Genomic DNA, 54,626 nt, shown 5'->3' with positions numbered 1-54,626 from the left:
TTCGGCCCGCGCGCCGACGAGCTGCCGCGGACCCGGCTGGCCCAGGCCGTCCTGGCCACCGCGCGGCGGGCGCAGGTCGACGCGGCGCAGCAGCTGACCGGCATCATGGCGCCGGTGATCGGCGAGCGCAGCGAGGCGATGGAATTCCTCAAGGAACAGATTCCCGCGCCCGAGGAACCCGCGGAAGAACCGCGCCGGAAACCGCCGTCCGACGACGACTTCGGCAGCCCGATCCTGCGCCGGGGACTCTGATGGCGATGAGGGTCGACTTCGACGCGCTCGGCGGCCACGAGGACGAGATCCGCGAGATCGCCGCCAAGGTCCAGCAGGCGCTCGACGCCGCCGGCACCGCGCAGGCTCTCGACTTCGACGCGTTCGGGCTGGTCGGGCAGGTCTTCGCGGTGCCGATCCAGGCCTGGCTGACCACGGCCGACGGCTTCCTCTCCGCGGCGGTCGAGGCCGGTCACGACGTCGCCGACCGGGTGAAGGCCGCGCACACGGCGTTCCGCGAACACGAACACACGACGAAGTGCCTCATCGAGGGCATCGGCAAGGAGCTGCCGGCATGACGGAGAACTCCCTGGTCGCCACGGCCGAGCCGGCCAACGGCTTCTGGAGCGGCATGGGTGACGGCTCGAAGGGCGAGCTGGACAACCTCAACGCGCAGACCGGCGGCGCGGGCATCTTCAGCGACGCCGCTTCCACGCTCACCGACGCCCGCAACGGCGACTGGGGCAACCTCGCGATGGACGTCGGCACCGACGCCCTCGACCTGCTCGGCGCGGCGATGGACCCGCTCGGCACCCTGGCGAGCGCGGGCGTCGGCTGGCTGATCGAGCACATCAGCTTCCTCAAGGACGGCCTCGACAAGCTCGCCGGCAAGCCCGAAGCGATCACCGCCAAGGCCGTGACCTGGACGAACATCGCGAAGCAGCTCACCGAGACGGCCGAGAGCTACGAGCGGAAGGCGAAGAACGTCCAGCAGTCGTTCAGCGACTGCGCGTCCGCGGACGCCTACCAGCGGACGGCGGAGAGTTACGTCGGCGTCCTGCGCGGCGCCGCGTCCCACGCCGAAGGCGCGTCGACGGCGATGAACGTCGGCGCGGCGCTGGTCGGCACCGAGCGCGGGCTGATCCGCGACATGATCTCGTCGTTCGTCGGCGAGCTGATCGTCAAGGCGCTGGCCGCGCTGGCGGCATCGTGGTGCACCTTCGGCGGCACGATCGCCGCGTTCATCGCCGACACGGTGATCGAGGGCGGGGTGCTGGCGGAGAAGATCAGCACGCGCATCGCGAAGATCGTCGAGAAGCTGGAGGGCCTGGCCAAGGGCGCGGGCAAGTCGAAGGCGGCCCTCGAAGGAGCGGCGAACGCGCTGAAGAAGGCGGGCAAGGCGGCCGACCGGATCGTGGACAAGAGCGTCGACACGGCCGCGAGCATCGAGCGGAAGGCCGACGAGCTCAAGCAGGCGGGCCGGGAGGCGAAGTCCGCCGAAGAGACGGCGAAGGGCTGGAGCGACGCCGCCAAGGAGCACGTGCCGGGCCGCGAGAAGCTCGAAGGTCCGGGCCAGTACTCCGAGGAGGGCCGCAGCGTCCTGAACCAGCACAAGGTCCTCGACCCGGACGAGAAGGTGCACTGGAACACCGCCGACACCATCGGCGTGGCGACCGAGGGCCGCCGGCAGGAGAACGAGCAGTACGACCGCTACCACGAGGCCCAGGAGGCCTACGAGAAGGAACACCCCGAAGGCGAGGGCGAGTGAATGACCGGCCCGAGGTGGAGCTGGCCAACCGCAACGGCCGGCTCCACCCCGCGCAGCGCGGCGCGCTGCTCGACCTGAACTTCTGGGTGGCAGCGGTCCTCGTCGTCGCCGGGCTCGTGGCCACGGTGGGTCTCGCCCTCGTGGCGGAGACCGCGGGCGAAATGCTGGGCACCGTGGTCCCGCTCCTGGCGATCACCGGCTGGTTCGCGTTCGTCTGCTGGCGCCGCCTCGCCGACGCCTTCGGCGGCCGGCTGGTCGCGGTCACGGGCTGGACGCACGACTTCGGCACCGCTCGTCTCACCGACGAGTACCCGATCGGCCTGCACCACAGCCCGGAGGGCTTCAAGAGCCTGGAGTCGTTCAGCCTCCGCGCCGGCGGCCGGACCTACCCGCTGGAGCGGAAGCTCCGCGAGCGGATCCAGCCCGACCGGAACAACACCGTGCTCGTCGCGCCCCGGAGCAAGCGGCTGATCAACGTCCTGCCCGCCTGAGCGGTCTGCCGTGGCCCTCGTGAGTGGTAACGCGAGTTCTAACTCGCCTTACCACTCACGACCGGCGGTCAGCGGCGAGCTTCGATCAGCAGGTCGCCGCGGGTCACCGTGCGGATGTGGTCACTGGCGAGCACGTCGTGCGGATAGCCGAGTTCGATCGCGGCCGCCTCTTCGATGCGGGCCAGCTGCGACGCCGTGAAGGCGACCTCCAGCGCACCCAGGTTGTCCTCGAGCTGCCCGGGAGTGCGAGCGCCGATGATCGGCGACGTCACCGCCGGGTTCCGCAGCGTCCAGGCCAGCCCGACCTGCGCGGGCGTGCGGTCCAGCTCGGCGGCGACCTGCTTCACCACCTCGGCGATCGCGAGGTTCCGTTCGGTCACCATGCCCAGCCCGGCGTTGAAGCTCTTGCGGGTCCCGGCCTCCCCCGCGGTCAGGTCGGCGCGGCCGTACTTGCCGGTGAGCAGGCCGCCCGCCAGCGGCGAGTACGGGATCACCCCGAGCCCGAGCGCACGGGCCATCGGGATCAGGTCACGCTCGCCGGCCCGGTTGATCAGGTTGTATTCGATCTGCAGCGCGACCAGCGGCGACCAGCCGCGCAGCTCGGCGATCGCCTGCATGCGCGAGACCTCCCACGCCGGGACGTTCGACATCGCCACGTACAGGACCTTGCCCTGGCGGACCAGGTCGTCGAGGCCGCGCAGGATCTCCTCCACCGGCGTCGTGAAGTCCCACACGTGCAGGTAGAGCAGGTCGAGGTAGTCCGTCTCCAGCTGCCGCAGGCTGGCCTCCACCGAGGCGAAGAGGCTCTTCCGGTGCGGGCCCCCGGAATTCGGGTCACCGGGCGTGCGCAGCGTCGAATACTTCGTCGCCAGCACCAGGCTCTCGCGGCGCCCGCGCGCGAACTCGCCGAGCAGGCGCTCGGCACTGCCGTCGGTGTAGGTGTTCGCGGTGTCGACGAAGTTGCCGCCGCGCTCGACGTAGGTGTCGAACAGCTTGCGCGCCTCCTCCTTCTCCGCGCCCCAGCCCCACTCGGTGCCGAAGGTCGCCGTCCCCAGGGCCAGCGGGGAAACCCGCAGCCCGGAGCGGCCCAGCAGCCGGTAGGTGTCGAGGGTGAGGGACATCGGGTCCTCCTGTGCTCGTGATCCGTCGAGCACCAGCCTGCGATCACCGCGGACCGGGGGTAAGGGAGACGGCTTCCTGGGAACACGAGTCCTACCTCCGGCGGTTGAACCGGGCATGATCACCCCGACCGAGGAGCTGGCCGCGTTCCTGCGCACCCGGCGTGAGCGCCTGGACCCGGGCGACTTCGGGTTGCCCGCTCGCCGGCAAGCCCGGCGGACGCCGGGGCTGCGCCGCGAAGAGGTCGCCGAACTGGCCGGCGTCAGCATCGACTACGTCGTGCGGCTGGAGCAGGGGCGTGGGCTGAGGCCGTCGTCGGACGTGGTGGCGGCCCTGTCCCGCGCCCTGCGCCTGACCCCCGCCGAGCGCACCTACTTCTTCGACCTGACCCGGCAGCGCCCGGACGACGCCGTCGAGCCGGCGACCACCGCGGTGCCGTCACTGGCCCGGCTGGTCGCCGATCTGTCGCCGCTGCCGGCCATGGTGATGAACCACCGCTACGACATCCTGGCCTGGAACGGCGAAATGGCGGGACTGCTCGTGGACTTCGGCACCCTGCGGCCGTCGCAGCGCAACGCGATGTGGTTGTGCCTGCGGCATCCGGAGATCCGCGAGTCCTACGTCGATCGCGAACGCGTCCTCCGGGAAGGTGTCGCCCACCTGCGCGCCGCGTGGGCCGCCCATCCGGATGACCCGGCGTTGCTCGGCCTCATCGCCGAATGCACCCGGGACTCCGAATTCGCGCGGCTGTGGGCCGAGCGGGACGTCAAGGCCACCGGCCGCGGGAGCAAGGTGCTGCGCCATCCCGCGGCCGGCGTCCTCGCGGTGGACTTCGAAGTGCTCCTGCCTCTCCAGGACACGGATCAGCGGGTGATGATCGGCCGGCCCGCGGACGAGGCGAGCCGGGCCGCGCTCAGGAGTTCCGCGGGAAGCCCAGGTTGACCCCCGCGTGCGAGCGGTCCGGCCACCGCGACGTCACGACCTTCGTGCGGGTGAAGAAGTGGAACCCTTCCGGGCCGTAGGCGTGGCTGTCGCCGAACAGCGAGTCCTTCCAGCCGCCGAACGAGTAGTAGCCCACCGGCACCGGGATCGGGACGTTCACCCCGACCATGCCCACCTCGACCTCGTTCTGGAACTTCCGCGCGGCCGCGCCGTCGCCGGTGAAGATGGCCGTGCCGTTGCCGTAGGGGTTGGCGTTGATCAGCTCCAGCGCGTCGTCGTAGGAAGCCGCGCGGGCCACCGACAGCACCGGGCCGAAGATCTCGTCGGTGTAGATCGACATCTCCGGGCGGACGTGGTCGAACAGCGTCGGGCCGAGCCAGTAGCCGTCCCCGGGTACCTCGATCCCCCGGCCGTCCACCACCAGTGACGCGCCCGCGGACACCCCGGCGTCCACATAGGACTCGACCCGCGCGTGGTGGGCCGCGGTGACCAGCGGACCCATCTCCGACTCGGGGTCGCGGCCGTCGCCGACGCGCAGCCGGGACATCCGCTCGGTGATCTTCGCCACGAGGGCGTCCCCGACCGGGTCGACGGCCACGACCACCGACACCGCCATGCACCGCTCCCCCGCCGAGCCGAAGCCGGCCGACACCGCGGCGTCGGCGGCGAGGTCGAGGTCGGCGTCCGGCAGCACCACCATGTGGTTCTTCGCCCCGCCGAGGGCCTGGACGCGCTTGCCGTGCCGGGTGCCGGTTTCGTAGACGTACCGCGCGATCGGCGTCGACCCGACGAACGAGATCGCCTTGACGCACGTGTGCGTCAGGAGCCCGTCGACCGCGGCCTTGTCGCCGTGCAGCACGTTGAGCGCGCCCGCGGGCAGCCCGGCCTCGGCGAACAGCTCCGCGATGAACACCGCCGCCGACGGGTCCTTCTCGCTCGGCTTGAGCACGACGGTGTTCCCACAGGCCAGCGCGTTGGGCACGAACCAGAGCGGCACCATGGCCGGGAAGTTGAACGGCGAGATCACGCCGACCACCCCGAGCGGCTGGGCGATCGAATAGACGTCGACGCCGGTGGACGCGTTCTCGCTGAATCCGCCCTTCAACATCTGGGCGGCGCCGCAGGCGAACTCGACGTTCTCGATCGCGCGGGCGATCTCGCCCGCCGCGTCGGACTCGACCTTGCCGTGCTCGCTCGTGATGATCTTCGCCAGCTCGTGCTTGCGCGCGGACAGCAGCTCGCGGAAGGCGAACAGCACCCGCGTCCGCCCGGCCAGCGACGTCCCGCGCCAGCCCGGCAGCGCCGCCTTGGCCGCGGCGACGGCGGCTTCGACCTCGGCGTCGCCGGCGAAGTCGACGTGCGCCCGGACCTCGCCGGTGGCCGGGTCGAAGACCTCGCCGGAGCGCGCGGCGGTCCCGCCGAACGGCTTGCCGTCGATCCAGTGGCTGATGCGGTCGGTCACGGCAGGCTCCTTCGATCCGGCGACGTCCCCCAGAGTCTCCGGGCGGGCGCCACGCCAACGCCATCGACAACGTGTACGGACTCGCCGTCCCGGCCGTACAGTCTGTCCCTGCCGAACACACGCCGAGGAGCCATGTACCCGACCGTCGCCGAGGTCCTCGCGCTGCCGGTGCTGCGCCACGGCCGCCCGCACGTCGTCGCCGGCGCCGCCGGCCTGGACGCGCCGGTGCGCTGGGCGCACGTCGCCGAGGTCGCCGACATCGCGCACCTGCTGCGCGGCGGCGAGCTCGTGCTGACCACCGGCGTCGCGCTGCCCGACGACGGCCCGGCGCTGGCCCGGTACGTCGCCGACCTGGCCGGCGTCGGCGCCGCCGGGGTGGTGGTCGAGCTGGTCCGGCACTGGAGCGACCGGCTGCCCGCCGCCCTGGTCGAAGCGGCCGAGGAGCACGGCCTGCCGCTGGTCACCCTCTCGCGCGAGACGCGGTTCGTGAGCGTCACCGAAGCAGTCAACGGCCAGATCGTCGACGCCCAGGTCGCCGAGCTGCGCGCGGCCGAGCGCGTGCACGAGACGTTCACCGCGCTGACGGTCGCGGGCGCGGAACCCGGCGTCGTCCTGGGCGAGGTCGCCCGGCTCACCGAGCAGCCGGTGGTGCTGGAGACGCTGTCGCACGAGGTCCTCGCCTACGACGCGGCCGGCACCGACCCGGCCGAGCTGCTCGCCGGCTGGCCGGCCCGGTCGCGGGTGGTCCAGGTCGGCGAGCGGACCGGCTACCACCCGGGTTCGGGCTGGCTGGTGACCGTGGTCGGCGCGCGCGGGCACGACTGGGGCCGGCTGATCGTCGTCTGCGCCGACCCGCCGCCGCACCGCCACCGGGTGGTCGCCGAGCGGGCCGCGTCCGCGCTGGCCGTGCACCGGCTGGTCGCCAAGGACACCGACGGTCTCGAACGCCAGGCCCACCGCGCGCTGCTCGCCGAGCTGCTGGCGTCGCCGGCGCCGTCGGCGGAGCTGCTGGCCCGCGCGTCGGCACTGGCCGTGCCGCTGACCGGGCGGCAGCTGGTCGGGCTGGCGGTCCGCCCGCGGCTGACCGGCACGTCGCGGCCCGCGCTGTCGACGCCGCCGGTGCTGCGCGAACTGGCCGAGGCGACGGTGCTGGCGGCGCGCCGCGCGAAGGTGTCAGCGCTGGTCGGGACGGACGACCTCGGCGTGCGGGCGCTGATCGCGCTGTCGCCGGAGGCGAACGCCGACGCGGTGCTGCACCGCCTCGCCACCGACGTCCACGAGGCCCGCGGCAGCGCGCCGGGCGTGCTGGCGGTCGGCACGACGGTGACGTCGCCGGCCGAAGCGCGCCGGACGCTGCTGGAGGCCGGGCAGGTCGCGGCGGCGGCGCTGGGGACGGGCGCGGACCGGGTGGTGCACCGGCTGTCCGACGTCCGCCTCCGCGGCCTGCTGCACCTGCTCTCCGGCGACGAGCGGGTGACGGCGTTCGCGGCGCGCGAGCTCGGGCCGCTGCTGCAGCGGGACGCGGCCTCGGGCAGCCGGCTCGTCCAGGCGCTGCGGCACTATTGCGAGCAGGGCGGCAACAAGTCGGCGGCGGCCGCGGCGGCCCACACGTCGAGGACGGCGTACTACCAGCAGCTCGCCCGGATCGAGCAGGTCCTGGGCGTACGGCTGGAGGAACCGGAGACGATGCTCTCGCTGTACGTCGCGTTGCTGGCGTGGGACCTCACCCGGACGAGCGAAGAAGACTCACCCGGACGTGCAGCACAGTGATCGGCTTCGACCTGCCGATGGAACCGATATGGCCATGATCCCCCTCGCAGCATGCTTGATGAGCCTCGGTTGTCTGGCGCCGGCGCAACCCCCGGCGTCGACGCTGCAGCTGACCAGCCACGACACTGCCAACCACGTCGGATCGGTGCTCCTGACGTGCGAGCCCACCGGCGGCACGCACCCGAAGCGCGACAAGGCGTGCGCGGTGCTTTCCGGCGTGGACGGCGATTTCTCGCGGATCACCGCACGGCACCAGATGTGCACGCTGATCTACGCCCCGGTCGACGTGACGGCGATCGGCACCTGGCACGGCAAACCGGTGTCGTACCGCACGACGTACGCGAACCGTTGTGAGGCGGACCGCGATTCGGACGACGTGTTCGCGTTCTGACGCCGGTTTGCGACAAGAGAACGGCATCACCTGAAAGGGCACGGCCTGCTCGCGGGCAGGCTGTGCCCCATGCCACCACCGATCGCCACGCCCCGGGCCCGTGCCCTGGGGTTCGGGATGAGAAGAGCCCGGCAGGCCCGGAACCTGAAGGTCCGGGAACTCGGCCGGATGATCGACGTGCCACCGCAGAACATTTCCAACTGGGAGAGCGGCAAGCGGATCCCGAAGATCGATGAACTCGCCACGATTCTGGGGGCGCTGCGGGTGGGCCCCGCGGAACGCGCGCGGCTGGTCGAGTTGGCCCGCACCGCCACCGAGCCCAACTGGCTCGACCATGCGGTGGACGCACCCGAGCGGCTTGCGACCTACCTCGAATACGAGCGGGCCGCGACCAGCATGGCTTGCTGGGCGCCCGCTTTGGTGCCCGGCCTCCTCCAGACTCCCGCCTACATCAGGGCCATCTTCGCCACCACGGGCCACCCGGCGGCGCACATCGAGAAGCAGGTCATGACCAGGCTCGCCCGCCGGGAACTGCTGACCGGCCGCCACCGCCTGCCGTGCAGGATCCTGCTCGGCGAGGCGGTGCTGCACCAGAACATCGGCGGCCCCGCGGTCATGGCCGAACAGCTCACCTACCTGCGCTCGCGGATGCGGCTGCCGAACGTGTCGGTGCGCATCGTGCCGAATGGCGTCGGCTACCACCCGGGGCTGTACGGGCCGTTCATCGTCTTCGATTACGCGGACCTGCCCGCCATCGTCTACCTGGAGCACCACCGGGGCAGCGGGTATGTTTACGACGAGCACGATGTGGCTGGTTACCGTGCGGCCAACAAGAACCTGTCCTCCCTGGCGTTGAGCGAGCACGACTCCGATCAGCTCATCCAGGGGGTGATCACCGAACTGGAGGCCTGAAATGTCAGATGCCACCTGGCGGAAATCCTCCTACAGCGGCACTGAGGAATGTGTCGAGGTTCGGTTGTCCCAGATCCGCGACACGAAGGACCGGGCCGGCGGAACACTCTCCGTCACCACCCGATCGTGGGAAGCCCTCCTCGCGTCTTTGAGCGCGCGGAAGCCGCCGGGTCGCCCCCACGACGGCCCGGTGGCTTCCGCGTAACTCTTAACCACGCGCTACCCGCCGGTCCGGTTCAGCCGCAGGGGGCCGGCGGGGCGAGCGTCACGTCCCGGGCCGTCGAGCGGCTGAGGTTCCAGGCCGGCCAGCCGTCCGGTGCGTCACCCGCCAGGACCTGCCGGAGCACGCACGTGCGCAGCGGTTCCGGCAACCTCGCCGAGACGACCGGGACCACGTCGGCGGAAAACCCCGCCAGGTAGCGGTGGTCGAGGGGCTTGCCTGCCGCCGCGCGATCGAGGTTGGCGTCGGCGATCAGGCGTTCCGGGTCGAGCACCGCGAGGATCAGCAGCGCCCCCGCCGCCGTGGCGATCGCCGCGCGGGGCAGCCACGCCGGGCGCAGCTGCACCAGGGCCGCCATCACGAGCACGAACAGCCCGCCGAACCACAGTTCGCAGACCTCGACCAGCAGCCGCAGGACCGTGAAGCCGTACGCCTCCTGGTACGTCCACATGCGACTCAACGCGGAGCCGACCAGGACCAGGCTCAGTGCGCTGAGCGTTCCGAGCAGGACGCGCTGGCGGAGCCGGTCGGCCTTCGTCGCGTCCGGCGCCCACCGCAGTGCCGCGGCGACGATGGCGAGCGTCAGCACGGTGACCGCGCACAGCTGCCAGAAGCCGCCGCGGGCGTACTCGGCCGAGGTCAGGTTGCTCGTGCGCAGGACGTACTCGGTCCCGCCGAACAGCACGACCAGCCGCACGCCGACGAAAACCCCGAACACCAGGAGCAGCACCACGAGCGGGACCGTCCACTCCAGACCGTATGCCGTCCGGTGTGGACGATCGCCCGACGCCCGGCGCGGTGGCGCGGCGAGGAAGTAGCACGCCCCGGCGACGGCCAGCGCGACGACGGCGAAGACCGCGCACCACCGCACGAGCGTCGCGACGCTGAGATCGGGGATCATCGCGTCGACGACCGCGGCGAAGGCGGCATCGGCACTGGCGAGCAGCGGCACGAACACCCCGACGAGCGCGGCGGCGGCGAGCACGGCGAGCGCGATCCGCCGGGCGACACCGTCGCGCCGGGCGGTGAAGCGCCCGACGCCGCGGCCGACCCACGGAAGGGCGAGGAACGCCTCGACGGGCAGGGCAAGCATGTCGTAGAGAACGGAGTTGACCGTCCGTTTCCCGACGACGGCCAGCGACCCGGCCACCACGGCGGCGAGCACGCAGAGCGCGAACAACCACCCGGACGCCCGCACAGCCCCCATGGCGAGCAGCGCGAGGGCGAGGCCGGCCCACGCGGCATTGCGCCAGGTGAAGCTGCTTTCCGACCGCGAACGCCGATCGGCGACGACCACCCCGGCGGCGACGGCCAGCCCGCTGAGCAGCCACCCGATCCCGGGCCGGTCGACGGGCAGCAGCAGCGCCCCGGCGACCCCGGCCACGCCGGCAGCGGGCAGGACGGCGGGCGGCAGGGGCACCACAGCGGACTTCGGCGGTGGCAGCGGCCGGATGAACACGGGCGGAGCGGCGACGGCCACCCCACCAGGCGCCGGCGCGCCGGCGGCTGGTCCTCCGCCGGCTGCCGGCGCGCCGGAAGGCCCCCATCGATCCCCACCCCGATCGGCGACCACCGGCCGCCTCCCAAGCGGCACTCCCTTCCCCGCGCCAGGCTCCCCGAGCACCGAAGCGGCCATCCCCGCCCCGCCGGCGGCAGGTCCCCCACCGGCCCCCGCCCCGCCCGGAACCCCGCCACCCCCCGGCCAGTCCCCGCCCCCATCAGCCACCACCGGCCGCTTCCCGCGCGGCACCGGCTTCCCATCCCCCGGTTCCCCGGGCACGTCAATCCTGTTCTTCGGCATCTCGCCCGCTCCCACGTTCGCTTTTGCGAATTTCGCAGCCCGCGTATCCGCGGACCACTCCGAAAGAAAGACCTAAACCGGCAGCGTCACCCGGATCCGGCCGCCCGTCCCGGCCGAAGGATCGACCACGCCGATCGTCCCGCCGTGCAGCTCCACCGCCCACCGGGCGATCGCCAGCCCCAGCCCGGTCCCCCCGCCGGAGGGCCGTTCCCCCCGCGTGAACCGCTCGAACACCCGCTCCCGGTCCGCCGGCGCGATCCCCGGCCCCTCGTCACACACGTCGATCCGCACCTCGCCCGGGCGCACCTCGGCCAGCACGCGCACCGCCCCGCCCGCCGGGCCGTGCCGGGCCGCGTTCTCCAGCAGGTTCGCCACCACCTGGAACAGCCGGCCGCGGTCGGCGACCACCACCGCGTCCGCCGGCGACACCGAGACCTCGAACCGGACCCCGCGCACGAGAGCCGCCTCCGAGACCGCTTCGGAAAGCAACGTCGACAACGGGAACGACGTCTTGTGGAGCGGCATCGCCCCCGCGTCCAACCGGGACAGGTCGAGCAGCTCGTCGACCAGCTTCGCCAGCCGCTCGGTCTGCTGCAGCGCCGTCTTCAACGTCGCCGGATCGGGATCTTCGACGCCGTCGGCCAGGTTCTCCAGCACGCCGTTCAGCGCCGTGATCGGCGTCCGCAGCTCGTGGGAGACGTTCGCGATCAGCTCGCGGCGCTGCCGGTCCGCGTCGCCGAGGTCCCCCGCCATCTGGTTGAACGCCCCGGCGAGCACGCCCACCTCGTCGCGCGTGGTCGCGCGGATCCGGCGCGTGTAGTCGCCCTTCGCCATCGCCCGCGCCGCCGCCGTCATCTCCCGCAGCGGCCGGGTCATCCCGTGGGCCAGCACCTGCGACAACACCAGCGCCAGGACCATCGCGGTGATCGTCGTCTTCGGCGGCAGCCAGCCGATCTGCCAGTTGAAGAACGCGAACGCCACCCCGCCCGACGCCACCATCAGGATCGCCAGCTTCAGCTTGATCGACCGGATCCGGTCCAGCGGCCGCGGCACGAAGTTCACGATCCCGCCTCCAACGCGTAGCCGACGCCGTGCACCGTCCGGATGAGATCCGCGCCGAGCTTCCGCCGCAGCGCCTTGATGTGGCTGTCCACCGCGCGGGTGGCCGCGGACGTGCCATGGACGTCCCAGTCCCACACCTCCGACAGCAGCCGTTCCCGCGGCTGCACCACCCGCGGCCGCCGCGCGAAGTGGACCAGCAGGTCGAACTCGATCGGCGTCAGCTGCGCCGCGACCCCGGCCCGGGCGACGCGCCGCTGGTCGACGTCGATTTCGAGGTCGCCGAGCACGATCCGGGTGCCCGTCACCGACGAAGAGCGTTCGACGCGCCGCAGCAGCGCGTGCACCCGGGCGGTCAGCACCCGCATCGAGAACGGCTTCGTCAGGTAGTCGTCGGCGCCGACGCCCAGCCCGACCAGCATGTCCGTCTCGTCGGCCCGCGCGGTCAGCATCAGCACCGGCACCGGCCGCCGTCCCTGGATCCGGCGGCAGACCTCCAGGCCGTCGAACCCCGGCAGCATCACGTCCAGCACGACCAGGTCCGGCTCCCCGGACGCCTCCGCCGCGACCGCGGCCGGCCCGTCGTGGGCGACCTCCACGGCGAATCCCTCGGCCCGCAGCCGGGCCGCGATCGACGCGGCGATCGTGACGTCGTCCTCGACGACGAGCACCCGCCGCCCACCCAGTTCCATGGCCACGACCCTAAGCACCTCCGGTGGAGACGGTCCGCGTGAAGTGTGGAGATCCTGTGGAGACGTTTCACGCGCTTTGCCGGTTCGTGACGGCCGGATGTGTGACGCAGGTCATGCACCTCGGGACCCGTTCGCGCAATCGACAGACTGCACTCCTGATCAGCGAAGAGTGAACAGACTGCCGTTGCCCCGGCGCTGAGCAGGCGCGCAGGATTCCGCAATGGCGCCGACACCCGCAGACCAGCGCGTGCACGACGACGGCCGGGTCGAGCTCGACCCCGCCGACGTCGGGTCTCTCGAAGGCAGCCGGTTCTTCAACGAAGAGCTGGCCCCCGTCCCCGTCGAAAAACGGACCTGGACCACCTACAACTACTTCGCGCTCTGGATGGGGATGGCGCACAACATCCCCAGCTACGCCCTGGCCGCGTCGCTGATCGCGCTCGGCATGAACTGGGTGCAGGCGCTGCTCACCATCACGATCGGCAACCTGGTCGTGCTGGCCCCGATGCTGCTCAACAGCCACGCCGGCACCAAGTACGGCATCCCGTTCCCGGTGTTCGCCCGCGCGTTCTACGGCCTGCGCGGTGCCAACCTGGCCGCGCTGCTGCGCGCGTTCATCGCGTGCGGCTGGTTCGGCATCCAGACGTGGGTCGGCGGCGAGGCCATCTACGTCATCCTCGGGCGGCTGCTCGGCTCGTGGTGGCGCGACTCCGCCGTCGTCGCCGGGCAGCACTGGACGCTCTGGCTGTCCTTCGTGGTCTTCTGGATCGGCCAGATGCTGATCATCTGGCGCGGCATGGACGCGGTCCGCCGGTTCGAGAACTGGACGGCGCCGCTGGTGTCCGTCGGCTTCCTGATCATGCTCGGGTACGTGCTGGTCAAGGCGGGCGGGCTCGGCCCGATCCTGTCCGACGGCGGCAAGCTCGGCTGGGGCCCGGACTTCTGGAAGGTGTTCGCGCCGTCGCTGATGGCGATGATCGCGTTCTGGTCGACGCTGTCGCTGAACATGCCGGACTTCACCCGGTTCGGTGGCAGCCAGCGCAAGCAGGTCCGCGGCCAGATCCTCGGCCTGCCGACGACGATGACGTTCATCGCGATCGTGGCCATCCTGACCACCTCGGGCGGCCACGTGCTCTACGGCCAGGACATCTGGGACCCGGCGCAGCTGGCCGACAAGTTCACCAGCCCGGTCGTGGTCGTCGTCGCCCTCGTCGCGCTGGTGCTCGCCACGATCTCGGCCAACCTCGCGGCCAACGTCGTGAGCCCGTCCTACGACTTCTCGAACGCCTTCCCGAAGCGGATCACGTTCGCGGTCGGCGGCGGGATCACCGGCGTCATCGGCATCCTCATCCAGCCGTGGCGGCTGTACTCCGACCCGAACATCTACATCTTCGCCTGGCTCGGCTTCTACGGCGGCCTGCTCGGCGCGGTCGCCGGGGTGCTCGTCGCCGGCTACTGGGTCATCAACCGCACGAAGCTGCGGCTGAAGGACCTCTACACACCCGATGGGGTGTATTGGTTCAGCGGCGGCTGGAACTGGCGCGCGCTGGTCGCCACCCTGGTGGGGGCCGTCCTCGCGGTCGGCGGCGCCTACGGCGGGCCGTTCCCGGACGCGGGTCTCATCCCGTTCCTCAAGCCGCTTTACGACTACAACTGGGTGGTCGGCCTGGTCGGCGCGTTCGCCGTCTTCGCCGCCTTCTCCATGCCCTTGTCCACGACGAAGGAGGAAATCAGTGAGCGTGGTTCGAGCCGGCCTGATCCAGCAGCGGTGGACGGGTGACAAGGAGTCCATGATCAAGGCGGCGGTCGACCACATCGCCACCGCCGCTTCCCAGGGCGCCCAGGTCGTCTGCCTGCAGGAGCTGTTCTACGGGCCGTACTTCTGCCAGGTGCAGGACGCCGACTACTACTCCTACACCGAGGCCATCCCCGACGGGCCGACGACCAAGCTGATGCAGGAGGTGGCCGAGCGCCACGGGATCGTGCTGATCGTGCCGATGTACGAGGTCGAGCAGCCCGGCGTCTACTACAACACGGCCGCGGTGATCGACGCCGACGGCACCTACCTCGGCAAGTACCGGAAGAACCACATCCCGCAGGTCAAGGGGTTCTGGGAGAAGTTCTACTTCCGCCCCGGCAACCTCGGCTACCCGGTGTTCGACACGGCCGTGGGCCGCATCGGCGTCTACATCTGCTACGAGCGGCACTTCCCGGAGGGCTGGCGCGCGCTCGGCCTGGCCGGGGCGAAGATCGTGTTCAACCCGTCGGCGACCAGCCGCAGCCTGTCGCAGTACCTGTGGAAGCTGGAGCAGCCGGCGGCCGCGGTGGCGAACGAGTACTTCGTCGGCGCGATCAACCGGGTGGGCGTGGAACCGCTGGGCGACAACGACTTCTACGGCCAGACGTACTTCGTCGACCCGCGCGGCCAGCTGATCGACGAAGCCGCCTCCGACACCGAAGACGAGGTCGTGGTGCGCGACCTCGACATGTCGCTGCTCGAGGAAGTCCGGAACACGTGGGCGTTCTACCGCGATCGCCGCCCGGACACCTACGGCCCGCTCGCGGAGGCCTGATGACCACGCTCATCCAGGGCGGTCAGGTCGTTTCGCCCTCGGGCGCGCTCCTGGCGGACGTCCTCGTCGACGGCGAGACCATCGCCGCCGTCGGGGCGCCCGGCACGTTGTCCAGCGACGAGACGATCGACGCCACCGGGAAGTACGTGCTGCCCGGCGGGATCGACGCCCACACCCACATGGAGATGCCGTTCGGCGGCACCCATTCGGTGGACACGTTCTCGACCGGGACGACGGCGGCCGCGTGGGGCGGCACGACCACGATCATCGACTTCGCCGTACAGGCCAAGGGCACGTCGTTGCTGTCCACTTTGGACAAATGGCACACCAAGGCCGACGGCAACTGCGCGATCGACTACGGCTTCCACATGATCGTCTCCGACGTCAACGACCAGTCGCTGAAGGAGATGGAAGCCTGCATCGACGGCGGCGTCGGCAGCTTCAAGATGTTCATGGCGTACCCGGGGGTGTTCTACTCCACGGACGGGGAAATCCTGCTCGCGATGCAGAAAGCGCGCGAAATCGGCGCTACGATCATGATGCACGCGGAGAACGGCATCGCGATCGACCAGCTGGCGGCGCAGGCGTTCGCCGCGGGCAACATCGATCCCGTGCAGCACGGCCTCACCCGCCCGCCGGAGCTGGAAGGAGAAGCGACATCGCGGGCGATCCAGCTCGCGAAGGTGACCGGATCGCCGTTGTACATCGTGCACCTGTCGGCGTCGCAAGCGCTTGCGGCCGTGGCGGAGGCGCGCAACGACGGTCAGAACGTCTTCGCGGAGACGTGCCCGCAGTACCTGTACCTGTCCATCGAAGACCTGGCGAAGCCGGACTTCGAGGGCGCGAAGTACGTCGCCTCACCGCCGCTGCGGGAGAAGTCCCACCAGGCCGACCTGTGGCGCGGGCTGCGGACGAACGACCTGTCCGTGGTGTCCACCGACCATTGCCCGTTCTGCTTCAAGGACCAGAAGGAGCTGGGCCGCGGCGACTTCCGGGCCATCCCGAACGGGATCCCGGGCGTCGAACACCGGATGGACCTGCTGCACCAGGGCGTCGTCGCCGGTGAACTGACGCTCGGCCGGTGGGTCGAGACGTGCTCCGCGACGCCGGCACGGATGTTCGGGCTGTACCCGAGGAAGGGAGTCATCGCGGCAGGTTCGGACGCGGACATCGTCATCTACGACCCTTCGGCTCGCCAGACTCTGTCGGCGGCAACGCACCACATGAACGTGGACTACTCGGCGTACGAAGGGTTCGAGATCACCGGTGGCGTGCACACGGTGCTTTCCCGCGGACGCGTGATCGTGTCGCCCGACGGGTTCACGGGGTCGACGTCCCACGGCAAGTTCCTGTCCCGCTCGCTCAACCAGTACCTGAACTGAGGCCGCCATGGACTTCGGAATCGTCCTGCAGACGGACCCGCCGGCGCGGGACGTCGTGCGGCTGATGAAGGACGCCGAGGACTGCGGGTTCCGCTACGGCTGGACGTTCGACTCGTGCGTCCTGTGGCAGGAACCGTTCGTCATCTACTCGGCTGTGTTGGCCGCGACTTCGTCGCTCGTCGTGGGACCGATGGTGACCAGCCCGGGGACGCGGGACTGGTCGGTGATGGCGTCGACGTTCGCCACGTTGAACGACATGTACGGCAACCGCACGGTCTGCGGCATCGGCCGCGGCGACTCGGCCCACCGCGTGGTCGGCAAGCCACCGTCCACATTGGCCACCGTGCGCGACTGCATGCGCGTGGTCAAGGACCTGGCCGAGGGCCGCGCGGTGACCATGAACGACAAGACCGTCCAGATCCCGTGGATCCGCAACGGCCGCCTCGAGATGTGGATGGCCGGCTACGGGCCGAAGGCGCTGCAGACGGTGGGCGAGCACGCCGACGGCTTCATCCTCCAGTGCGCGGACCCGGCGATCGCCCGCTGGACGATCGGCGCAGTCCGCGACGCGGCCAGGGCGGCCGGCCGCGACCCGGGCGGCATCACGATCTGCGTCGCAGCCCCGGCGTACGTCGGCGAAGACCTGCCGCACCAGCGCGAACAGCTGCGCTGGTTCGGCGGAATGGTCGGCAACCACGTCGCGGACCTGGTGACCCGCTACGGCTCATCGGGCGCGGTACCGCGAGAGCTGACGGACTACATCCGCGAACGCGAAGGCTACGACTACAGCCACCACGGCAAGGCGGGCAACCCATCGACGGAGTTCGTCCCGGACGAGATCGTGGACCGCTTCTGCCTGCTGGGCCCGCCGTCCGCGCACATCTCCCGGCTGCAGGAACTGGCGGAGCTGGGCGTGGACCAGTTCTCGCTGTACTTGATGCACGACGACCGCGAGACGACCCTGTCGGCCTACGGTTCGCAGATCATCCCGAAACTCACCGCGTGATCCGGTAGCGAGAAGCCGGGGAAGGCGCTCACTCGTCTTCCCCGGCTTCGACCAGGTGTCCCCACGAGCCGGTGTCGTTGGTATCGGGGCGCCCTTCGGCCGGCACCACCGTCCACCCTTCCGGCCACGAATGTCCGAGATCATATTTGGAGGGCGACACATCCAGCCGAACCCAGATCGGTGATTCCGGGAGACCCCGACCGTTACGGTCGATCTCGCTATTGAATCCGAAATCTTCGGCGAATACCGCCCCACTGAAGCGCGCGCCAGCACCGAATTGAGAAGACGTGAAGTCTGAGCGCCCGCCGAATGTACACGATCCGAAATCAGCATCGACATCAAACCTGACCCACCCATAGTTCACGTCACCACGAAAGCGCACGCCGCCGAATTCCACACGGTTCGAGTGCAACCTGTCGACACATTTAAACCTCGCCTGCAAGAACGATGCTTCCACGTCAAACTGAACCTTTCGGAAGCTCGTGAACCCGAAAAATCCCGTTCCCTGAAATTCACTGAAGGAGTGGAATGTCGCACCAATGAAAAAAGCGTTACCAAGGAATTGTGCAAGAAGAAAGTTGGTGCGCCCAAGAAATCTCGCATCTCGAAATGAGGCATCGCCAGCAAAGGTCACTCCGAAGAAATCAGCCGCACCGAGGAAGCGAGCGCCGTCAAAGGCAGCTGTGCGCAGCTTGCATCCCGCGAACTCGAAGTCGATTAGCGTTGCTCCGGTCAGATCGATGTCCACATCCGGCCAGTAGTTCCCGGCCGGCACACCGACGCGCTCGGGTGCCAGGTGAGTCCCGAGGATCCGCTGCGCGGCCAGACGGACCTGCCGCTCTTCGTTCCGTGCGCGTGAGGCTTCGATCTCCGCCGGATCGGCCTGATCGCCCAGCTCTTCGCCCGGCGGCGTGAAGGGCATCCGGAGGTAGGCGCACATCACGTCGACGATGGTCTGACGCTGCCTCGGATCATCTTGAGCCAAGCGGCGCAGGGCATACATCCCACCCAGCCGTACCGGCGCCTTGTCCGAGCCGAGCTGCTCCACCGCCTTGGCGTACAAGTCGGTAACCCGCCTCTCGGCGGCGTCCTTCTCGGTGTTCTCGGCGACCCGCACCGCAAGGGCGTGCACGGTCTCCCGTTGTGCGAGTTCGAGTTCCTGCGTTCGCTGGCGGCGAGCCGCCAGGTAGAGGGCGAACAAACCACCCCCGCCCACGGCGATTCCGGACACCACCTTCACCACGTCCAGCTCCGCGGTGGCCAACTCCTTGGTGCCCAGTCCGAGCCGGTCCACCCACGTCCAAAGCAGGACCAGCGCCGCGGCGCTGACGAGTAGGACCACGCTCGCGACCGCGGGCACTACCCACCACTGCAGCGGCTGCCTCGTCGTACGCCCTTCGGCTGCTGACAGGGTTCTCGTGACCGGCTCACTCACCATGCCAGTACTGTCGCGCACCGCCGACCCGGTGCAACAGCCGCCTCAGTCCACCAGCGCCTGGTAGACCAGCTGCCGCAGCTGGGGGCGCAGGCGGTAGGTGCTCGACGGCAGCAGCTGGGTGTAGAAGCCCACCGTCAGGGCCTCGTCCGGGTCCACCCAGAACGCCGTGGATGCCGCTCCGCCCCAGGCGAACTCGCCTGCCGAGGACAGCGTGCGGGCCTTCACCGGGTCCTCCAGTACCGAGAAGCCCAGGCCGAAACCGTGGCCGTCGAAGGGCATCTCCGCGAACAACGGGCGGCCGAACTGCTCCAGGTCCACGTGGCCCGGGAGGTGGTTGCTTGCCATCAGGGACACCGTTCGCGGGGACAGCAGCCGCTCGCCGTTCAGCTCGCCGCCGCGCAGCAGCATCTCCGTGAAACGCCAGTAGTCCGCTGCCGACGAGACCAGGCCTCCGCCGCCGGAGAGGCAGTCCGGCTGGGCCGTTCCCAGGCGGCCGAATGCGTCGTTGCGTACCGCTCGGCCCGAAGCCGGGTCCGGTACGTACATCGCCGCCAAGCGGGAGGGCGATGGGGCCACGAATGCCGTGTCCGTCATGCCCAGTGGCGAGAAAAAGCGTGCGGCGAAGAACTCGTCCAGGGGCTGGCCCGAGACCACCTCGACGAGGCGGCCGAGGACGTCCGTTGCCACCGAGTAGTTCCACTCCGTGCCCGGCTGGAACAGCAGCGGCAGCTCAGCCCACTTCTCCGTGCAGGCCGCCAGGTCGAGGCCCCGCGGGGTGCCCCACTCGAAGCCCGCCGCGCGGTAGATCGCGTCCACCGGGTGGCCGTGGTGGAAGCCGTACGTCAGGCCTGCCGTGTGGGTCAGCAGGTGCCAGACGCGGATAGGGGCGGTCGCCGGCTCGGTTGCGGGGGCCAGGGCCGATCCCTTGACGTACACCCGCGGTGACGCGAACTCCGGCAGCCAGCGCGAAATCGGGTCGTCCAGCTCCAGCAGGCCCTCTTCCGCCAGCATCATCGCCGCGACCGAGGTGATCGGCTTGGTCATCGAGAAGATGCGCCACAGCGTGTCCGGCTCGACCGGCAGGCCCGCCTCGACGTCCCGGTGGCCGCCGCGGCCCAGGTGGACTATCCGGCCGTGCCTGCTCACCACCGCGAGCCAGCCCGGTAACCGTCCACTGTCGACATACCGGTCGAAGTGCGCGTCGATCCGGGACAGCCGTGCCGCGTCGAAGCCGGCTTCGGCCGGGTCGACGTCCACCTCGAAATCCGCCATGCGGCGAGGTTACTGTGCCGATGAGGGTGTGGGCGGCCTGCTCGTCACTTCTCGCGCGCCCGCTCGGCCGCCTTCTCCTCGCGCCAGGCTTCGTCGTTCTTGCCGTAGCGCCAGTACCCCGAAACCGACAGCAGCTCGCGCCGAACCCCGCGCTCGTCGAGCAGGTAGCGCCGCAGCTCGCGGACGAACCCCGCCTCGCCGTGCACGAACGCTTGGACGACGCCCTCGCGCCACGGCAGCTCGCGCACCGCCGCGGCGACGTCACCGCCGTCCGCCCGGTGCAGCCAGGTGATCTGCGCGTCCGCCTTCGTGACCAGCGGCTGCTGCTCGTCCGCGTTCTCGACCAGGATCACCGCGTGCGCCGGGACGCCCGCCGGGAGCGCTTCGAGCGACGCGGCGATGGCCGGCAACGCGCTTTCGTCCCCCGCCAGCAGGTGCCAATCCGCCTCGGTACCCGGCGCGTAGGCGCCGCCCGGCCCGAGCAGCAGCAGTTCGTCACCCGGCTCGGCCGTGGCCGCCCACGGGCCCGCGATGCCCTCGTCGCCGTGGTGGACGAAGTCGAGGACGAGCTCGCCGGCCTCCGCGTCGAACGCCCGGACCGTGTAGGACCGCTGCCGCGGCCAGTGCTCCCGCGGCATCGTGCTGCGGCACTCCTGGACGTCGAACGGCTCCGGGTACTCGACGCCGGGCACCTTGAACAGCACCTTCACGTAGGCGTCGGTGAACGCGTTGGGCTCGAACGCGCCGATGCCCTCACCGCCCGCGACGATCCGGATCATGTGCGGGGTCAGCCGCTCGGTGCGCAGCACCCGCAGCCGCACCGCGGGACGCCCGGACCGCCGGGGTGCTTCAGCCATCGGCCACTCCAACCATCGCTAAGGCTTACCTAAGTCAGCGTACGCGCCGAAAACGGCGCGCGGCTACTCAGGTGTACCCAGTTCCTCGAGCAACCTCCCGAACCCGGCAGCGACCTTCCCGCGGAACCCGATGAAGAACCGGTTGGCCAGCGGCACGCCCCACCGCCCCCACGTGGCCGCGTTGACGACCCGGTGCTCGACGCGGGCGCCGCCGGGATCCGCCGTGACGCGGTACTCCCCGCGGTACCACCAGCCGCCCTGCACCGCGACGAACCCGCGCGAGCGGTCGACGTCCATCCGCATCGGGTGGCCGCCTCCGGCGAGCCGGTGCCGCAGCCGCTCGAACACCTCCGCGGGCGGCCGCGCGACCACCCCCGACGCCTCCGCAAGCGTTTTCACCCGCGCGGATCCGAAACCCGCGTGTTCTGGAACGCCGTGATCAGCCACTCGCCTCCTTCCTGGACGAGAACGAACGAAACGGTCGACTCGCGCCCTTCGTCGGCAACCTCCGCGCCGCTCAGCGACGAGCCGCCGCCGACCACGGCCACAGCGACGTCCGGCCGGACGAACCGCACCTTCGCCGCCGCGCCCAGCGACCCGGTGAGCTTCGACCCCTTCAACGGCCCCTCGAACAGCGCGCGATGCGAGCTTTCGATCGCCTCCCGGCCCGGGAAGTTCAGCCCGAAGAACGTCACGTAGTCCGCATCCTCGGTGAAGAGCCGCCCGTACGCGGCAGCGTCGCCGCGGTTCCACGCGTCGACGAGCCGGCCCAGCACATCACGGACATCAGCTTCGGACGTAGTCACAAGATCCCCCTCGAACAGCGTTCGTCTTACGAACAACGTTCTACCCTCGAACACTGTTCGCGTCAAGTACAGTGTTCGGGTGACCGTGCCCCCGCCGCCGTGGCGCAGCGCTCCCCGCCGCCGCGCCGCGAAACCCGTCCTCTCCCAGGCCTCGATCGTGCGAGCGGCCTTGATCGTCCTGGACGACGAGGGGTTCGACGCGGTCACCATGCGGCGGATCGCCCAGGAACTGGAGACCGGGCCCGCGTCGCTCTACGCGCACGTCTCGAACAAGGAAGAGCTGGCGGAGCTGATGCTCGACACCGTGCTCGCCGACATCCTGGTCCCCGAGCCCGACCCGGCACGCTGGGACGAGCAGGTCAAGGAGCTGGTCCGCGACCAGATCCGGGTGATGGCCGCGCACCGGGGCATCGCGCGCATCGCGTGGGACGTCCCGGTGCCGGTGACGCCCCACTTGCTGCGGCTGGGCGAAGGGACGCTCGCCCTGCTTCGCGCGGGCGGGTTGACCCTCAAACAGGCCACCTTCGCGGGCGACGCCCTGGCGCTCTACGCCAAGGCGTACGCCTACGAAGCCAGCGGCTGGACCTGGGGCGAGATCGACCAGGCCGAAGTGGGCGAACGCGGGAAGCAGATGGTGGCGTACATGCAGTCACTGCCCGCGGAGGCGTTCCCGAACCTGCTGCACGTCGGCGAGTTCTTCTCCGCGGAAACAGCGCAGGAACGCCTCGAGTTCGCCCTCGAGGCGTTCCTCGCCGGATTGAAAGCGATGGCGAAGAACTAGGGCCGCAGCACGATCTTGCCGCGCGTGTGCCGCCGCTCCAGCTCGCGGTAGGCCTCCTGGACCTCCTCCAGCGGGTACACCGCGGCGATCGGCAGCGACAGCAACCCCTTGTCCAGCAGCAAGCTCAGCTCGCGCAGCACGTCGGCCGACGCGCCCGCCGCGTTGCCGTCGGTCTTGACGTTGTACTTCTCCGCCGCGGCCCAGTCGATGATCGTGTCGATCCGTCCCGGGTGGATGCCCAGGTGCAGCGCCAGTTCCACGTAGCCGGAACCGAAGGTGTCGACGAACGCCTGCACGCGGCCGGAAGGCGCGGCTTCGCGGATCCGCTCGAGGACGCCGTCGCCGTAGGCCACCGGGATCACGCCGAGCTCGCGCAGCCACTCGTGGTTGGCTTCCCCCGCCAGCCCGATCACCGTGGCACCGGCCAGTTTCGCGAGCTGGACGGCCAGCGAGCCGACCCCGCCCGCGGCGCCGGAGACCACGACTGTGTCGCCCTCCCGCGGGCAGACCGCGGCCACCGCGGCGTACGCGGTGGTGCCGGCGACGAACAACGAGCCGGCCACCTCCCACGGCACGCCGTCCGGGCGTGGCGTGAGGTTCGCGGCCTCCGCCACGACGAACTCCGCGTGACTCGACCGCGTGTCGACGAAGCCGATCACCTCGTCGCCGACGGCGATCTCCTCGACGCCCTCACCGAGCGAGGCGACCACGCCGGCGAAGTCACTGCCTTGTCCGGACGGAAACGTCGCCGGGAACCGCGAGTGCAGCAGTCCCTTCCGGATGGACGCCTCGCCCGGGTTGATCCCGGCGGCGCGCACCTCGACGAGCACCTGGCCCGCTCCCGGCACCGGCCGCGGCACGTCCTCGACCCGCAGGACCTCCACGTCGCCGTACTCGTCGAACCTGATCGCGCGCGCCATGGGGCCTCCTCGAAAGTCGTTGCTGAATACAAGCAACGACCCGGTCCCCGGTTTTAATCCCTACCCGGCGAGGCGGCGGACCACGCCGTCGGCCAGCAGCCGCCCCCGGTCGGTCAGCACCGCGCGGCCCCGGCTGTCCAAAGCGGACGAGTCGAGCAGGCCCTCCGCCGCGGCCGCCCGGGCCGCGGCGAGCCCGGGCTCGTCCAGCACGTCGAGCGGCAGCCCTTCGGCGACGCGGAGTTCGAGCATGATCCGTTCGAGGTGCTGGTCGTCGTCGGTGAGCACTTCACGCCCGCCCGCGGGCGACTCGCCGTTCGCAAGCAAGGCCGTGTAGCGGGCCGGGTGCTTGACGTTCCACCAGCGCACCCCGCCGACGTGGCTGTGCGCGCCCGGGCCGGCGCCCCACCAGTCGTCGCCGCGCCAGTAGCCGAGGTTGTGACGGCAGCGGGCGGCGTCGGAAGCCGCCCAGTTCGACACTTCGTACCAGCGCAGCCCCGCCGCCGACAGCGTCGCGTCGATCATCTCGTAGTCCGCCGCCAGCACGTCGTCGTCCGGCGCGGGCAGCTCGCCGCGGCGCACGCGGCGGGCCAGCGCCGTGCCCTCCTCGACGATCAGCGCGTAGGCCGACACGTGGTCGACGCCGGCGCCCAGCACCGCCTCCAGCGTCGCGCGGAGGTCGTCGGGACGCTCGCCCGGCGTGCCGTAGATCACGTCGAGGTTCACGTGCTCGAAGCCGGCCGCCCGCGCCTCGGCGACGGCCTTGCCCGGCCGGCCGGGGGTGTGCACGCGGTCGAGGATCTTCAGCACGTGCGGCGCGGCCGACTGCATGCCCAGCGAAACCCGGGTGTAGCCGGCCTCGCGGATGCCGGCGAAGAACTCCGGCGACGTCGATTCCGGGTTCGATTCCGTCGTCACCTCGGCCCCGGGCGCGAGCCCGAAGACGTCGCGGACGGCGTCGAGCACCGACCGCAGCCCGTCCGCGCCGAGCAGCGACGGCGTGCCGCCGCCGACGAACACCGTGTCGGCCGCGGGCGGGACGACGAGCACCCGCGCGGCGAGCTCCAGCTCGCGGCGCAGCCCTTCTAGCCAGGACTGCGGCGACGAACCGGTGTCGAGCTCACCCGCGGTGTAGGTGTTGAAGTCGCAGTAGCCGCAGCGCGTGGCGCAGAACGGGACGTGCACGTACACCCCGAACGCTCTGCTGCCGAGCCCCTTCAGCGCGCTTTCCGGCAACGCCGGGTCGATCGGTGTGTCGGGGTCGGGACGCAGTGCGGGCACGCTCGAATTGTCCACCCCGTCACGCCCGGTCGCCGCAAGGGGCCGATCGGGTCAACACCTGTTACGACGCGGGCAGGTTGGCCGCCGCCCACTCCGGGTCGGGCGCGATCATCTCGATGACGTCGAGCAGCACGCCGTTCGGGTCGGCGACGTAGAAGTGCCGCTGCCCGTAGACCTCGTCGACAACCGGTGCCACCAGCGCGATCCCGGCCGATTCCAGCCGTTCCGCTTCGGCGCGGGCGTCGTCGACGACGAGCCCGAACGACACTCCCGACACCTCCTGCGTGCGGTAGCCGGGCGGGATCGACTCGTGCCCGCGTTGCACGAAGCTGATCTCGTACCCCGGTGCGCCGGCGTTGACGCTGGCGAACCAGTCGAGCTCGACGGTCACCGCCAGGCCGACGACGTCCGCGTAGAACCGGGTGGTCGCGGCGACGTCGTCGACCAGGTACCCCGCCCCGAACCCCTTTACCTGCATCCAATTCCTCTCTCCAAAGCACTGTGTCTGAAGTACTATAGATGTAGTGGTTTGGTCGCGCAAGAGAGGACGCACAAGGCGGGTTGACACGATTTCCGCAGGTGAGTGACCCTTCTCCCACCATCCGGGCAGGCCTGGACCACATTGTGGACGCGTGGCACGCTGACGCCGTGACTCATGCCGGTGTTCTCCTCGTGGCGCGCCGCCACGTCGACCTCCTGCGGGTCGCCAGCGCCCTCTGCGTACCCGTTCGCTGACTCCCCGATCGCCACCACCTGCCACGAATTCTGGACAGCCGGCGCCGGAGGACACCCGTGAGCCGGTGGTCCTCCGCCGCCACGAAACGCCTCTCGGAGGACGCCGCCATGGCCACGCCCCAAACCCCCGCCCGCCCCGCGCGCGCCAAGCAGAAGCGCGGCGAAGGGCAGTGGGCGCTCGGTTACCGGGAGCCGCTGAACCCGAACGAGCGGTCCAAGAAGGACGACCACCCGCTCAACGTGCGGGCGCGCATCGAGAACATCTACGCCCACCGCGGGTTCGACGCGATCGACCCGGGCGACCTGCGCGGCCGGTTCCGCTGGTTCGGCCTCTACACCCAGCGCAAGCCGGGGATCGACGGCGGCCGCACCGCGACGCTCGAGCCCGAAGAGCTCGACGACCGCTACTTCATGCTGCGGGTCCGGATCGACGGCGGCGCGCTGACCACCGCCCAGCTCACGGTGCTCGGCGAGATCTCGCAGGCGTACGCGCGCGACACCGCCGACATCACCGACCGGCAGAACATCCAGTACCACTGGATCCGGATCGAGGACGTGCCGGCGATCTGGGCCAAGCTCGAAAACGCCGGCATGACGACGATGGAGGCGTGCGGCGACAGCCCGCGCGTCATGCTCGGCTCGCCGGTCGCCGGCATCTCGGCCGACGAGGTGATCGACGGCACACCGGCACTGGACGAGATCAAGCGCCGCTACATCGGCAAGCCGGAGTTCGCCAACCTGCCGCGCAAGTTCAAGACCGCCATCTCCGGCCAGCCCGACGTCGCGCACGAGATCCACGACGTCGCCTTCGTCGGCGTGCACCACCCCGAGCACGGCCCCGGCTTCGACGTCTGGGTCGGCGGCGGCCTGTCGACCAACCCGATGCTCGGGCAGCGCCTCGGCGCCTGGGTGCCGCTGGAGGAGGTGCCGGACGTCTGGGAAGGCGTCATCTCGATCTTCCGCGACTACGGCTACCGGCGGCTGCGCTCGCGCGCGCGGCTGAAGTTCCTGGTCAAGGACTGGGGCGCGGAGAAGTTCCGGCAGGTGCTGCAGGACGAGTACCTCAAGCGCCCGCTGATCGACGGCCCGCCGCCGGAAAACCCCGCGGTGCCGGTCGACCACGTCGGCGTGCACCGGCAGGTCGACGGCAACTTCTACGTCGGCGCCGCGCCGATCGCCGGGCGCTCCAGCGGCGGCACGCTCGTCGCCGTCGCGAAGGCCGCCGAGCGGGCCGGCTCGGGCCGGGTGCGGCTCACCCCGCAGCAGAAGGTCGTCGTGCTCGACGTCCCGGAGGCCCAGGTGGCCACGCTCGAAGCCGAACTGGCCGAGGTCGGGCTGGAGACGAAGCCGTCGCCGTGGCGGCGCGGCGTGATGGCCTGCACCGGGCTGGAGTTCTGCAAGCTCGCCATCGTCGAGACGAAGGCGCGTGCGCAGCAGCTCGTCGCGGACCTCGAAAAGTCCCTCGCCGACATCCAGGCCGGGCTCGACACGCCGGTGAGCGTGCACCTCAACGGCTGCCCCAACTCCTGTGCGCGGATCCAGACCGCGGACATCGGCCTCAAGGGCCAGATCGTCACCGACGCCGACGGCAACCAGGTCGAAGGCTTCCAGGTGCACCTCGGCGGCGGCCTCGGCCTCGACGCCGGCTTCGGCCGGAAACTGCGTGGCCACAAGGTGACCGCGGCCGAGCTGACCGGCTACGTCGAACGCGTCGTGCGCGCGTACGCCGCCGGGCGCGAACCCGGCGAACGGTTCCCGCAGTGGGCCGTCCGCGCCGAGGAAAGCGCGCTCCAGTGACAGCGCCGACGTACTCCCTCCCGCGGAGGCGCCGATGACAGAGCGAGCGACGCCGTTCTACTGCCCTTATTGCGGCGACGAGGACCTGCGGCCGGAAGAGAACGGCGGCTGGCTGTGTTCCGGTTGCCGCCGGGTTTTCTCGGTCAAGTTCCTCGGCCTGTCCCTTCCGGAGGTTTCCCGATGACCGCCACCGCCGACTACAAGACCCTCGCCGAGCGCGCGTCCCACGAGCTCGCCGACGCCACCGCCGAAGAAGCGCTGCGCTGGACCGCCGAGACGTTCGGCGACGACTTCATCGTGGCGTCCAACATGCAGGACGCCGTGCTCATCGACCTCGCCACCAAGGTGAAGTCCGATGTGGACGTCCTGTTCCTGGAGACCGGCTACCACTTCCCGGAGACGATCGGCACGCGCGACGCCGTGCAGACGGTCTATCCGGACGTGACGATCGTGAACGCCCAGGCCGAGCAGAGCGTCGCCGAGCAGGACGCCGAGTACGGCCCGAAGCTGCACGACCGCGACGCCACGCTGTGCTGCAACCTCCGCAAGGTGGTGCCGCTGCGCAAGACGCTGGCGAAGTACTCGGCGTGGGTGACCGGCGTCCGCCGGGTCGACGCGCCGACCCGCGCGAACACCCCGATCGTCACCTGGGACGACCGCAACGGGCTGGTCAAGGTCAACCCGATCGCGGCGTGGACCGACGACGAGTTCAAGGCCTACATCGCCGAGCACGGGATCCTGGAGAACCCGCTGGTGTCGATCGGGTTCCTGTCGATCGGCTGCGCACCCTGCACGGCCCGCGTGGAGCCGGGCCAGGACCCGCGCAGCGGCCGGTGGGCGGGGCAGAGCAAGACCGAGTGCGGACTGCACGGCTGATGTCAGACACCGAGGGACGCATGACGACACTGGAACCTGCCACCGACGCGGCTCAGGACAACCTCGCCGCCTTGGAATCCGAAGCCATCCACATCTTCCGGGAGGTGGCGGGCGAGTTCGACCGCCCGGTGATCCTCTTCTCCGGCGGCAAGGACTCGACGCTGCTGCTGCACCTGGCGATCAAGGCGTTCTGGCCGGCGCCGGTGCCGTTCCCGCTGCTGCACGTGGACACCGGCCACAACTTCGACGAGGTCATCGAGTTCCGCGACCGGGTCGTCGAACGGCACGGCCTGCGGCTGGTCGTCGCGAAGGTGCAGGACTGGATCGACGACGGGCGCCTCGAGGAGCGCGCGGACGGGATGCGCAACCCGCTGCAGACCACGCCGCTGCTCGACACCATCGCGGAGAACAAGTTCGACGCCGTCTTCGGCGGCGGCCGCCGGGACGAGGAACGGGCCCGGGCGAAGGAGCGGATCTTCAGCCTGCGCAACGCCTTCGGCCAGTGGGAGCCACGGCGCCAGCGGCCCGAGCTGTGGAACCTCTACAACGGACGGCACCGCCCCGGCGAGCAGGTCCGCGTCTTCCCGCTGTCCAACTGGACCGAGGCCGACGTCTGGAACTACATCGCCCGCGAGAAGGTCGAGCTGCCGTCGATCTACTACGCGCACAAGCGGAAGGTCTTCCGCCGCGACGGCATGTGGCTGACCGAGGGCCCGTGGTTCGGTCCCCGGCCGGACGAAGAGATCCACGACCTGAGCGTGCGCTACCGGACCGTCGGCGACGGCTCGTGCACCGGCGCGGTGGAGTCCACCGCCGTCACCGTCGAAGAGGTCATCGCCGAGGTGTCGGCGTCGCGGCTCACCGAGCGCGGTGCCACCCGCGCCGACGACCGGATGTCCGAGGCGGCCATGGAAGACCGCAAGCGTGAGGGGTACTTCTGATGAGTTCGCTGCTGCGCCTGGCCACCGCCGGGAGCGTCGACGACGGCAAGTCGACGCTCGTCGGCCGGCTGCTCTACGACACGAAGTCGGTGCTCGCCGACCAGCTGGACGCCGTCACCCGCGCGTCCGTCGACAAGGGACTGTCCACACCGGACCTTTCGCTGCTCGTCGACGGCCTGCGCTCGGAGCGCGAGCAGGGCATCACCATCGACGTCGCGTACCGCTACTTCGCGACGCCGAAGCGGTCGTTCGTACTGGCCGACACCCCGGGGCACGTGCAGTACACGCGCAACACGGTGACCGGCGCGTCCACCGCGCAGCTGGCGGTGCTGCTGGTCGACGCGCGCAAGGGCGTGATCGAGCAGACCCGGCGGCACGCGGCCGTGCTGGCCCTGCTCGGCGTGCCGCAGCTGGTGCTGGCGGTGAACAAGATCGACCTGGTCGGCTACGACGAGGCGACCTTCACGGTGATCGCGAAGGAGTTCGCTTCGCACGCCGAGACGCTGGGGTACCCGCGGGGCTCGGTCCTCGCGATCCCGGTTTCGGCGCTGGAAGGCGACAACGTCGCGACGCGCTCGGAGCGGACGCCGTGGTACTCCGGCCCGAGCCTGCTGGAACACCTGGAGGACGTGCCGGTCGCGCCCGACCCGCACGACTCGGCGCTGCGGTTCCCGGTGCAGTACGTGATCCGCCCGCGCACGCCCGAGTACCCGGACTACCGCGGCTACGCGGGCCAGATCGCCGCGGGCACGGTACGCCCGGGCGACGAGATCGTCGTGCTGCCGCAGGGCATCCGCAGCCGCGTCGAACGGATCGACACCGCGGACGGGCCGCTGGCCGAGGCCGGCACCGGGACGTCGGTGACGCTGCTGCTCGCCGACGACATCGACATCTCCCGCGGCGACCTGATCGCCGCCGCGGACGCGCCGCCGCGGATCACCGACGAGATCACCGGCACGCTGTGCTGGCTGTCGTCCAAGCCGCTCAAGCCGGGCGCGCGGGTGCTGGTCAAGCACGGCACCCGCACGGTGCAGGCGCTGGTGGCCGAGCTGCACGCCCGGTTCGACGAGCAGGCTCTGTCCAGTGTGGACTCGCCGGGGTCGCTGGAGCTCAACGACATCGGCCTCGTCACGCTGCGGCTGGCCGAGGAGCTGGGCGTCGACGACTACGGCGTCAGCCCGCGCACCGGCGCGTTCCTGGTGATCGACCCGAAGGACGGCGACACCCTCGCCGCGGGCCTGGTGGGTGAGCGCTTCTCGTGACGCCTCCCCTGGTCGCCGTCGCGCACGGCAGCCGCGACCCCCGCTCGGCGGCGACCGTGCGGGCGCTCGTGGAGGTCGTGCGCGCCCGAGCGCCGGGCGTCGACGTCCACGAGTCCTTTCTGGACCTGTCGGAACCGCTCGTCACGGACGTGCTGCGGTCGCTGTACGCGGCCGGCCACCGGACGGCGGTCGTGGTGCCGCTGCTGCTGGGCAGCGCGTTCCACGCCCGGGTGGACCTGCCGGCGCTGATCGGATCGGTGACGGCCGGCTGCCCGGGCTTCGTCGTGCGGACGTCCGGCGTCCTCGGCGCCGACCCGGCCCTGCAGGCCGTCGCCCTCGACCGGCTGACGGCGGCACCACGCCGCCGGGACACGGGCGTGCTGCTCAGCGCGGTCGGCTCGTCGAACGCCGAGGCCAACACCGTCGTCGCGAACCTGGCGAAGCAGTGGGAGGACCGGCTCGGGCTGCCGGTGAGCGAAGCGTTCGCCAGCGCGACCCAGCCGGACATCCCGGCGGCGGCCGGACGCCTGCGCGCCCGCGGCGTCCGGCACCTGGTGGTGGCGTCGTGGTTCCTGGCACCGGGCCGCCTGCCGGACCGCATCGCGAGACTGGCCCGCGAGGCCGACCCGGCCGCGTTCGTGGCGGCACCGCTGGCGGACGACCCGCGCGTCGCGGACGTCGTCGTCGCGCGGTACGCCACCGCCGTCAGCGGCCTGCTCCGGCAGTACGCCTAGCCCGCGGCGACGATCCGCCACTGCTGGTTCGTGCTGCCGCTGTCGCCGTACTGTCCCAGGTCGGCGCCGCTGCTCGTGCGGCCTGCGCCGTCCAGGTACTCGCCCGTGGCGGCGTTCCTGATGCGGACGTTGTTCGCGTCGGTCACCACCGACCACTGCTGGTTGGCGCTGCCGCTGTCGGCGTACTGGCTCACCGCCGCGCCGTTGGCCGTGCGGCCCGCGCCGTCCAGGTACAGGCCCGTGGCGCGGTTCTTGATGCGCACCCGGTTCCCGTAGTTCTCGACGGTCCACTGCTGGTCGAGCCGGCTTGCGTCGCCGCTCGCCTGGCCGGCCGTCGAGCCGCCCGCCGTGCGGCCCAGGCCGTCGACGTACAGGCCGGTGGCCGCGTTGACGATCCGGACGTACGTGCCGCCGCCGTTGCCGATGCCCCACGCGTACTGCAGGCGGGTCAGGCCGCTCTGGTTCACCAGCGAAAGCTGGGTGCCGGTCCGGGTCGTCAGGCTGTACCAGTCGCCGTCGCGCAGGCCCGGCCAGTACACGCTGCCCACGCCGAGGCTGCGCAGTTTCGCGCTGACGCCCCGGATGTAGTCGGCGAAGAACGAGCCGCTCGGGATGCTGTAGTCGATCGGGTCGTAGTGGACGCCGTTCTTGCTGCCGGGCCCCATCGGGCCGCCCCACTCGGTGACGATCGTGCGGTCCGCGTACGCGCCGATGTAGCCCCCGAGGTGGTTGGCCCACTCGGTTTCGCTCTCGTAGCCCGCGAAGAACGAGTAGTCGTGGGCGGCCAGCAGCGTCCCGTCGAGCCGGTGGTCGGCGCCGACCGCGGGCACGTTCTGGGCGTCACCGGTCCCGTCGAGCACCACCCGGGCGCGGGGCACCTGCGGATAGCGGGTCAGCCAGGCGTCGTAGAAGTTGTCCAGGTCGCCCGCGCTGTAGGCGTACGGCTCGTTGATGACCTCGAAGTAGGCGTTCGGGTTGGCGCCGTACTTGCCGACGACCTTGTCCCACATCTGCTGGAACCCGGCGGTGCTCGCCGGCTTCCCGCCGCTGTAGGCCCAGTACGCGAGGATCACCCGGCCCTTGGCCAGTGCGGCGTCGATCGCCCCGGTGTAGGTGTCCCAGTAGCCGGCGACGGTCGGCTCGTTGATCGGCATCCGGACCGTGTTCGCCCCGGTGATCGCGTACATCCCGCCGACGAGCTGGTCCGCCGTGGCGGCCGCGGACGCGTGCGTGTCCGACGAGCTCAGCCCGGACACGTACAGCACGCCGTTGACGAAGTTGTCCCGGGCGTCGGCCCAGTTCACGCCCCGGAACCCGGCGGTCGACGCCTGCGCCTGCGGCGGGCCGGCGGCCAGCAGCCCGCCGGCGAGCACGACCGGCACCAGCATCCTGGCCACGGCGGAGAACAGTCTCATCGGCTCGTCCCTTCGTCGTCGTCGACGTGACACAGGTAACAGAGCGGCTGGGAGCGCGACCAGAGTTCCGAAGCAAAGCGGTCAGGATCGATCGGAGAAGAACATGGCCGCGGTCACGCAGCGGCACCGCCACCGCCAAGAGGTGACAAACATTCACATTCGCTTGTCACGCCACGCGCATGGGAACGGTGAATCCTTGACGACCTACTTGACTTGCCGGTAACTATCTGATTGCTGCGCAGCTTTCGCCCTCCCCTCGTGAAATCGCAGGCAGGTGGACACAGATGAAAGCTCTTCGCCTTTCTCGGCTCGCCGCGCTGACCGCGGCCGCGGCCCTTCCGATCGCCCTCGCCGCGCCCGCTTCGGCGGCCACTTCGGTGACCTTCGACTGCCAGGCCAACGCCCCCATCGTCGGCCCGCAGCACGTGGCGCTCGGCCAGGACGCCGACGTCACCGCGCCGCCGACCGTGGCGCCCGGCGCCGCGTTCGACGTCGTCATCGACCCGGCGCCGAACACCGTGCCCGGAACGGTGAGCGGCAACAAGGTCAAGAACATCAACACGTTCGCGCTCAAGATCCCGATCCCGGCGAACTCGACCTACGTCGGCGCGGACCTCACCGGCGGCTCCGGTCTCGGCTCGACGCCGCCGGCCATCGCCGTCGCGAACGGCGTGGCGACCCTGAGCTTCCCCGGCCCGATCGCCGGCGGGGCGACGTTCGAACTGCCCACCGTCACCGCGCACCTGACGGCCGGCCAGTCGGGCACCATCCAGACCAGGCTGGCCGGCACCGGCTACAGCGATCCCGGCCTGACGTTCAACGCGGTGGCGAGCACCATCATCGGCGACCTCACCGCGCCGACGGCCTGCTTCCCCAACCCGAGCCCGGTCTTCACCACGACGACCATCGGCTGAGCACCGGGCCACCCCCGCGGGGCACGCGCCCGCGGGGGTGGCCCGCGTAACACCGGCCGGGCGCGGCGCATGTGCAAGGGTGTCTGACATGGCTGACGAACTGGTGCACTACGACGTGGTGGGCGGCACCGCCACGATCACCCTGGACTCCCCGCACAACCGCAACGCGCTGTCGGCGCAGCTGCGCCGCGAACTGTCGGGCTCGCTGGCCGCCGCGGCCGCCGACGACGCCGTGCGCGTGATCGTGCTGACCCACACCGGCCCGGTATTCTGCGCGGGGATGGACCTCAAGGAGGCCCGCGGCGCCGGCGCGGGCGACCAGGGCGTGAACGAGTTCCCCCGCATCCTGGAGCAGCTGTGGACCAGCCCGAAGCCGGTGGTGGCGCGCCTGGCGGGCCCGGCCAGGGCGGGCGGCATCGGCATGGTGGCGGCGTGCGACATCGCGGTGGCGGTCCCGGAAGCGACGTTCGCCTTCTCCGAGGTCCGCATCGGCGTGGTCCCGGCGATCATCTCCCTGACGGTCCTCCCCCGGCTGAACCCCCGCGCGGCCCACGAACTGTTCCTGACGGGCGACACGTTCGACGCCCGCCGGGCGGTCGAGATCGGCCTGCTGAACTCGGCGGTGCCCGCCGCGGACCTCGACGCCGAAGTCACCCGGTTCGTGAAGGCACTGGCGGCAGGCGGGCCGAAGGCGCTGGCCGAGACGAAGGCCCTGCTGAGCCGTCCCCGCCCGGCCACGCCGTCGGACGGCTTCGAGGAGATGCTCGGGCTGTCGGCGAAGTTCTTCGCCAGTGAGGAAGGCCAGGAGGGCATCCTGGCCTTCGCCCAGAAGCGCAAGCCGAGCTGGGTTCCGCAGGACTGAGCCGGATCGGCTGCCGGGCGCCGCTCAGGCGTCCGGCAGCACGACGGTGAGCCGCCACGAACCGGCGCTGCGGCCGCTCGGGCCGAGCGCGCGCTGGGCGTCCGAAAGCACGCTGCGGATCGCCAGGTACGTCTTGGGTTCCGCCTTGCGCAGCGCGTCCGAACCCGGCCAGATCAGCACGTGCTCCCCCGGCGGCAGCCACGACAGGTCGGTCAGGCAGTCGTAGAGCGCGTCCAGGTTGTGCCCGAAGTAGTCCGGAAAGGACAGTGCCTCGGCGAACGCGGTCAGCGTGCTCGCCTTGTCGACGGTCGGCCGGGAGTTCACCAGGTGCGGGTACGCCCCGCGGGCGAACGCCTCCTCCGCGGCGGCCTTCGCGTCGCCGGCGCTCATCGGGCCGGGTCCACGACGACGAACGACGCGTAGTGGTCGCCGGTGTAGTACAGCTCGTGCGCCTGGCCGGTGATCAGCCGCCGCGCGCCGCGGTCGGGGCTGCCCGGCGTCTTCACCGTGTATTCGTGGTAATAGCCGGACTTCTTGCCGGGTAGGCGTTTCTCGCGGTTCTCGAACACGACGTCGTCGTTGCGGGGGTAGGGGTACGGGCCGCCCGCCTCGATCAGCTTCCACGTGTCCGACGCCTGCGGCGGCAGCGCGGAAAGCGCCTTCACCGGCAGCCCGGAGTCCGCGCCCGGCACGGCGGCGCTGCCCTTCGCGGGCGCGCTGCTCTTCGCCGGCGCACTCGCCGAAGTGCCCGGCGAGGTGCTCGGTGACGTCGAGCCGCCGCCGAGGTTGTCCTTGACCAGCCAGCCCCCCAGCACCAGCACGAGGAGCCCGATCAGCGCGGCGGTGATCCGCCTTCGGTTGAACATGGTGCGCGAGCCTATGCCGAGGTGTCGGAGTCGTCGTCACGCCCCGGAGCGAGCCGGCTGGCGAACAGCCCGACCAGCTTGTCGAGCACCCAGGCGGCGGCCAGGCACAGCGGCACGACGACCACCATGACCAGTACGAACTGAACCGGGAACCAGGCCTGGGCGAGCCACAGCTCGACCCCGTCCCACCAGTCGGCCAGCCCGTTGAACACGGTGTGAGCCTACGCGCGCCCTGCTGCCCCGGCGCTCGTGGGGCGGTACGTTGCAGGACATGTTCGCCGTGTACGCGCAGGAACCCAACGCCGACAGCCCGCTGGACTCGCTCGTCGTCGGCGAGCGCCCCGAACCCGAAGTGCCGGACGGCTGGGTCCGCGTGCACGTCAAGGCGGCCAGCCTCAACATGCACGACCTCTGGACGCTGCGCGGGGTCGGGATCAAGCCGGAGCAGTTCCCGATGATCCTCGGCTGCGACGGCGCCGGCACCCTCGACGACGGCTCCGAGGTCGTCATCCACTCGGTGATCAACGCGCCGGGCTGGCAGGGCGACGACACCCTCGACCCGAAGCGGACGCTGCTGACCGAGAAGCACCAGGGCACCTTCGCCGACCACGTCGTCGTGCCGGCCCGCAACGTCGTGCCGAAGCCCGCCGGGCTCAGCTTCGCCGAGGCCGCCACGATGGGCACGGCGTGGCTCACCGCGTACCGGATGCTCTTCGTGAAGTCCGGGCTGCGGCCGGGGCAGACGATGCTCGTGCAGGGCGCCTCCGGCGGCGTCTCGACGGCGCTGGTCCAGCTCGGCCGCGCGGCCGGGTTCCGGGTCTGGGTCACCGGCCGCAGCGAGGAAAAGCGCGCGCTCGCCACCAGCCTCGGCGCGCACCAGGCGTTCGAGCCGGGCGCCCGGCTGCCCGAACGCGTCGACGCGGTGTTCGAGACCGTCGGCAAGGCGACCTGGTCACACTCGGTGAAATCGCTCAAGCCGGGCGGGATCATCGTGGTCTCGGGCTCGACCAGCGGCCCGGACGCGCACGCCGAGCTGCAGCGCGTCTTCTTCCTCCAGCTGCGCGTCGCCGGCTCGACCATGGGCACCCGCGACGAGCTCGCGGACCTGCTCGCCTACCTCGACCTGACCGGCGTCCGGCCGCAGATCGGGGCGGAACTTTCTTTTTCCGAGGCACCGAAGGGCTTTCAGTCGATGCTCGAAGGGGACACCGCCGGCAAGATCGTCTTCACCCGCTAGACCGGCCGTGAGCTGGGCGGATCACGGTATCCGTCCAGCCGCGGCACCTGGTGAATTTTTGACGTGTTCAGTTCGAGACCTGGTCGTTAGCACCGAAATTCGACCAAAACCCCACTTCGGCCAGCTAATCTGTAGTCATGACCGCGACGAAGCGGCCCGCTCCGGCTGAACCGGGCGGCCGGCCCAGTGAAGAGACCGCCATCCGGGTCTCCTTCCGGCGGTATGCCGGCGTCCGCACCCGGGTGCTCGAGGTCGGCGACCCCGAACCGGAGCAGCCCGCCGCTCGCCGCCCCCTGCGTCGCCGGGCCGCGACGCCGCACGTGAAGCCGTCGGCACCGCGCCTGGTGCTGCTGCACGGTTACTGCGACAGCGCCGACACCTGGCGCCCCGCACTGGAGCAGCTCGCCGCCGCCGGCATCCCGGCGGTCGCGGTCGACCTGCCCGGGTTCGGCGACGCCCAGCCGCTGCGGCCCGGCCCGATGCTGCCGCAGCTCGACGCGTTCACCACCGCCGTCGTCCGCGAGCAGGCGGTGCTCGGCTCGGTCGTGCTGGCGGGCAACTCCCTCGGCGGCACCATGAGCCTGCGCGCGGCGCAGAACAGCCGGCTGCCGATCTCCGGCGTCGTGTCGATCGCCGCGCCGGGGTTCGTGGACTCCTGGCTGATCCGCACGGTGGCGCGCTACCCGCTGCCGCTGCGGCTGTACTCGTCGCTGCCGGTCCCGGTGCCGGGTTTCGTGGTGCGCAAGGTCGCCGAGCAGCTCGTCCCGCGGCTGCTGTACGCCAACTCGGGCGGGGCCGACGCGGTGCACGTGCAGCGCTTCACCGCGCTGTTCCCCGACTACCGCGCGACCAAGAGCCGCCTGGAAGAGGCGCGCCAGCTCGTCGCGGAGCTCGCCGACGCCTACCGCCTCGACTCGGTGAAGGTGCCGCTGCTGGTCGTCGCGTGCGGCAAGGACAAGCTCGTCACCGCCGCCTCCGGGCGGCAGCTGCACACGCTCGTCCCGCACAGCAGGCTGCTGGTCCGCGAGGACTGGGGGCACTGCCCGCAGCTGGACGACCCGGTCGAGATCGCCGAGCTGCTCGGCTACTTCGCCGCGAGCGCGGTCCGGACCACGCAGGCCAAACGGGCCGTGGCGACGGCGACGGAGGTCGTGGGCGAAGACACCGCGGCGGGCTGAGCGGCTCACGCTGTCTTCACGCGCAGTTGGCGGTAGGTTCCCCCGTTGGGTCCGTGATCCGGGCTTCCCACCGACCGTTCGGGAGAGATGATGTCCGCTCCAGCGGGTGCCGGCTCCGGCATCTTCCGGCGCAAGCCGATCGACCAGATCCAGGACACGACGGAAAGCGGCGGGCTGCAACGCACCCTGGGGCTGTGGCAGCTGACCGCCATCGGCATCGGCGGCATCATCGGCGCCGGGATCTTCGCCCTCGCCGGCAGCGTCGCGCACGGCGACGACGCGGCGGGCATCCCCGGTGTCGGCCCGGCCGTGCTGATCTCGTTCCTCATCGCCGGTGTCGCGAGCGCGGCGGCGGCGTTCTCCTACGCCGAGTTCGCCGGCCTGATCCCGAAGGCCGGTTCGGCCTACACCTACGGCTACGCGGTGCTCGGCGAGGTCGTCGGCTGGTTCATCGGCTGGGACCTGCTGCTGGAGTACACCGCGATCGTGGCGGTGGTGGCGATCGGCATCTCCGGCTACTTCAGCTTCCTGCTCGGCCAGCTCGGCCTCGACCTGCCCGCGTGGATGCTCGGCGCGCCCGGCACCGGGCCGGGTCACAAGGTCGACCTCTTCGCCGCGCTGCTGTGCCTGCTGATCGCGTACCTGCTCAACCGCGGCATCCGCAGCGCCGCCCGGTTCGAGACGGCGATGGTCGGGATCAAGGTGCTGATCGTGCTGGTGGTCATCCTGGTCGGCTTCTTCTACGTCAAGACCGGCAACTACACGCCGTTCGCCCCGGCCGGCTTCGGCGGCGCGGTGACCGGCGCCGCGACAGTGTTCTTCGCGGTCTTCGGCTACGACGCCATGAGCACCGCCGCCGAAGAGTCGAAGGACGCGCAGCGGCACATGCCGAAGGCGATCCTGTACTCGCTGGGCATCTCGATGGTGCTGTACGTGCTGGCCTGCCTGGTGCTGACCGGCATGCAGAAGTACACCGAGATCGACCCGAAGAGCGGCTTCTCGACGGCGTTCAAGTCGGTCGGGCTCTCCGGGCTGGCCACGGTCATCGCGATCGGCGCCATCATCGGCATCCTGACCGTGCTGTTCACGTTCCTGATGGGCGCCACCCGCGTCGGCTACTCGATGAGCCGCGACGGCCTGCTCCCGCCGTGGTTCGGGAAGACGAACCCGAAGCGCCAGGTGCCGAGCCGGATGACGTGGATCCTCGGCGGCGCGTCCGCGATCATCGCCGGGGTGCTGCCGATCGGCGAGGCCGCCGAGCTGACGAACATCGGCATCCTGCTCGCGTTCGTCGTGGTCTGCGTCGCGGTGATCGTGCTGCGCTACAAGCAGCCGGACCTGCCCCGGACGTTCAAGACGCCGGGGATGCCGGTGGTGCCCGCGATCGGCGTCGTGTTCTCGATCTGGCTGATCACGTTCCTGCAGCCGGCGACCTGGCTGCGGTTCGCCGTCTGGTTCGTCATCGGCCTGGTCATCTACTTCCTCTACAGCCGGCGGCACTCGCTGCTCAACCGCGGCTCGGACGTCTAGCGGATCCGGTCGAGGCGCGCGGCGGCTTCGCGCGCCTCGACCTTCAGCCGCTCGATGATCACGGCGGCCGAGGCGTCGTAGGCGAGCGGGTAGGTCTGGCCCGCCCACAGCGAGATCGCTTCCGGGTCCCCGGCCTTCGCCGACGCCCTGCGCACCGGGCCCGCCAGGTTGTTGAGCTGCGGGTACGCGGCCGGCGCCCCCTCGGAGAGGGCGTCCATGAACCTGTTGACCAGCCCGCGCGCCGGACGGCCGCTGAAGGCGCGGGTGAACGCCGTCTCGCGCTCGGCGAGGGCGAGGGCCTTGCGGTGCGCCTCCGACGTCCCGGCTTCGTCCGCGCGCAGGAAGATCGTGCCGAGCTGGGCCGCGACGGCACCGGCGGCGAGCACGGCCGCGACGTCGGCCCCGTGCACCAGCCCGCCGGCAGCGATCAACGGCAGGTCCACGCGGCCGGCGACGAGCCGCAGCAGGGCCAGGACGCCATATTCCGCGCCGCCGCCGGGCAGGCGCGGGTCGTCGGTGAACAGGCTCCGGTGCCCGCCCGCTTCGAAGCCCTGCAGGACGAGCGCGTCGGCGCCCAGGTCGGCGGCGCGGTGGGCCGCCTCCGGGGTGGTCACGGTGACGACGACCTTCGCGCCGGCGTCATGGAGCCGGAGGACGTCCGACGGCGAGGGCGGGCCGAAGGTGAACGACACCACGGGAATCCGCTTCTCGAGGACGACGTCCAGCTTCGCCGGGTACGCGTCGTCGTCCCACTGGGGTTCGCCGAGCTCGACGTCGTACTCGCGGGCGAACGCTTCCAGCCGGGTTCGGTGGCCGGAGATGTCGGCGCCGGTGTCCGGCTGCGGGACGAAGAGGTTGACGCCGAACGGCCGCCCGGTGAGCTCGGCGACGCGGTCGATCTGCGCGGCCAGCGCGGCGGGGGTGAGCATGCCGGCGGAGAGGAAGCCGAACCCACCGGCCTCGGACACCGCGGCGACCAGCTCGGGGGTGGTGGGACCGCCCGCCATCGGCGCGGCGACGACCGGGAACGTCAGCTCGTCGAACATGCTCCCGAGCGTAGTACTCAGGCGGGCAGCAACATCGTGTAGAGCTTCTTGATCACCCCGTCCTCGACGAGCGCGACGTCGATCCCCCGCACGACCGGCGGCGCGCCTTCCGGGCCGAGCTGCCAGGCGAGGTGGCCCAGGTCGTGGTTGACGAGCACGGGGCCGGCGGCCGAGAAGACGAAGCCCGGCGACTGGGCCAGCAGCCCGCGGGCCTTGGCGTTCAGCTCCTCGTGGCCGGTCGCCACCCCGTCCGGGTCGGCGAACTCGACGTCGGCCGCGTAGGTCTCGGCGATCGCCTTCGCGCGCCGCTCGTCGTCACGTTCGTTGAACACCTTGAGCAGATTGGCTTCCATCAGCTCGGCCACCGTCGCCATGACGTCCTCCTCGGTCTCACGACCATATTAGGTGATATGTCACGCAAATGTCAGGGGTGGTCGTCCGGCCGGGGCAGGGTGCCGCGTTCGACCAGCCGGTCGTAGACGCGGTCGAGCAGCGTCGTCAGCTGCGCCAGCTCATCGGGCCCGAGAGCGTCCAGGACCGCTTCGCGCACGAACCCGACGTGGTCCGGCGCCGCTTGCCGCAACGACTCCCAGCCCGCCGCGGACAGCACGACCTCGGTGCCGCGGCGGTCCTCGGCGGCCGTCCCGGTTTCGACCAGCCCGCGGTCCCGCATCCGCTTGAGGTGGTGCGACAGCCGGCTGCGCTCCCAGCCGATGCGGACCGCCAGGTCGGTGACCCGCATCCGGCCGGCGGAATCGCTCGTCAGGGCGACGAGGACGTGGTAGTCGGCGAGCGAGAGACCGCTGTCGGCCCGCAGCTGCCGGTTCATCTCGTAGTCCAGGCGCAGGTGCACCTTCATGTAGGCGTACCAGGCGGCCGTTTCGGCTTCCGAAAGCAGCGCGAACGGCGATCCCGGCACGAAGTCCCGCGTCACCGCGCGAGCTTAACCACCCAGACTGGTCTAGACCACGAGCACCGGAGGTGCGACGATCCGGGCAGGTGCGACGGCGAGGTCGCGCCCTTCCCGCCAGGAGGTCCCCCGGTGAAGCAGTCCTTCGCGCGGCGGCTCGGCCGCGCACTCGCCGTGCTGGCCCTGATCGGCGCCAGTGCGACAGCAGCCCAGCTCACCCCGGCCGCGGCGGCCACGCCGGCGCTGCAGTCGATCGTGCCGGCGCCGGTCTCGGTGACCCCGGCCGCCGGCGTCACGTTCCCGCTGGTGGCGACGACGAAGATCGTCACCGAAGCCGGTTCGGCGCCGGCCAGGCAGGTCGGCGACTACCTCGCCGGGGTGCTGCGCCCGTCGACCGGGTTCGCGCTGCCGGTGTCCGACGCCCCGGCGTCCGTGCCGTCGGACAGCATCGCACTGCTGCTGAGCGGCGCGCCCGCGTCCGTCGGCGCGCAGGGCTACCAGCTGGTGTCGACGGCGTCTTCGGTCACCGTGCGGGCGGCCACCGCCGACGGGCTCTTCGCGGGCGTCCAGACGCTGCGGCAACTGCTGCCGGGAAGCATCGAGAGCGCTTCGGCGCAGCCCGGCCCGTGGAGCATTCCCGGGGCGACGATCGTGGACTACCCGCGGTTCGCCTACCGCGGCGCGATGCTCGACGTCGCGCGGCACTTCCACCCGGTGTCGACGGTGAAGCGGTACCTCGACCAGCTGGCCCAGTACAAGATCAACAACCTGCACCTGCACCTGGCGGACGACCAGGGCTGGCGCATCCAGATCGACAGCTGGCCCCGCCTGACGACCTATGGCGGCAGCACCCAGGTGGGCGGCGGTGCCGGTGGTTACTACACGAAGGCGCAGTACACGGACATCGTGAACTACGCGGCTTCGCGCCACATCACCGTGATCCCGGAGATCGACATGCCGGGGCACGTGAACGCGGCGCTGGCGTCGTACGCGGAGCTGAACTGCAACGGCGTGGCACCGGCCCTGCGGACGGACACCGCGGTCGGCTACAGCTCGCTGTGCATTTCGAAGGACATCACGTACACGTTCATCGCCGATGTCCTGCGCGAGCTGGCGGCCCTGACCCCGGGCCCGTACCTGCACATCGGCGGCGACGAGGCGTCGTCCACCTCGGCGGCCGACTACCTCACGTTCGTCAACAAGGTGCTCCCCTTGGTGGCGGCGACGGGCAAGTCGGTCGTCGGCTGGCACGACATCGCCAAGGCCACCCTGCCCGCCTCGGCCACCCCGCAGTTCTGGGGCACGACGACGTCGGATTCCGGTGTCTCGACGGCGGTTCCCCGCGGCAGCAAGGTGATCCTGTCGCCGGCGAACAAGGCGTACCTGGACATGAAGTACAACAGCTCGACCCCGATCGGCCTGTCGTGGGCGGGCTACATCGAGGTCCAGGACGCCTACGGCTGGAACCCGGGCTCGTACCTGTCCGGCGTCGGCGAATCGGCGGTCCGCGGGGTGGAGTCGCCGCTGTGGACCGAAACGGTGGTGACGCCGTCCGACATCGACTACCTGGCGTTCCCGCGCTTGGCGGCCCACGCGGAGCTCGGCTGGTCCCCGTGGTCGACGCACGACTGGACGGCGTTCCGGACCCGGCTGGGGGCGCAGGCCCCGCGCTGGGTGGCGCAGTCGATCAACTTCTACCGCTCGTCCCAGGTGGCGTGGGACACCGGCGGAACGACCAACCCGGGCACGTGCACGGACCCGGAGTGGAGCGCTTCGCAGGTGTACACGGGCGGGAACGTGGTGTCCCACAGCGGCCACAAGTGGACGGCGAAGTGGTGGACGCAGGGCGAGGAGCCGGGCACGACGGGCCAGTGGGGAGTCTGGACCGACAACGGCCCCTGCTGAGGTGAAAGACCGGGCCGTCTGCCTCGAGGAGGCGGCCCGGCCCTCCCCGCTCAGAAGAACTGCAGCTCGACCCGTGGTCCGAGCGCATCGATACCGGAACACTGGTGATCACGGTCGAGCAGGACCCGGATGCGCCGCTCGGCCAGTGGACCGAGGTCCAGGCCGGGCCGAACGCCGCGCAGGTCGATCCGCTCCAGCTTGGTCAAGCCGTGGAACTGCGTGAGATCGATGGGTTTCCGGCAGTTCCTGAGCCCGAGCCGCCGCAGCTCGACGAGGCCGCCGATCGGCGACAGATCCGTACCGGGCTCGATGCCGGACAGCTCCAGCCTGGTCAGCCCGCCCAACGCGATCCCGAGGAAGCCGAGATCGCCCAGTCCCTCGGCCGGCGCAAGCGCGAGCTCCCGCAAGTAACGGAAGTCACTCAAGTGCTCAAGCCCGGCGAAGCGCCGGTCACAAGTGAGGTTCAGGTAGCGGAGTTGGCTCCGAAGCTCCCGCAACAGCGAAACATTGCACTCGCCGGCAACGTGCACGAGCAGTCCCCGCAGCGCGTGGACGTGCCGGAACGGGCGAAGGTCCTCGACCTTGTCCGGATAGATCTTGATCTCGACGCTCGTCAGCCGGCGCAGCTTGTGGAGGTGCTCGACCCACTCCATGCTCCGGACTTCGAAGCTGTTGTCGAACAGCGGGGCGTCGCGCAGGACCTGTTCGCAGTAGTCGCCCAAATCGAAGTACCGAGCGCAGGCGACCAGCTCCTCCTGGACTCCCCAACGCCGATCCTGCGCGTACTGGCTGAGCACCCGGAGCACCTCGACTTCGTTCGAAAGCGCGACCGTGCGCACGAGCAACGCCGCGTGATCCTCCGAGAGATCACTGAGATCCGACGGCAGCACGCGGAAGAGCGGGCGCCCCACGGTGGCCAGCGCGCTCACTTCGTCCAAGCTCGTCGGGGGTAGCAGCTCGTGCAGGCAGCCCTCCACCCGGTAGATGGTTTCGGAGGACAACTCCAAGGCACTTTCCAGGCACGATGCCGCGAGCAGCATCAGCCGGTGCCGCGAGCGGACGTCCTCCTCGTGGTAGAAGTCGAACGCCTTGTTGATGATCCCGTTGAGCAACCGGTCACGTTGCACCACGGACGCGTGCGAGCAGGCCATGAGCACCGTCTCCCGCCAGAGGTCGGAGCCCGCTTGGTTGATCAGCAGGTCGATGCTGTCGCGCTCGACCACCTCTTTCGCTGCCAGGAACTCCTGGAAGGTCCGGTGGACGAAGTCGATCCGGCCGATGACCGGCTGACGGATCAGCCCGCTGCGTTCGAGGAGGTGCCGGAGGACCGCGTCCGGCCGCTGGGTCACCCCCGGCATCGTGGCGATCTTGAGGTTCAGCTGGTGGATCGCCTCCTCGCGAGACATCTCGGCCCGGCCGTTCTCGTTCAGCCACCACGCGAGGGCCCTCAGCAAAGCCCGCTTTTCGACCGCGCTCAGCGGTGCCTCGCCGTCGACGGGGACTTTCTTGTCGGCATCGCGCCGTTCGAGCAGCATGTCCAGCGCGGCTTCGTAGAGCGTCATCCGGTCGCGGGGCAGGTTGGCCCGCCGGTCCAGGTTCAGCGCGCAGATCATCGCGCACAACAGGGGGTTGCGCGCCAGCGCGCGAAGGTGTGGCCGAGAATCCAGGTGCAGCAACAGGCTGCGTTGATGCCCAGGCACGTCTTCGCGCGGGCACGGGAGGGCGATCTCCAGGCCGGCCGTCGAATCCAGCAGGGCACTGTGCCAGCGCTCGATGAAGATGCGGACGTCCTGCGGGTTCATCGGCTCGAGGGTGACGGAACGGAACTTGTCGGCCACGAGCCACCGCTCGGTGCGCTCGGCGGGTCGCGACGTGACGACCATCAGGCATCCCGGGAACCGGATGCTGAGCCCGCGAAGCCAGTCCCGCACCTTCGCGCGTTCGTTTTCGGGGAGTTCGTCGACGCCGTCGATCAAGAAGAGCGCGCGGCCGCTTTCCGCGACGCGGTCGACCCAGCCTTCCGGTACCGGACCCCACTGAGGGGCGTTGGCGTGCAGGAGGAACTCGTCCCCGTTCGGCAGGCGGTTCTCGGAGAAGTCGCGGAGCCGGATGAGGAAGGGCACTCTCCCGTTCCAGTCCGAGAGCCTGCCGACGAACCGCCGCCGCACGGCAGTGATCGCGATCCACTGCAGGAGCGTGCTCTTGCCGGCGCCGGCGTCACCCTGGATGAGGATGAGACGTTTGCCGCCGAGGGCGTCCTCGACCCGCACCACGTCCTGAGGCCGCTCCTCGGTGCCCACCCCGACCGGAGCTTCGACACGTTCCGCGGTTCGGCGGGGCTCGTGACCGGCGGGCGTGGCCGACGCCGTCAAGCTGAGATAGGCGACCGTCAAGGTGATGGTCGGTTCGTAGAAGTTCGTCGTGATACCGAGGATTTGCAGCCGGTCGTACAGATTGCTGACCAGCTCGAAGTACCGGTCCCGGAATTCCTCGTCCTGGTCTTCCTCGGTCGAAGCCCGCAGCTCGGTGACCGGAAGGCGGTCGAGCACCTCCCCCAGCTGGCTCGCGATGCCGCTCAACCGGGAGAGCATCTCGACGGACGCGCGGGCGTCGAATTCCGGCAGGTCGCGGACCAGGTGCGCCAGGTAGTAGCAGACCTGGTCCAGCAGCAGGCCGAAGAGCTTCTCTGCCGGTTCGGACAGATCGCCGTTCCGGACGGTCGCCGGCGTGTGTTCCCTGATCTCCCTGGCGAGGCCGATGGGGTTCAGGTCGACCCGGAAGATGACCGCGTCGGTCAGGTCCGCGCTCTCGAGGGCGTCGGCGACCGCCAGGGTCGCCGCCTCACGCTCGTTGTCCGGCAGCCCCGGGAACTCGTTCTCGCACAGGGGTTGCAGACGATCCGCGACCTGATCCTCGATTTCTTCGATCTTCCGCCGGAACTCCCGCTGGTGACGCAACACCGGGTACCGGTAGGCGATCAGTTCGGCGAGCTCCAGCTCACGGCGGTCGGCACTCGTGCGGTTCGACAACCACGCCCGGGCCGCCCGCTTCGCCAACGCGGCCCCCACCTTAAGCAGAGCTGTCTCTAGCCCAACGATGACAGCACTCTCCTCGTCGTCACGACTCCACAGCTGACGCCGGCATACCCCCGGCTGAACTCCCAGTCGCGAATCTCGCACATACCGTTACGGCCGCCAAGGGTGACTCTGCGCGCCGCGTGCGCCCTGTGCGGACGGTTATCGGCGCACTTCGGGCGGTGAATTCCGGACATCCGGACCGTCCGGCGGGTTAGGTTGGGGCATGAGCGTTGATCTGGAGCAGGTTCGCACGCTGTCGCTGCAGGAGAACGGCCTCGCCACCGTCGCCACGACACGCGCCGACGGCACCGTGCACGCCTCCGTCGTCAACGCCGGGGTCTTCGACGATCCGGTGACCAGGGCCCCGGGTGTCGCCTACGTCGCCGTCGGGCGGGCGCACAAGCTCGCGCTGCTGCGGCGGGCCGGGCACGCCACCGTGACCTTCCGCCGGGGCTGGAACTGGGTGTCCGTCACCGGTGCCACCCACCTCGTCGGGCCCGACGACCCCGACCCCGCCTTCGATCCCGCCGGCCTGCCGCAGCTGCTGCGTGACGTCTTCGTCGCCGCCACCGGCACCCACGACGACTGGGCCGAGTACGACCGCGTGATGGCCGCAGAGCGGCGGGTCGCGGTGTTCGTGCGGGCAGACCGGATAATCGGCAACCCCTGACCCGCACGGCCCCAGGAGTCGTCCCGTTGTCCGAGTCCTCCTTCCGCGTCACCACGCCGGTCAAGATTCTGCTCGGCGTGCTCCTCGTCGCCGACGCCGGTTTCGGCGCGGCCCTCGTCTCCGGGCTGCTGCGCGGGCTGTCGCCGTGGCTGATCGGCGGCGCCTACGCGGCGACCGTGCTCATCGCCGTGCTGGCCTACCGGGCCTCCCGCGCCCGTGAGCTCAAGCGCGGCTTCGACGGCCTGCGCGATCTCACGGTCAGCGACGAAGGCATCCGCCTGCCCGCCGGCACGCTCAGCACCCGGCTGGTCCCGTGGGCCCAGATCGCCGACGTCTCCGCCCGGCGCTCGGCCCGCTTCGGCGACGGCTACCTCCGCGACGCCCTTTGGCTCGACCTCGTCACCGGCGGCGGCGTCGAGAGCTCGGTCCAGCGGTACGCACCCCGCGGCCGGCTCGCCCCGGCGCCTCCGGAGCGAAGACAGTTCGAGCAGACCGCGATCCTCGACCCGGCTCTGTTCGACGCGGTGGTCGAGCGGCTCCGGAAGGAGATCCGGCACCGGCAGCTGCACGCCCAGCTCCGCACCCCCCGCCTCCGGGAGTACTGACGCCGGTCAGCCGAGCCGGCCCAGCAGCTCCCCGGGCACGATCCGCACCGGGAACGGCCGCTCGAGCTCGGCCGCCTCTTCGCCCGCTGCCTTGGCCACCTGCTGGTAGTGGCCTTCCGCGTCCAGCTCGAACACGGTCAGTGCGGGCTCCTCCGGATCGATCACCCAGTAGCTGCCGGTCCCGAGCCGTTCGTAGACCGCTTTCTTCGTGTTGAGGTCGTGGATCGCCGTGCTGGGCGACAACACTTCAACCGCCAGCACCGGTGGCGCCGGGAGGTCCTTCTCGGTGAAGTCCTCGTCCCGGCCGACCAGGACGTCGGGCTGCAGCTCCGTGTCGTCGCCCGAGTGCACCGCGAACGGCGCGCCGACCACCTCGAAATCGGGCGGGCACGCAGCTTCCAGCACGCCGTAGAGCCGGTAAGCGATTTTCTGGTGTCTGAGTCCCGGCGCGGGGCTCACGATGAGCACCCCGTCGATGAGTTCGTAACGCCGTCCATCGTCGGGCATCCCATCGAGGTCGTGCACCGTCAGGGGGCCCGAATCGGCGGGATGCTCGATGTCTGCCATGACCGTCATGGTGCTCTCCTTTCGCTCTTCGCACCAGAGGAAACCAGAGAGCACCGACAGAAACCACGTCGAACGCGAGTTCGGCGCCCATATTCACGCAGTGGCGTGAATATGGGCGCCGGTGTCACATCAATGGAACAGTTTACTTCTTGTTTTTACCGGAGTCCTCAGTGGACAGTGCGGCGACGAAAGCCTCCTGCGGGACCTCGACCCGGCCGACGGTCTTCATCCGCTTCTTGCCTTCCTTCTGCTTCTCCAGCAGCTTCCGCTTACGCGAGATGTCACCGCCGTAGCACTTGGCGAGCACGTCCTTGCGGATGGCGCGGATCGTTTCGCGGGCGATGATCCGGGCGCCGATGGCGGCCTGGATGGGCACTTCGAAGTTCTGCCGCGGGATCAGCTCGCGGAGCCGGTTCACCATGCGGTTGCCGTAGTTGTAGGCGTCGTCCTTGTGCACGATCGCGGAGAACGCGTCCACGCCCTCGCCCTGCAGCAGGATGTCCACCTTCACCAGGTCCGCCGCCTGCGTACCGGCCTCTTCGTAGTCCAGCGAAGCGTAGCCGCGCGTACGCGACTTCAGCGTGTCGAAGAAGTCGAAGATGATTTCGCCCAGCGGCATGTTGTACCGCAGCTCGACCCGGTCCTCGGACAGGTAGTCCATGCCGAGCAGCTGGCCGCGCTTGTTCTGGCACAGCTCCATGATCGTGCCGATGAATTCGGACGGGGCCAGGATGCTGACCTTGCTGACCGGCTCGAGCACCTTGTCGATCTTGCTGCCGGTCGGCCAGTCCGACGGGTTGGTGACGTGGATTTCCTTGCCGTCGTCGAGCACCACGTCGTAGACCACGTTCGGCGCCGTCGAGATCAAGTCGAGGCCGAACTCGCGCTCGAGCCGGTCGCGGGTGATCTCCAGGTGCAGCAGGCCGAGGAAGCCGCAGCGGAAGCCGAAGCCCAGCGCCACCGACGTCTCCGGCTCGTAGTCGAGCGCGGCGTCGTTCAGCTGCAGCTTGTCCAGGGCCTCGCGCAGCTCGGGGTAGTCCGAACCGTCCACCGGATACAGTCCCGAATAGACCATCGGCTTCGGCTCGCGGTAGCCCGCCAGCGCCTCCTTGGCGCCGTGGCGCTCCGACGTCACGGTGTCGCCGACCTTGGACTGCCGGACGTCCTTCACGCCGGTGATCAGGTAGCCGACCTCGCCGACGCCGAGGCCCTTGCTGGCCTTCGGTTCCGGCGAGATGATGCCGACTTCCAGGAGTTCGTGGGTGGCGCCGGTGGACATCATCTTGATGCGCTCGCGCGGGGTGATCTTGCCGTCGACGACCCGGATGTAGGTGACGACGCCCCGGTAGGTGTCGTACACCGAGTCGAAGATCATCGCGCGGGCCGGCGCGTCGGCGTCGCCCTGCGGCGCCGGGACCGACTTCACGACCTCGTCGAGCAGGGCGCCGACGCCGATGCCGGTCTTGGCCGAGACCCGCAGCACGTCGTCCGGCTCGCAGCCGATGATGTGGGCCAGCTCACCCGCGTACTTGTCGGGGTCGGCCGAGGGCAGGTCGATCTTGTTGAGCACCGGGATGATCTGGAGGTTGTTCTCCAGCGCGAGGTAGAGGTTGGCCAGCGTCTGGGCCTCGATCCCCTGCGCGGCGTCGACCAGCAGGATCGCGCCTTCGCACGCCTCCAGCGCCCGGGAGACCTCGTAGGTGAAGTCCACGTGGCCGGGCGTGTCGATCATGTGCAGGACGTGGTCCTGCCCGTCGACCTGCCAGGGCAGCCGGACGTTCTGCGCCTTGATCGTGATGCCGCGCTCGCGCTCGATGTCCATCCGGTCGAGGTACTGGGCCCGCATGGCGCGCTCTTCGACGACGCCGGTGAGCTGCAGCATGCGGTCGGCCAGGGTCGACTTGCCGTGGTCGATGTGCGCGATGATGCAGAAGTTCCGGATGAGCTCCGGAGGCGTGAAGGTGGTGTCGGCGAACGTCGTCACTCGAATGAGTCCTCGGAAAGTCGGGGATGGCCACCTCTATGTTCCCACGACCCTCCGGGTGCGGGTGGGGGTCATCCCCGATGCGGGCCGATCCGAGAAGTGGTGCCCTCGAAGTATGAGCACTGCGCACCAGCCGGCACCCCCTCCCCAGCCGGATCCAGGCGGCTTCGCCCGCGTCCTCGACCGGGCCTTCGGCCACCCGTCCGGCGCGCTCGGCCGCCTCGGCGGCTGGGTGATGGCGAGGGGCAACGCCGCCACCGAACACCGCATCGTCGACCTGGCGAAGATCGAGCCGCACGAGACCGTCCTGGTCGTCGGGCCCGGTCCCGGCGTCGGCCTGGACGCCGCCGCCCGGCTGGCCGGGCGGGCCGTCGGCGTCGACCCGTCCCCCGAGATGCTGGGGCTCTGCCACGAGCGCTGCGGCGACCGTGCCGAGCTGCGCGAAGGGTCGGCCGCGCACACCGGCGAGCCCGACGCGTCCGTCGATGTCGTCCTGACCGTGAACAACGTCATGCTCTGGGACGACCGCCCGGCCGGGTTCGCCGAGCTGTTCCGGGTGCTGCGCCCCGGCGGCCGGCTGCTGCTGTCCGCGCACGAGAAGTGGCTGCCCGTGAGCAGGCACGTCCTGGCCGACGAGGCCGCCGCGGCGGGCTTCACCGACCTGCAGACGTGGACCTGGGAGCCGCCGGGCTTCGCGGCCCTCGCGGCGCAGCTGCGCGCCGGCAAGCCCGCCTAGCGGGTGTCCGTGCGGATCGGGTGACCCTCGGGCACCTCGACCAGCACGATGCGCGTGCCGTCCGGATCGGCGATCCAGGCCTCGTCGAGGCCCCAGGGCTCGCGCTGGGCGTCCCGCACCGGCTCCAGCCCCTTGGCCTTGAGGTCGGCCATGGTGCCGGCCAGGTCGCGGACCTGCAGCCAGAGCACCAGATCGGGCGACGCGCCCGTCTCGCCCCGGCCGGAGACCTCGAGGGAGCCGTGGCCGAGGAAGAACACGGTGCCGCCCGGGAACTCCCGCTCCACGGCCAGGCCGAGGGTGTCGCGGTAGAACGCCGTCGACGCGGCGACGTCACGCGGGCGGATCAGCAGCCGGCTCTTCAGGATCTCCATCCGACCATCCCTACCGGACGGGCTCAGGCGGCCGCAATCGCGGCGATGCCGGACAGCACGATCACCGCCCCGGCCAGCCGCCGCCCGGCGTCACGCTCGCCCAGCACCAGCCACGCGGCGAGGCTGCCGAGCACGATGCTCAGCTCCCGGGCGGGCGCGACCAGGCTGACCGGCGCCATGGTGAGAGCGAACAGCACGAGGACGTAGGCGACGGGCGACAGCAGCCCGACGACGAACACCTCGCGGCGCTGCTCGCGCCAGATCCGGGCGACTTCGCCCCGGTCGGCGAGTGCGCCGGGCACAAGCATCAGGCTCTGCAGGAGGGAGCCGAGCCCGAAGTAGACGACCGGCGGCACCCCGACACCGGTCACCGAGTGCGCGTCCCAGAGGGTGTAGCCGGCGATGACGGCGCCGGTCAGGAGGCCGTAGAGGACACCGGCTTTCACCGCTTGCGGATCCTGCGCCTTCCGGCCGGTGCTGATCACGAGCACACCGGCGACGACCAGGAAAGCGCCGAGCAGGCCCAGCGGGCCGGGGCGTTCCCCGAGCACCAGGACGGCGGCCAGCACCGACAGCAGCGGCCCGGTACCCCGCGCGACGGGGTAGACGACGGACAGGTCGCCGACGCGGTACCCGCGTTGCAGCACGATGCCGTAGGCGATGTGCAGCACGGAGGTACCGGCCGCGGCAAGCAGCCAGCTCCACTGTGGACGTTCGGCTTCGACGACCAGCTGCACGACGGTGACGGGCAGCAGCGCGACGGCACCGACGGTGTAGTAGAGCCAGACGAACTGGGTGCCCCCGGAGGAGATCCGCTTGGCGGCGAGGTTCCACCCGGCGTGCACGACGGCGGCGACGAGGACGAGGGACAAGGCGGTGGCGTTCACGGGACCCCTTCAGGCTTTCGCGCACGCGAAAACCGGGTCCTCCAGGCTTTTGCCCCGTCAGATGAACGGCGGGCCGTCCGGACCTGCCGATGGTGCCGCTCGGACCAGCCCCGCCGGCCCTGGTTGTGGGGTGCGGACGCGGACCGGCGACGGAACCCTAGGCACTGCCGTCACCCACGGTACTCCCGGCGCCGGACGCCGGTGGCCCGGCTGTTAGAGTGGTCGCTCGCTGCCCGTGCGGCATTCCGTCATGGAGGAAACCGGCTCGTTCGTCGAGCGGGGCCACTTCAGCGCGGCGGCGAATCTCACCGAGTGAAACAGGAGTTGCCCTATGGCCAACATCAAGTCGCAGATCAAGCGCATCACGACGAACGAGAAGGCGCGTCAGCGCAACCAGGCGATCCGGTCCTCGGTGAAGACCGCGATCCGCAAGGTCCGCGAAGCCGCCGAGGCCGGCGACAAGGCCAAGGCCACCGAGCTGCAGCGCGACGCCGCCCAGAAGCTGGACAAGGCCGTCTCGAAGGGCGTCATCCACGCCAACCAGGCCGCCAACAAGAAGTCGGCGCTGGCGAAGCGCGTCAACGCGCTCTGAGCTGGTTGATTTCTGGGAAAGCCCCGGCTTCGGCCGGGGCTTTCTTCGTGCCCGGGGTGTGGCGCTTCGGGGGCAGGGTGGTCCGGTGCGCGCCCGCGGAGGTCGACGGCGGGCAGCGGTCCCGACCGCCAGCCACGGCGACGGCCTCCCACCAGCGGCAAGGCAGCGTTGCCGCAACCACCCAACGCGGCCCCTCTCGCGTCGGTCAGCGATCGCCGCGGGCCGCTCCGGCAGCGGGCAGGCGTTACCTTGGGCGGCAGCTGCCGAGCAGTTCCTTCCAGCGGCCGCCAGGCTTGACTTGGCCGCCACCCGGCAGCAGTCAGCGGCCCCTCCGCCGCCGGCCGGCGGTGGTCAGCGGTCGCCCTTGGCTGCTGCTACCTCCAGGACCGCGCGCTCCAGGGCGTAGTTTGCGTCCGCCGCCACGCCCTTGACCTCGGCGTTCAGCCTGGCGACCACGCGCATCGCCGTGGCCAGGCCGTCGGGGTTCCAGCCGCGGGACTGTCCCTGTGCCTTGCGGATCTTCCACGGCGGCATGCCCAGCTCGCCCGCCAGCTGGTTCGGGTTGCCGCGGCCGGCGCCGGAGACCCGGGCGATCGTGCGGACCGCGTCGGCCAGCGCGTCGGCGACCAGGACGTGCGGGACGCCCAGCTGCATCGCCCAGCGCAGCGACTCCAGCGCCGCCGCGCGGTCGCCGCCGACCGCCCGCTCCGCGACCGCGAATCCCGTCACGTCGGCTCGGCCGCGGTGGTAGCGCCGGACCGCCTCCGCGTCGACGGCGCCGCCCGTGTCCGCGACCAGCTGTGTCGCCGCCGACGAGAGTTCCCGCAGGTCGGAGCCCACGGCGTCGATCAGCGCGGCGACCCCGGCCGGGTCGATCTTGCCCCCCACCCGGCGCACCTCGTGGCGTACGAACTGCTCCCGCTCGGCCGGCTTCGTCAGCTTCGGGCACTCCGTGACCTCGGCGCCCGCCTTCTTCAGCGACGCCGGGAGCGACTTGCCCGCCTTGCTGCGGCCGCCGCCGGTGTGCACGACGATGAGCACGACCCCGTCCGCCGGGTCCTTCAGGTAGGCCGCGACGGCGTCGGCCAGCTCCTGCGAGATGTCCTGGGCCGAATCGAGGACGATCACCCGGCCTTCGCTGAACAGCGACGGACTGACCAGTTCGGCGAGCTCGGGGGCTGTGAGATCGGACACCCGGACCCGGGTCAGCTCCGCCGTCGCGTCCAGCGCGCGGGCCGCCGCGAGCGTTTCGCGGACGGCGCGCTCGATCAGCAGTTCTTCCTCGCCCAGCACCAGGTGCAACGGGGCCGGGGCGGTGGCTTGCGCGGTCACCCCGGAATCTTCTCACTTGCGCTGTCGTGCCCCCGCTCCGGTGATGTCGACCGGCCACCGTGGCACGGCCCGCGCGAGATGTCGTACGGTGTAGCCGAGGCAGCCGCCCCGGAAGCTCCGGCGTGCGCGCACCGACAACCGAATACCGCTCATCCAGAGGGGCAGAGGGAACGGCCCGACGAAGCCCCGGCAACCGGCGTACAGCCTGTCATCCCGCGATCGCGGGGTAGCTGACGACCACGGTGCCAATTCCGGCCCGCTTCGGCGGGGCAGATGAGGAAAGGAACCTCGCGATGACCGCAACCCTCGGCACGACCTCCACCACGAAGACCCCGGATCTTGGTCCCGCCGTCGAACTGGTGTCGAAGGAAGAGGGCCACCGGCAGCCGCTCGCCCCGGAGTTCGTTTCCGCCGAGGACTTCTCGCCGCTCGAGGTCGCCTACGACTTCGGCCGCGTCCGCCGCGAGGACATCGAGGCGGGCCCGAAGAACATCTGGCGCTACAAGAAGCTCCTCCCGGTCCCGTCCAACGTCGAAGAGATCCCGAACACCGAGCCGGGCGCGACCCGGCTGATCCGCGCCGACCGCCTCGCCAAGGAACTCGGCCTCAAGCGCGTGTGGGTCAAGGACGACACCGGAAACCCGACGCACTCGTTCAAGGACCGCG

At 70.6% G+C, this 54,626-nt stretch carries 58 protein-coding genes and 1 riboswitch (2 of these 59 only partly in view); of the genes, 32 read left to right on the top strand and 26 right to left on the bottom strand.

From position 1 onward, the window contains the following. The 4 genes in view from AB0M93_RS11135 to AB0M93_RS11120 are tightly spaced (at most 5 nt apart) and all read left to right on the top strand, a layout consistent with a single transcriptional unit that may run on beyond the window. Window positions 1-252 carry the 3' portion of a YbaB/EbfC family nucleoid-associated protein gene (locus AB0M93_RS11135; protein ID WP_364271130.1) on the top strand. The gene continues 159 nt to the left of window position 1, outside the view, so 252 of the gene's 411 nt are visible here — the last part of the coding sequence; its start codon lies beyond the left edge, outside the window; it ends in the stop codon at window positions 250-252. A gap of 5 nt (window positions 253-257) precedes the next feature. Next, the gene (locus tag AB0M93_RS11130; RefSeq protein ID WP_364271127.1) at window positions 258-569 is read left to right on the top strand and encodes a type VII secretion target; all 312 of its coding nucleotides are present in this window, start codon (window positions 258-260) and stop codon (window positions 567-569) included. Next, window positions 566-1,759: a hypothetical protein gene (locus AB0M93_RS11125; protein ID WP_364271124.1), complete on the top strand. Its 1,194-nt coding sequence runs from the start codon at window positions 566-568 to the stop codon at window positions 1,757-1,759. Before AB0M93_RS11130 ends, AB0M93_RS11125 begins: the two co-directional genes overlap by 4 nt. Next, entirely contained in the window at window positions 1,756-2,250 is a 495-nt protein-coding gene (locus AB0M93_RS11120) for a hypothetical protein (protein ID WP_364271121.1), read from the top strand. Before AB0M93_RS11125 ends, AB0M93_RS11120 begins: the two co-directional genes overlap by 4 nt. Window positions 2,251-2,318: 68 nt before the next feature. On the opposite strand, the gene AB0M93_RS11115 is transcribed toward AB0M93_RS11120, so the two are convergent. Next, window positions 2,319-3,371, bottom strand: coding sequence for an aldo/keto reductase (locus tag AB0M93_RS11115; protein ID WP_364271118.1), 1,053 nt, complete (start codon window positions 3,369-3,371; stop codon window positions 2,319-2,321). Between the two features lie 115 nt (window positions 3,372-3,486). Between AB0M93_RS11115 and AB0M93_RS11110 the strand changes: the two genes are divergently transcribed. Next, a complete protein-coding gene (locus AB0M93_RS11110) occupies window positions 3,487-4,311 on the top strand; it encodes a helix-turn-helix transcriptional regulator (protein ID WP_364271112.1) in 825 nt (274 codons plus the stop codon). On the opposite strand, the gene AB0M93_RS11105 is transcribed toward AB0M93_RS11110, so the two are convergent. Beyond that, window positions 4,283-5,773 (bottom strand): CoA-acylating methylmalonate-semialdehyde dehydrogenase, encoded by a 1,491-nt coding sequence (locus tag AB0M93_RS11105; protein ID WP_364271109.1) that lies wholly within the window; start codon window positions 5,771-5,773, stop codon window positions 4,283-4,285. The genes AB0M93_RS11110 and AB0M93_RS11105 overlap by 29 nt on opposite strands. A 132-nt stretch (window positions 5,774-5,905) precedes the next feature. On the opposite strand from AB0M93_RS11105, the gene AB0M93_RS11100 reads away from it, so the two are divergent. From AB0M93_RS11100 to AB0M93_RS11085, 4 genes are all read left to right on the top strand, one after another. After that, window positions 5,906-7,543: a PucR family transcriptional regulator ligand-binding domain-containing protein gene (locus AB0M93_RS11100; protein ID WP_364271106.1), complete on the top strand. Its 1,638-nt coding sequence runs from the start codon at window positions 5,906-5,908 to the stop codon at window positions 7,541-7,543. Window positions 7,544-7,601: 58 nt separating this feature from the next. Further along, window positions 7,602-7,934, top strand: coding sequence for an SSI family serine proteinase inhibitor (locus tag AB0M93_RS11095; protein WP_364271103.1), 333 nt, complete (start codon window positions 7,602-7,604; stop codon window positions 7,932-7,934). 69 nt (window positions 7,935-8,003) lie between these two features. Next, window positions 8,004-8,846 (top strand): helix-turn-helix transcriptional regulator, encoded by an 843-nt coding sequence (locus AB0M93_RS11090; protein WP_364271100.1) that lies wholly within the window; start codon window positions 8,004-8,006, stop codon window positions 8,844-8,846. Between the two features lies 1 nt (window position 8,847). Further along, on the top strand, window positions 8,848-9,051 hold the full coding sequence (locus tag AB0M93_RS11085; protein WP_364271097.1) for a DUF397 domain-containing protein: 204 nt from the start codon (window positions 8,848-8,850) through the stop codon (window positions 9,049-9,051). 31 nt (window positions 9,052-9,082) lie between these two features. Here AB0M93_RS11085 and AB0M93_RS11080 read toward each other — a convergent pair whose 3' ends face one another. From AB0M93_RS11080 to AB0M93_RS11070, 3 genes are all read right to left on the bottom strand, one after another. Further along, window positions 9,083-10,546 (bottom strand): DUF4173 domain-containing protein, encoded by a 1,464-nt coding sequence (locus AB0M93_RS11080; RefSeq protein WP_364271094.1) that lies wholly within the window; start codon window positions 10,544-10,546, stop codon window positions 9,083-9,085. Between the two features lie 393 nt (window positions 10,547-10,939). Then, a complete protein-coding gene (locus AB0M93_RS11075; RefSeq protein WP_364271091.1) occupies window positions 10,940-11,929 on the bottom strand; it encodes an ATP-binding protein in 990 nt (329 codons plus the stop codon). Next, window positions 11,926-12,618 carry a response regulator transcription factor gene (locus AB0M93_RS11070; RefSeq protein ID WP_364271089.1) on the bottom strand — a complete coding sequence of 231 codons (693 nt, stop codon included), beginning with the start codon at window positions 12,616-12,618 and terminating at the stop codon, window positions 11,926-11,928. The genes AB0M93_RS11075 and AB0M93_RS11070 overlap by 4 nt, the downstream gene beginning before the upstream one ends. Window positions 12,619-12,838: 220 nt before the next feature. Here AB0M93_RS11070 and AB0M93_RS11065 point away from each other — a divergent pair, with 220 nt between their 5' ends. The 4 genes from AB0M93_RS11065 to AB0M93_RS11050 are packed head-to-tail and all read left to right on the top strand — an operon-like array spanning window position 12,839 to window position 17,579. Beyond that, complete coding sequence (locus tag AB0M93_RS11065; protein WP_364271087.1) at window positions 12,839-14,398, top strand: NCS1 family nucleobase:cation symporter-1; 1,560 nt, start codon at window positions 12,839-12,841, stop codon at window positions 14,396-14,398. A gap of 10 nt (window positions 14,399-14,408) precedes the next feature. Beyond that, window positions 14,409-15,191, top strand: a complete 783-nt coding sequence (locus AB0M93_RS11060) for a nitrilase-related carbon-nitrogen hydrolase (protein ID WP_364272831.1) — start codon at window positions 14,409-14,411, stop codon at window positions 15,189-15,191. Beyond that, the gene (hydA, locus tag AB0M93_RS11055) at window positions 15,191-16,573 is read left to right on the top strand and encodes a dihydropyrimidinase (RefSeq protein ID WP_364271085.1); all 1,383 of its coding nucleotides are present in this window, start codon (window positions 15,191-15,193) and stop codon (window positions 16,571-16,573) included. The genes AB0M93_RS11060 and hydA overlap by 1 nt, the downstream gene beginning before the upstream one ends. 7 nt (window positions 16,574-16,580) lie before the next feature. Continuing rightward, window positions 16,581-17,579, top strand: coding sequence for a TIGR03842 family LLM class F420-dependent oxidoreductase (locus AB0M93_RS11050; RefSeq protein WP_364271083.1), 999 nt, complete (start codon window positions 16,581-16,583; stop codon window positions 17,577-17,579). A 28-nt stretch (window positions 17,580-17,607) separates the two neighbouring features. Here the strand turns inward: AB0M93_RS11050 and AB0M93_RS11045 are convergent, their stop codons facing one another. The 5 genes from AB0M93_RS11045 to AB0M93_RS11025 all read right to left on the bottom strand — a co-directional run bounded on the left by AB0M93_RS11045 (window position 17,608) and on the right by AB0M93_RS11025 (window position 21,952). After that, window positions 17,608-19,017 (bottom strand): pentapeptide repeat-containing protein, encoded by a 1,410-nt coding sequence (locus AB0M93_RS11045; RefSeq protein ID WP_364271081.1) that lies wholly within the window; start codon window positions 19,015-19,017, stop codon window positions 17,608-17,610. Between the two features lie 42 nt (window positions 19,018-19,059). Beyond that, window positions 19,060-20,289, bottom strand: coding sequence for a serine hydrolase domain-containing protein (locus AB0M93_RS11040; protein WP_364271079.1), 1,230 nt, complete (start codon window positions 20,287-20,289; stop codon window positions 19,060-19,062). 44 nt (window positions 20,290-20,333) lie between these two features. After that, on the bottom strand, window positions 20,334-21,146 hold the full coding sequence (locus tag AB0M93_RS11035) for a siderophore-interacting protein (protein ID WP_364271076.1): 813 nt from the start codon (window positions 21,144-21,146) through the stop codon (window positions 20,334-20,336). 63 nt (window positions 21,147-21,209) lie between these two features. Beyond that, on the bottom strand, window positions 21,210-21,545 hold the full coding sequence (locus tag AB0M93_RS11030; protein ID WP_364271073.1) for a hypothetical protein: 336 nt from the start codon (window positions 21,543-21,545) through the stop codon (window positions 21,210-21,212). After that, window positions 21,542-21,952, bottom strand: a complete 411-nt coding sequence (locus tag AB0M93_RS11025) for an SgcJ/EcaC family oxidoreductase (protein ID WP_364271070.1) — start codon at window positions 21,950-21,952, stop codon at window positions 21,542-21,544. Before AB0M93_RS11025 ends, AB0M93_RS11030 begins: the two co-directional genes overlap by 4 nt. Window positions 21,953-22,031: 79 nt before the next feature. Here AB0M93_RS11025 and AB0M93_RS11020 point away from each other — a divergent pair, with 79 nt between their 5' ends. Further along, window positions 22,032-22,733, top strand: coding sequence for a TetR/AcrR family transcriptional regulator (locus AB0M93_RS11020; protein WP_364271068.1), 702 nt, complete (start codon window positions 22,032-22,034; stop codon window positions 22,731-22,733). On the opposite strand, the gene AB0M93_RS11015 is transcribed toward AB0M93_RS11020, so the two are convergent. From AB0M93_RS11015 to AB0M93_RS11005, 3 genes are all read right to left on the bottom strand, one after another. Beyond that, window positions 22,730-23,653 (bottom strand): NADP-dependent oxidoreductase, encoded by a 924-nt coding sequence (locus tag AB0M93_RS11015; protein ID WP_364271065.1) that lies wholly within the window; start codon window positions 23,651-23,653, stop codon window positions 22,730-22,732. The genes AB0M93_RS11020 and AB0M93_RS11015 overlap by 4 nt on opposite strands. A 60-nt stretch (window positions 23,654-23,713) precedes the next feature. After that, entirely contained in the window at window positions 23,714-24,931 is a 1,218-nt protein-coding gene (gene hemW, locus AB0M93_RS11010; RefSeq protein ID WP_364271062.1) for a radical SAM family heme chaperone HemW, read from the bottom strand. A 61-nt stretch (window positions 24,932-24,992) separates the two neighbouring features. Continuing rightward, the gene (locus AB0M93_RS11005; protein WP_364271059.1) at window positions 24,993-25,409 is read right to left on the bottom strand and encodes a VOC family protein; all 417 of its coding nucleotides are present in this window, start codon (window positions 25,407-25,409) and stop codon (window positions 24,993-24,995) included. A gap of 101 nt (window positions 25,410-25,510) precedes the next feature. Here AB0M93_RS11005 and AB0M93_RS11000 point away from each other — a divergent pair, with 101 nt between their 5' ends. The 7 genes from AB0M93_RS11000 (at window position 25,511) to AB0M93_RS10970 (ending at window position 31,276) form a co-directional block, all read left to right on the top strand. Beyond that, window positions 25,511-25,666: a putative leader peptide gene (locus AB0M93_RS11000; RefSeq protein WP_364271056.1), complete on the top strand. Its 156-nt coding sequence runs from the start codon at window positions 25,511-25,513 to the stop codon at window positions 25,664-25,666. A gap of 108 nt (window positions 25,667-25,774) precedes the next feature. Continuing rightward, entirely contained in the window at window positions 25,775-27,463 is a 1,689-nt protein-coding gene (locus tag AB0M93_RS10995; RefSeq protein ID WP_364271053.1) for a nitrite/sulfite reductase, read from the top strand. Between the two features lie 34 nt (window positions 27,464-27,497). Continuing rightward, a complete protein-coding gene (locus AB0M93_RS10990) occupies window positions 27,498-27,647 on the top strand; it encodes a hypothetical protein (protein ID WP_043777745.1) in 150 nt (49 codons plus the stop codon). Next, window positions 27,644-28,339, top strand: coding sequence for a phosphoadenylyl-sulfate reductase (locus AB0M93_RS10985; protein WP_364271050.1), 696 nt, complete (start codon window positions 27,644-27,646; stop codon window positions 28,337-28,339). Before AB0M93_RS10990 ends, AB0M93_RS10985 begins: the two co-directional genes overlap by 4 nt. 20 nt (window positions 28,340-28,359) lie before the next feature. Beyond that, the gene (gene cysD, locus AB0M93_RS10980; RefSeq protein ID WP_364271047.1) at window positions 28,360-29,280 is read left to right on the top strand and encodes a sulfate adenylyltransferase subunit CysD; all 921 of its coding nucleotides are present in this window, start codon (window positions 28,360-28,362) and stop codon (window positions 29,278-29,280) included. Then, complete coding sequence (locus AB0M93_RS10975; RefSeq protein ID WP_364271044.1) at window positions 29,280-30,542, top strand: GTP-binding protein; 1,263 nt, start codon at window positions 29,280-29,282, stop codon at window positions 30,540-30,542. The genes cysD and AB0M93_RS10975 overlap by 1 nt, the downstream gene beginning before the upstream one ends. Continuing rightward, window positions 30,539-31,276: a sirohydrochlorin chelatase gene (locus tag AB0M93_RS10970; RefSeq protein ID WP_364271041.1), complete on the top strand. Its 738-nt coding sequence runs from the start codon at window positions 30,539-30,541 to the stop codon at window positions 31,274-31,276. The genes AB0M93_RS10975 and AB0M93_RS10970 overlap by 4 nt, the downstream gene beginning before the upstream one ends. On the opposite strand, the gene AB0M93_RS10965 is transcribed toward AB0M93_RS10970, so the two are convergent. Next, a complete protein-coding gene (locus tag AB0M93_RS10965) occupies window positions 31,273-32,691 on the bottom strand; it encodes an RICIN domain-containing protein (protein ID WP_364271038.1) in 1,419 nt (472 codons plus the stop codon). The two genes, AB0M93_RS10970 and AB0M93_RS10965, sit on opposite strands and share 4 nt — an antisense overlap. Before the next feature lie 284 nt (window positions 32,692-32,975). Here AB0M93_RS10965 and AB0M93_RS10960 point away from each other — a divergent pair, with 284 nt between their 5' ends. Together AB0M93_RS10960 and AB0M93_RS10955 are read left to right on the top strand one after the other, a co-directional pair. After that, window positions 32,976-33,605, top strand: coding sequence for a cyclase (locus AB0M93_RS10960; protein WP_364271035.1), 630 nt, complete (start codon window positions 32,976-32,978; stop codon window positions 33,603-33,605). 88 nt (window positions 33,606-33,693) lie between these two features. Further along, window positions 33,694-34,467, top strand: a complete 774-nt coding sequence (locus AB0M93_RS10955; protein WP_364271032.1) for an enoyl-CoA hydratase family protein — start codon at window positions 33,694-33,696, stop codon at window positions 34,465-34,467. 24 nt (window positions 34,468-34,491) lie between these two features. On the opposite strand, the gene AB0M93_RS10950 is transcribed toward AB0M93_RS10955, so the two are convergent. From AB0M93_RS10950 to AB0M93_RS10940, 3 genes are read right to left on the bottom strand one after another with little or no spacing between them, the layout of a single operon-like run. Next, complete coding sequence (locus tag AB0M93_RS10950) at window positions 34,492-34,857, bottom strand: barstar family protein (protein ID WP_364253776.1); 366 nt, start codon at window positions 34,855-34,857, stop codon at window positions 34,492-34,494. Next, window positions 34,854-35,333, bottom strand: coding sequence for a ribonuclease domain-containing protein (locus AB0M93_RS10945; protein ID WP_364271029.1), 480 nt, complete (start codon window positions 35,331-35,333; stop codon window positions 34,854-34,856). The genes AB0M93_RS10950 and AB0M93_RS10945 overlap by 4 nt, the downstream gene beginning before the upstream one ends. Window positions 35,334-35,344: 11 nt before the next feature. Then, a complete protein-coding gene (locus AB0M93_RS10940; RefSeq protein ID WP_364271026.1) occupies window positions 35,345-35,545 on the bottom strand; it encodes a hypothetical protein in 201 nt (66 codons plus the stop codon). Between the two features lie 59 nt (window positions 35,546-35,604). Here AB0M93_RS10940 and AB0M93_RS10935 point away from each other — a divergent pair, with 59 nt between their 5' ends. The 3 genes from AB0M93_RS10935 (at window position 35,605) to AB0M93_RS10925 (ending at window position 39,278) form a co-directional block, all read left to right on the top strand. After that, window positions 35,605-36,570 (top strand): zinc-binding dehydrogenase, encoded by a 966-nt coding sequence (locus AB0M93_RS10935; RefSeq protein WP_364271023.1) that lies wholly within the window; start codon window positions 35,605-35,607, stop codon window positions 36,568-36,570. A 137-nt stretch (window positions 36,571-36,707) separates the two neighbouring features. After that, a complete protein-coding gene (locus AB0M93_RS10930) occupies window positions 36,708-37,748 on the top strand; it encodes an alpha/beta hydrolase (protein ID WP_364271020.1) in 1,041 nt (346 codons plus the stop codon). 90 nt (window positions 37,749-37,838) lie between these two features. Beyond that, complete coding sequence (locus tag AB0M93_RS10925) at window positions 37,839-39,278, top strand: amino acid permease (RefSeq protein ID WP_364271017.1); 1,440 nt, start codon at window positions 37,839-37,841, stop codon at window positions 39,276-39,278. On the opposite strand, the gene AB0M93_RS10920 is transcribed toward AB0M93_RS10925, so the two are convergent. Genes AB0M93_RS10920 through AB0M93_RS10910 form a run of 3 tightly spaced genes read right to left on the bottom strand, consistent with a single transcriptional unit; the run spans window position 39,275 to window position 41,258 of the window. Beyond that, window positions 39,275-40,324 (bottom strand): nitronate monooxygenase, encoded by a 1,050-nt coding sequence (locus AB0M93_RS10920; RefSeq protein ID WP_364271014.1) that lies wholly within the window; start codon window positions 40,322-40,324, stop codon window positions 39,275-39,277. The genes AB0M93_RS10925 and AB0M93_RS10920 overlap by 4 nt on opposite strands. A gap of 17 nt (window positions 40,325-40,341) precedes the next feature. Then, window positions 40,342-40,698 carry a nuclear transport factor 2 family protein gene (locus AB0M93_RS10915; RefSeq protein ID WP_364271011.1) on the bottom strand — a complete coding sequence of 119 codons (357 nt, stop codon included), beginning with the start codon at window positions 40,696-40,698 and terminating at the stop codon, window positions 40,342-40,344. A 50-nt stretch (window positions 40,699-40,748) separates the two neighbouring features. Then, complete coding sequence (locus AB0M93_RS10910; RefSeq protein WP_364271008.1) at window positions 40,749-41,258, bottom strand: MarR family winged helix-turn-helix transcriptional regulator; 510 nt, start codon at window positions 41,256-41,258, stop codon at window positions 40,749-40,751. A gap of 108 nt (window positions 41,259-41,366) precedes the next feature. On the opposite strand from AB0M93_RS10910, the gene AB0M93_RS10905 reads away from it, so the two are divergent. Next, the gene (locus AB0M93_RS10905) at window positions 41,367-43,139 is read left to right on the top strand and encodes a family 20 glycosylhydrolase (protein WP_364271005.1); all 1,773 of its coding nucleotides are present in this window, start codon (window positions 41,367-41,369) and stop codon (window positions 43,137-43,139) included. Window positions 43,140-43,189: 50 nt separating this feature from the next. Here AB0M93_RS10905 and AB0M93_RS10900 read toward each other — a convergent pair whose 3' ends face one another. Then, window positions 43,190-46,195, bottom strand: coding sequence for an NACHT domain-containing protein (locus AB0M93_RS10900; protein WP_364271002.1), 3,006 nt, complete (start codon window positions 46,193-46,195; stop codon window positions 43,190-43,192). 244 nt (window positions 46,196-46,439) lie between these two features. Here AB0M93_RS10900 and AB0M93_RS10895 point away from each other — a divergent pair, with 244 nt between their 5' ends. Beyond that, a complete protein-coding gene (locus AB0M93_RS10895) occupies window positions 46,440-46,886 on the top strand; it encodes a pyridoxamine 5'-phosphate oxidase family protein (protein ID WP_364271000.1) in 447 nt (148 codons plus the stop codon). 26 nt (window positions 46,887-46,912) lie between these two features. Continuing rightward, window positions 46,913-47,491, top strand: a complete 579-nt coding sequence (locus AB0M93_RS10890) for a PH domain-containing protein (protein WP_364270997.1) — start codon at window positions 46,913-46,915, stop codon at window positions 47,489-47,491. A 6-nt stretch (window positions 47,492-47,497) separates the two neighbouring features. Here the strand turns inward: AB0M93_RS10890 and AB0M93_RS10885 are convergent, their stop codons facing one another. Next, window positions 47,498-48,067: a Uma2 family endonuclease gene (locus tag AB0M93_RS10885; RefSeq protein WP_364270994.1), complete on the bottom strand. Its 570-nt coding sequence runs from the start codon at window positions 48,065-48,067 to the stop codon at window positions 47,498-47,500. Between the two features lie 133 nt (window positions 48,068-48,200). Continuing rightward, window positions 48,201-50,042: a translation elongation factor 4 gene (lepA, locus tag AB0M93_RS10880; protein WP_364270991.1), complete on the bottom strand. Its 1,842-nt coding sequence runs from the start codon at window positions 50,040-50,042 to the stop codon at window positions 48,201-48,203. Between the two features lie 115 nt (window positions 50,043-50,157). On the opposite strand from lepA, the gene AB0M93_RS10875 reads away from it, so the two are divergent. Next, entirely contained in the window at window positions 50,158-50,778 is a 621-nt protein-coding gene (locus AB0M93_RS10875) for a class I SAM-dependent methyltransferase (protein WP_364270989.1), read from the top strand. Here the strand turns inward: AB0M93_RS10875 and AB0M93_RS10870 are convergent. Then, window positions 50,775-51,149: a VOC family protein gene (locus tag AB0M93_RS10870; RefSeq protein ID WP_364270986.1), complete on the bottom strand. Its 375-nt coding sequence runs from the start codon at window positions 51,147-51,149 to the stop codon at window positions 50,775-50,777. The genes AB0M93_RS10875 and AB0M93_RS10870 overlap by 4 nt on opposite strands. A gap of 23 nt (window positions 51,150-51,172) precedes the next feature. Next, a complete protein-coding gene (locus AB0M93_RS10865) occupies window positions 51,173-52,036 on the bottom strand; it encodes an EamA family transporter (protein ID WP_364270983.1) in 864 nt (287 codons plus the stop codon). 331 nt (window positions 52,037-52,367) lie between these two features. On the opposite strand from AB0M93_RS10865, the gene rpsT reads away from it, so the two are divergent. Continuing rightward, on the top strand, window positions 52,368-52,628 hold the full coding sequence (gene rpsT, locus AB0M93_RS10860; RefSeq protein WP_003091058.1) for a 30S ribosomal protein S20: 261 nt from the start codon (window positions 52,368-52,370) through the stop codon (window positions 52,626-52,628). A 351-nt stretch (window positions 52,629-52,979) separates the two neighbouring features. Here rpsT and holA read toward each other — a convergent pair whose 3' ends face one another. Then, window positions 52,980-53,960, bottom strand: a complete 981-nt coding sequence (holA, locus tag AB0M93_RS10855; protein ID WP_364270980.1) for a DNA polymerase III subunit delta — start codon at window positions 53,958-53,960, stop codon at window positions 52,980-52,982. Window positions 53,961-54,106: 146 nt separating this feature from the next. Continuing rightward, window positions 54,107-54,240: riboswitch (SAM riboswitch) on the top strand. Window positions 54,241-54,253: 13 nt separating this feature from the next. On the opposite strand from holA, the gene thrC reads away from it, so the two are divergent. After that, window positions 54,254-54,626 carry the 5' portion of a threonine synthase gene (thrC, locus tag AB0M93_RS10850; RefSeq protein WP_364270977.1) on the top strand. 893 nt of this gene lie beyond the right edge of the window, so only the first 373 of its 1,266 coding nucleotides appear in the window; it begins with the start codon at window positions 54,254-54,256; its stop codon lies beyond the right edge, outside the window.

Source organism: Amycolatopsis sp. NPDC051102 (genome assembly GCF_040682815.1).
In the GTDB taxonomy this organism is placed as follows: Bacteria; Actinomycetota; Actinomycetes; order Mycobacteriales; family Pseudonocardiaceae; genus Amycolatopsis.
The sequence above is the reverse complement of the archived record's forward strand: the minus strand, read 5'-3'. Positions and strand labels throughout refer to the sequence as shown.

Bases quoted from the DNA above. Each gene is read 5' to 3' on its own strand.
- AB0M93_RS11130 (WP_364271127.1), top strand. From the start codon at position 258: ATGAGGGTCGACTTCGACGCGCTCGGCGGCCACGAGGACGAGATCCGC.
- AB0M93_RS11125 (WP_364271124.1), top strand. From the start codon at position 566: ATGACGGAGAACTCCCTGGTCGCCACGGCCGAGCCGGCCAACGGCTTC.
- AB0M93_RS11115 (WP_364271118.1), bottom strand. From the start codon at position 3,371: ATGTCCCTCACCCTCGACACCTACCGGCTGCTGGGCCGCTCCGGGCTG.
- AB0M93_RS11110 (WP_364271112.1), top strand. From the start codon at position 3,487: ATGATCACCCCGACCGAGGAGCTGGCCGCGTTCCTGCGCACCCGGCGT.
- AB0M93_RS11100 (WP_364271106.1), top strand. From the start codon at position 5,906: ATGTACCCGACCGTCGCCGAGGTCCTCGCGCTGCCGGTGCTGCGCCAC.
- AB0M93_RS11095 (WP_364271103.1), top strand. From the start codon at position 7,602: ATGAGCCTCGGTTGTCTGGCGCCGGCGCAACCCCCGGCGTCGACGCTG.
- AB0M93_RS11090 (WP_364271100.1), top strand. From the start codon at position 8,004: ATGCCACCACCGATCGCCACGCCCCGGGCCCGTGCCCTGGGGTTCGGG.
- AB0M93_RS11085 (WP_364271097.1), top strand. From the start codon at position 8,848: ATGTCAGATGCCACCTGGCGGAAATCCTCCTACAGCGGCACTGAGGAA.
- AB0M93_RS11070 (WP_364271089.1), bottom strand. From the start codon at position 12,618: ATGGAACTGGGTGGGCGGCGGGTGCTCGTCGTCGAGGACGACGTCACG.
- AB0M93_RS11065 (WP_364271087.1), top strand. From the start codon at position 12,839: ATGGCGCCGACACCCGCAGACCAGCGCGTGCACGACGACGGCCGGGTC.
- AB0M93_RS11060 (WP_364272831.1), top strand. From the start codon at position 14,409: ATGATCAAGGCGGCGGTCGACCACATCGCCACCGCCGCTTCCCAGGGC.
- hydA (WP_364271085.1), top strand. From the start codon at position 15,191: ATGACCACGCTCATCCAGGGCGGTCAGGTCGTTTCGCCCTCGGGCGCG.
- AB0M93_RS11050 (WP_364271083.1), top strand. From the start codon at position 16,581: ATGGACTTCGGAATCGTCCTGCAGACGGACCCGCCGGCGCGGGACGTC.
- AB0M93_RS11045 (WP_364271081.1), bottom strand. From the start codon at position 19,017: ATGGTGAGTGAGCCGGTCACGAGAACCCTGTCAGCAGCCGAAGGGCGT.
- AB0M93_RS11040 (WP_364271079.1), bottom strand. From the start codon at position 20,289: ATGGCGGATTTCGAGGTGGACGTCGACCCGGCCGAAGCCGGCTTCGAC.
- AB0M93_RS11035 (WP_364271076.1), bottom strand. From the start codon at position 21,146: ATGGCTGAAGCACCCCGGCGGTCCGGGCGTCCCGCGGTGCGGCTGCGG.
- AB0M93_RS11015 (WP_364271065.1), bottom strand. From the start codon at position 23,653: ATGGCGCGCGCGATCAGGTTCGACGAGTACGGCGACGTGGAGGTCCTG.
- AB0M93_RS11005 (WP_364271059.1), bottom strand. From the start codon at position 25,409: ATGCAGGTAAAGGGGTTCGGGGCGGGGTACCTGGTCGACGACGTCGCC.
- AB0M93_RS10995 (WP_364271053.1), top strand. From the start codon at position 25,775: ATGGCCACGCCCCAAACCCCCGCCCGCCCCGCGCGCGCCAAGCAGAAG.
- AB0M93_RS10990 (WP_043777745.1), top strand. From the start codon at position 27,498: ATGACAGAGCGAGCGACGCCGTTCTACTGCCCTTATTGCGGCGACGAG.
- AB0M93_RS10985 (WP_364271050.1), top strand. From the start codon at position 27,644: ATGACCGCCACCGCCGACTACAAGACCCTCGCCGAGCGCGCGTCCCAC.
- cysD (WP_364271047.1), top strand. From the start codon at position 28,360: ATGACGACACTGGAACCTGCCACCGACGCGGCTCAGGACAACCTCGCC.
- AB0M93_RS10975 (WP_364271044.1), top strand. From the start codon at position 29,280: ATGAGTTCGCTGCTGCGCCTGGCCACCGCCGGGAGCGTCGACGACGGC.
- AB0M93_RS10965 (WP_364271038.1), bottom strand. From the start codon at position 32,691: ATGAGACTGTTCTCCGCCGTGGCCAGGATGCTGGTGCCGGTCGTGCTC.
- AB0M93_RS10960 (WP_364271035.1), top strand. From the start codon at position 32,976: ATGAAAGCTCTTCGCCTTTCTCGGCTCGCCGCGCTGACCGCGGCCGCG.
- AB0M93_RS10955 (WP_364271032.1), top strand. From the start codon at position 33,694: ATGGCTGACGAACTGGTGCACTACGACGTGGTGGGCGGCACCGCCACG.
- AB0M93_RS10950 (WP_364253776.1), bottom strand. From the start codon at position 34,857: ATGAGCGCCGGCGACGCGAAGGCCGCCGCGGAGGAGGCGTTCGCCCGC.
- AB0M93_RS10945 (WP_364271029.1), bottom strand. From the start codon at position 35,333: ATGTTCAACCGAAGGCGGATCACCGCCGCGCTGATCGGGCTCCTCGTG.
- AB0M93_RS10935 (WP_364271023.1), top strand. From the start codon at position 35,605: ATGTTCGCCGTGTACGCGCAGGAACCCAACGCCGACAGCCCGCTGGAC.
- AB0M93_RS10930 (WP_364271020.1), top strand. From the start codon at position 36,708: ATGACCGCGACGAAGCGGCCCGCTCCGGCTGAACCGGGCGGCCGGCCC.
- AB0M93_RS10925 (WP_364271017.1), top strand. From the start codon at position 37,839: ATGTCCGCTCCAGCGGGTGCCGGCTCCGGCATCTTCCGGCGCAAGCCG.
- AB0M93_RS10920 (WP_364271014.1), bottom strand. From the start codon at position 40,324: ATGTTCGACGAGCTGACGTTCCCGGTCGTCGCCGCGCCGATGGCGGGC.
- AB0M93_RS10915 (WP_364271011.1), bottom strand. From the start codon at position 40,698: ATGGCGACGGTGGCCGAGCTGATGGAAGCCAATCTGCTCAAGGTGTTC.
- AB0M93_RS10895 (WP_364271000.1), top strand. From the start codon at position 46,440: ATGAGCGTTGATCTGGAGCAGGTTCGCACGCTGTCGCTGCAGGAGAAC.
- AB0M93_RS10885 (WP_364270994.1), bottom strand. From the start codon at position 48,067: ATGACGGTCATGGCAGACATCGAGCATCCCGCCGATTCGGGCCCCCTG.
- AB0M93_RS10875 (WP_364270989.1), top strand. From the start codon at position 50,158: ATGAGCACTGCGCACCAGCCGGCACCCCCTCCCCAGCCGGATCCAGGC.
- AB0M93_RS10870 (WP_364270986.1), bottom strand. From the start codon at position 51,149: ATGGAGATCCTGAAGAGCCGGCTGCTGATCCGCCCGCGTGACGTCGCC.
- rpsT (WP_003091058.1), top strand. From the start codon at position 52,368: ATGGCCAACATCAAGTCGCAGATCAAGCGCATCACGACGAACGAGAAG.